This window comes from Stenotrophomonas sp. STEN023 (assembly GCF_056760135.1).
In genome coordinates this window covers 1-57,671 of the sequence record NZ_JBRREF010000004.1, presented here as the reverse complement: position 1 = coordinate 57,671, position 57,671 = coordinate 1, and the positions used below count along the sequence as shown (strand labels likewise).

General features: G+C 63.3%; 48 protein-coding genes (1 of these 48 running past the window's edge). 30 read left to right on the top strand and 18 right to left on the bottom strand.

Features of this window, described 5'->3' with window-relative positions:
- From ACVOLV_RS01670 to ACVOLV_RS01660, 3 genes are all read right to left on the bottom strand, one after another.
- A protein-coding gene (locus ACVOLV_RS01670) for a TonB-dependent receptor (RefSeq protein WP_481552834.1) crosses the window boundary here: on the bottom strand, positions 1-2,689 show its 5' portion. Its footprint begins 350 nt before the window's first position; 2,689 of the gene's 3,039 nt are visible here — the first part of the coding sequence; it begins with the start codon at positions 2,687-2,689; its stop codon lies beyond the left edge, outside the window.
- A 97-nt stretch (positions 2,690-2,786) separates the two neighbouring features.
- Positions 2,787-2,951, bottom strand: coding sequence for a hypothetical protein (locus tag ACVOLV_RS01665; RefSeq protein ID WP_481552833.1), 165 nt, complete (start codon positions 2,949-2,951; stop codon positions 2,787-2,789).
- A 93-nt stretch (positions 2,952-3,044) separates the two neighbouring features.
- Positions 3,045-6,077, bottom strand: a complete 3,033-nt coding sequence (locus ACVOLV_RS01660; protein ID WP_481552832.1) for a TonB-dependent receptor — start codon at positions 6,075-6,077, stop codon at positions 3,045-3,047.
- A 672-nt stretch (positions 6,078-6,749) separates the two neighbouring features.
- Between ACVOLV_RS01660 and ACVOLV_RS01655 the strand changes: the two genes are divergently transcribed.
- Positions 6,750-9,824, top strand: a complete 3,075-nt coding sequence (locus ACVOLV_RS01655) for a TonB-dependent receptor (protein ID WP_481552831.1) — start codon at positions 6,750-6,752, stop codon at positions 9,822-9,824.
- Between the two features lie 127 nt (positions 9,825-9,951).
- On the opposite strand, the gene ACVOLV_RS01650 is transcribed toward ACVOLV_RS01655, so the two are convergent.
- Positions 9,952-10,329, bottom strand: a complete 378-nt coding sequence (locus ACVOLV_RS01650) for a YciI family protein (protein ID WP_481552830.1) — start codon at positions 10,327-10,329, stop codon at positions 9,952-9,954.
- Between the two features lie 167 nt (positions 10,330-10,496).
- Between ACVOLV_RS01650 and ACVOLV_RS01645 the strand changes: the two genes are divergently transcribed.
- The 11 genes from ACVOLV_RS01645 (at position 10,497) to ACVOLV_RS01595 (ending at position 23,658) form a co-directional block, all read left to right on the top strand.
- On the top strand, positions 10,497-10,928 hold the full coding sequence (locus ACVOLV_RS01645; RefSeq protein WP_481552829.1) for a YciI family protein: 432 nt from the start codon (positions 10,497-10,499) through the stop codon (positions 10,926-10,928).
- Positions 10,929-10,957: 29 nt separating this feature from the next.
- Positions 10,958-11,395, top strand: a complete 438-nt coding sequence (locus ACVOLV_RS01640; RefSeq protein ID WP_303747698.1) for a VOC family protein — start codon at positions 10,958-10,960, stop codon at positions 11,393-11,395.
- Complete coding sequence (locus tag ACVOLV_RS01635; protein ID WP_481552871.1) at positions 11,392-11,805, top strand: VOC family protein; 414 nt, start codon at positions 11,392-11,394, stop codon at positions 11,803-11,805. Before ACVOLV_RS01640 ends, ACVOLV_RS01635 begins: the two co-directional genes overlap by 4 nt.
- Before the next feature lie 13 nt (positions 11,806-11,818).
- The gene (locus tag ACVOLV_RS01630) at positions 11,819-12,175 is read left to right on the top strand and encodes a DUF1428 domain-containing protein (RefSeq protein ID WP_481552828.1); all 357 of its coding nucleotides are present in this window, start codon (positions 11,819-11,821) and stop codon (positions 12,173-12,175) included.
- Positions 12,176-12,368: 193 nt separating this feature from the next.
- Positions 12,369-13,622 carry an RNA polymerase sigma factor gene (locus tag ACVOLV_RS01625; protein WP_481552827.1) on the top strand — a complete coding sequence of 418 codons (1,254 nt, stop codon included), beginning with the start codon at positions 12,369-12,371 and terminating at the stop codon, positions 13,620-13,622.
- Between the two features lie 284 nt (positions 13,623-13,906).
- Positions 13,907-16,939, top strand: coding sequence for a TonB-dependent receptor (locus ACVOLV_RS01620; RefSeq protein ID WP_481552826.1), 3,033 nt, complete (start codon positions 13,907-13,909; stop codon positions 16,937-16,939).
- A gap of 142 nt (positions 16,940-17,081) precedes the next feature.
- A complete protein-coding gene (locus ACVOLV_RS01615) occupies positions 17,082-18,731 on the top strand; it encodes a M28 family metallopeptidase (protein ID WP_481552825.1) in 1,650 nt (549 codons plus the stop codon).
- A 255-nt stretch (positions 18,732-18,986) separates the two neighbouring features.
- On the top strand, positions 18,987-20,960 hold the full coding sequence (locus ACVOLV_RS01610) for a hypothetical protein (protein ID WP_481552824.1): 1,974 nt from the start codon (positions 18,987-18,989) through the stop codon (positions 20,958-20,960).
- A gap of 237 nt (positions 20,961-21,197) precedes the next feature.
- Positions 21,198-22,538 (top strand): histidine kinase, encoded by a 1,341-nt coding sequence (locus ACVOLV_RS01605; protein ID WP_481552823.1) that lies wholly within the window; start codon positions 21,198-21,200, stop codon positions 22,536-22,538.
- Positions 22,528-23,301, top strand: coding sequence for a LytR/AlgR family response regulator transcription factor (locus tag ACVOLV_RS01600; protein ID WP_481552822.1), 774 nt, complete (start codon positions 22,528-22,530; stop codon positions 23,299-23,301). The genes ACVOLV_RS01605 and ACVOLV_RS01600 overlap by 11 nt, the downstream gene beginning before the upstream one ends.
- Before the next feature lie 27 nt (positions 23,302-23,328).
- The gene (locus ACVOLV_RS01595; RefSeq protein ID WP_481552821.1) at positions 23,329-23,658 is read left to right on the top strand and encodes a hypothetical protein; all 330 of its coding nucleotides are present in this window, start codon (positions 23,329-23,331) and stop codon (positions 23,656-23,658) included.
- Positions 23,659-23,765: 107 nt separating this feature from the next.
- Here ACVOLV_RS01595 and ACVOLV_RS01590 read toward each other — a convergent pair whose 3' ends face one another.
- Positions 23,766-24,368: a hypothetical protein gene (locus tag ACVOLV_RS01590; protein ID WP_481552820.1), complete on the bottom strand. Its 603-nt coding sequence runs from the start codon at positions 24,366-24,368 to the stop codon at positions 23,766-23,768.
- Between the two features lie 331 nt (positions 24,369-24,699).
- On the opposite strand from ACVOLV_RS01590, the gene ACVOLV_RS01585 reads away from it, so the two are divergent.
- Positions 24,700-25,626 (top strand): oxygenase MpaB family protein, encoded by a 927-nt coding sequence (locus ACVOLV_RS01585; RefSeq protein ID WP_481552819.1) that lies wholly within the window; start codon positions 24,700-24,702, stop codon positions 25,624-25,626.
- 334 nt (positions 25,627-25,960) lie between these two features.
- On the opposite strand, the gene ACVOLV_RS01580 is transcribed toward ACVOLV_RS01585, so the two are convergent.
- Complete coding sequence (locus ACVOLV_RS01580) at positions 25,961-28,066, bottom strand: M13 family metallopeptidase (RefSeq protein WP_481552818.1); 2,106 nt, start codon at positions 28,064-28,066, stop codon at positions 25,961-25,963.
- Between the two features lie 321 nt (positions 28,067-28,387).
- Here ACVOLV_RS01580 and ACVOLV_RS01575 point away from each other — a divergent pair, with 321 nt between their 5' ends.
- Positions 28,388-31,333 (top strand): bifunctional diguanylate cyclase/phosphodiesterase, encoded by a 2,946-nt coding sequence (locus tag ACVOLV_RS01575; protein WP_481552817.1) that lies wholly within the window; start codon positions 28,388-28,390, stop codon positions 31,331-31,333.
- Here ACVOLV_RS01575 and ACVOLV_RS01570 read toward each other — a convergent pair.
- A complete protein-coding gene (locus ACVOLV_RS01570) occupies positions 31,325-32,227 on the bottom strand; it encodes a LysR family transcriptional regulator (RefSeq protein WP_481552816.1) in 903 nt (300 codons plus the stop codon). The genes ACVOLV_RS01575 and ACVOLV_RS01570 overlap by 9 nt on opposite strands.
- A 101-nt stretch (positions 32,228-32,328) precedes the next feature.
- On the opposite strand from ACVOLV_RS01570, the gene ACVOLV_RS01565 reads away from it, so the two are divergent.
- Positions 32,329-33,123, top strand: a complete 795-nt coding sequence (locus ACVOLV_RS01565) for a DODA-type extradiol aromatic ring-opening family dioxygenase (RefSeq protein WP_481552815.1) — start codon at positions 32,329-32,331, stop codon at positions 33,121-33,123.
- A gap of 339 nt (positions 33,124-33,462) precedes the next feature.
- Complete coding sequence (locus ACVOLV_RS01560; RefSeq protein WP_481552814.1) at positions 33,463-35,109, top strand: Na+/H+ antiporter; 1,647 nt, start codon at positions 33,463-33,465, stop codon at positions 35,107-35,109.
- Positions 35,110-35,262: 153 nt separating this feature from the next.
- Here ACVOLV_RS01560 and ACVOLV_RS01555 read toward each other — a convergent pair whose 3' ends face one another.
- Positions 35,263-35,511, bottom strand: coding sequence for a DUF3297 family protein (locus ACVOLV_RS01555; protein ID WP_481552813.1), 249 nt, complete (start codon positions 35,509-35,511; stop codon positions 35,263-35,265).
- 141 nt (positions 35,512-35,652) lie between these two features.
- Here ACVOLV_RS01555 and ACVOLV_RS01550 point away from each other — a divergent pair, with 141 nt between their 5' ends.
- Positions 35,653-36,195, top strand: a complete 543-nt coding sequence (locus tag ACVOLV_RS01550) for a DUF6630 family protein (protein ID WP_481552812.1) — start codon at positions 35,653-35,655, stop codon at positions 36,193-36,195.
- A 117-nt stretch (positions 36,196-36,312) separates the two neighbouring features.
- Here ACVOLV_RS01550 and ACVOLV_RS01545 read toward each other — a convergent pair whose 3' ends face one another.
- The 5 genes from ACVOLV_RS01545 to msrB form a co-directional block, all read right to left on the bottom strand.
- Positions 36,313-36,588, bottom strand: a complete 276-nt coding sequence (locus ACVOLV_RS01545) for a DUF4031 domain-containing protein (protein WP_481552811.1) — start codon at positions 36,586-36,588, stop codon at positions 36,313-36,315.
- A 13-nt stretch (positions 36,589-36,601) separates the two neighbouring features.
- Positions 36,602-37,084 carry a hypothetical protein gene (locus ACVOLV_RS01540; protein ID WP_481552810.1) on the bottom strand — a complete coding sequence of 161 codons (483 nt, stop codon included), beginning with the start codon at positions 37,082-37,084 and terminating at the stop codon, positions 36,602-36,604.
- A gap of 233 nt (positions 37,085-37,317) precedes the next feature.
- A complete protein-coding gene (gene motB, locus ACVOLV_RS01535) occupies positions 37,318-38,253 on the bottom strand; it encodes a flagellar motor protein MotB (RefSeq protein WP_481552809.1) in 936 nt (311 codons plus the stop codon).
- Between the two features lie 10 nt (positions 38,254-38,263).
- The gene (gene motA, locus ACVOLV_RS01530) at positions 38,264-39,118 is read right to left on the bottom strand and encodes a flagellar motor stator protein MotA (protein WP_303747676.1); all 855 of its coding nucleotides are present in this window, start codon (positions 39,116-39,118) and stop codon (positions 38,264-38,266) included.
- Between the two features lie 172 nt (positions 39,119-39,290).
- Positions 39,291-39,758 (bottom strand): peptide-methionine (R)-S-oxide reductase MsrB, encoded by a 468-nt coding sequence (gene msrB / locus ACVOLV_RS01525; protein ID WP_481552808.1) that lies wholly within the window; start codon positions 39,756-39,758, stop codon positions 39,291-39,293.
- 117 nt (positions 39,759-39,875) lie between these two features.
- Here msrB and ACVOLV_RS01520 point away from each other — a divergent pair, with 117 nt between their 5' ends.
- Complete coding sequence (locus tag ACVOLV_RS01520) at positions 39,876-40,283, top strand: classical arabinogalactan protein 4 (protein ID WP_481552807.1); 408 nt, start codon at positions 39,876-39,878, stop codon at positions 40,281-40,283.
- Positions 40,284-40,700: 417 nt separating this feature from the next.
- On the opposite strand, the gene ACVOLV_RS01515 is transcribed toward ACVOLV_RS01520, so the two are convergent.
- Complete coding sequence (locus tag ACVOLV_RS01515) at positions 40,701-41,180, bottom strand: winged helix-turn-helix transcriptional regulator (protein WP_481509823.1); 480 nt, start codon at positions 41,178-41,180, stop codon at positions 40,701-40,703.
- Between the two features lie 150 nt (positions 41,181-41,330).
- On the opposite strand from ACVOLV_RS01515, the gene ACVOLV_RS01510 reads away from it, so the two are divergent.
- Both ACVOLV_RS01510 and alr read left to right on the top strand, forming a co-directional pair.
- Entirely contained in the window at positions 41,331-42,596 is a 1,266-nt protein-coding gene (locus tag ACVOLV_RS01510; RefSeq protein WP_282272146.1) for a D-amino acid dehydrogenase, read from the top strand.
- Positions 42,596-43,666 (top strand): alanine racemase, encoded by a 1,071-nt coding sequence (alr, locus tag ACVOLV_RS01505; RefSeq protein ID WP_481552806.1) that lies wholly within the window; start codon positions 42,596-42,598, stop codon positions 43,664-43,666. The genes ACVOLV_RS01510 and alr overlap by 1 nt, the downstream gene beginning before the upstream one ends.
- 213 nt (positions 43,667-43,879) lie before the next feature.
- Here alr and ACVOLV_RS01500 read toward each other — a convergent pair whose 3' ends face one another.
- On the bottom strand, positions 43,880-44,449 hold the full coding sequence (locus ACVOLV_RS01500; RefSeq protein ID WP_481552805.1) for a DUF3016 domain-containing protein: 570 nt from the start codon (positions 44,447-44,449) through the stop codon (positions 43,880-43,882).
- A 183-nt stretch (positions 44,450-44,632) separates the two neighbouring features.
- Here ACVOLV_RS01500 and ACVOLV_RS01495 point away from each other — a divergent pair, with 183 nt between their 5' ends.
- From ACVOLV_RS01495 to ACVOLV_RS01475, 5 genes are all read left to right on the top strand, one after another.
- Complete coding sequence (locus ACVOLV_RS01495; protein WP_481552804.1) at positions 44,633-46,651, top strand: ATP-binding response regulator; 2,019 nt, start codon at positions 44,633-44,635, stop codon at positions 46,649-46,651.
- A gap of 64 nt (positions 46,652-46,715) precedes the next feature.
- Positions 46,716-47,009: a DUF3247 family protein gene (locus tag ACVOLV_RS01490; RefSeq protein ID WP_303747669.1), complete on the top strand. Its 294-nt coding sequence runs from the start codon at positions 46,716-46,718 to the stop codon at positions 47,007-47,009.
- 94 nt (positions 47,010-47,103) lie between these two features.
- Entirely contained in the window at positions 47,104-48,162 is a 1,059-nt protein-coding gene (locus ACVOLV_RS01485; protein ID WP_481552803.1) for a class I SAM-dependent methyltransferase, read from the top strand.
- A complete protein-coding gene (locus tag ACVOLV_RS01480; RefSeq protein ID WP_481552802.1) occupies positions 48,159-48,866 on the top strand; it encodes a pseudouridine synthase in 708 nt (235 codons plus the stop codon). Before ACVOLV_RS01485 ends, ACVOLV_RS01480 begins: the two co-directional genes overlap by 4 nt.
- Positions 48,866-49,543: an HAD family hydrolase gene (locus ACVOLV_RS01475; RefSeq protein ID WP_481552801.1), complete on the top strand. Its 678-nt coding sequence runs from the start codon at positions 48,866-48,868 to the stop codon at positions 49,541-49,543. Before ACVOLV_RS01480 ends, ACVOLV_RS01475 begins: the two co-directional genes overlap by 1 nt.
- A 182-nt stretch (positions 49,544-49,725) precedes the next feature.
- Here ACVOLV_RS01475 and ACVOLV_RS01470 read toward each other — a convergent pair whose 3' ends face one another.
- Positions 49,726-50,289, bottom strand: a complete 564-nt coding sequence (locus ACVOLV_RS01470) for a DUF1415 domain-containing protein (RefSeq protein ID WP_303747665.1) — start codon at positions 50,287-50,289, stop codon at positions 49,726-49,728.
- 222 nt (positions 50,290-50,511) lie between these two features.
- Between ACVOLV_RS01470 and ACVOLV_RS01465 the strand changes: the two genes are divergently transcribed.
- The 3 genes from ACVOLV_RS01465 (at position 50,512) to ACVOLV_RS01455 (ending at position 54,303) form a co-directional block, all read left to right on the top strand.
- A complete protein-coding gene (locus tag ACVOLV_RS01465) occupies positions 50,512-51,975 on the top strand; it encodes a benzaldehyde dehydrogenase (protein WP_481552800.1) in 1,464 nt (487 codons plus the stop codon).
- Between the two features lie 13 nt (positions 51,976-51,988).
- A complete protein-coding gene (locus ACVOLV_RS01460; protein ID WP_481552799.1) occupies positions 51,989-53,113 on the top strand; it encodes an NAD(P)-dependent alcohol dehydrogenase in 1,125 nt (374 codons plus the stop codon).
- 92 nt (positions 53,114-53,205) lie between these two features.
- Positions 53,206-54,303: a helix-turn-helix domain-containing protein gene (locus ACVOLV_RS01455; RefSeq protein WP_481552798.1), complete on the top strand. Its 1,098-nt coding sequence runs from the start codon at positions 53,206-53,208 to the stop codon at positions 54,301-54,303.
- 21 nt (positions 54,304-54,324) lie between these two features.
- Here ACVOLV_RS01455 and ACVOLV_RS01450 read toward each other — a convergent pair whose 3' ends face one another.
- Together ACVOLV_RS01450 and ACVOLV_RS01445 are read right to left on the bottom strand one after the other, a co-directional pair.
- Entirely contained in the window at positions 54,325-54,810 is a 486-nt protein-coding gene (locus ACVOLV_RS01450) for a YajQ family cyclic di-GMP-binding protein (RefSeq protein WP_293705345.1), read from the bottom strand.
- A 173-nt stretch (positions 54,811-54,983) separates the two neighbouring features.
- Entirely contained in the window at positions 54,984-55,955 is a 972-nt protein-coding gene (locus ACVOLV_RS01445) for a mitochondrial fission ELM1 family protein (protein WP_481552797.1), read from the bottom strand.
- A 132-nt stretch (positions 55,956-56,087) separates the two neighbouring features.
- Between ACVOLV_RS01445 and ACVOLV_RS01440 the strand changes: the two genes are divergently transcribed.
- A complete protein-coding gene (locus ACVOLV_RS01440; protein WP_282272292.1) occupies positions 56,088-56,678 on the top strand; it encodes a malonic semialdehyde reductase in 591 nt (196 codons plus the stop codon).
- A 90-nt stretch (positions 56,679-56,768) separates the two neighbouring features.
- On the top strand, positions 56,769-57,500 hold the full coding sequence (locus ACVOLV_RS01435) for a YceI family protein (RefSeq protein WP_481552796.1): 732 nt from the start codon (positions 56,769-56,771) through the stop codon (positions 57,498-57,500).
- The last annotated feature ends 171 nt before the right edge of the window (positions 57,501-57,671 follow it).

The window sequence follows — 57,671 nt, the reverse complement described above, 5'->3', positions numbered from 1 at the left end:
TGATCGGTGCGCCTGACTGCACCTGGATGTTGGCGCCCACCTGCCACTCATCACTGAAGCTGTAGCCACCATAGAGCTTGAAGGTGTGGCGATGGTCATTGAACAGGTAGCCGTTGGCACCGTACATGATCTCGGCGAAGTCAAAGTCCGAGGTGGTACCGGTGTCGTCCTGGCCGTTGGTGCTCTTCACCAGGCCCTCGTAGTTGCCGGTGAGTTTGGCCCAGGTATAGTTGAAGCTCGCATACCATTTGTCGGTGTGCTTCTCCGCCGCCAACGACAGTGCCTTGTAGCCGCGCTTGGCCTTGGGGCCCAGCTTGTCGGCAGCGACGTTGAGGGTTTCGGTAGTGCCGTCGCCATCCACGTCGAGGGTCAAGGTCAGGTCGCTGCCCGGGTTGTACAGGTAGCAGCCCGGCAGGCCTTCACGCAGGCCCCACTCATCACCCCAGCTGGAAACGTCGTAGCCTGCGTCTTCCGCAGCGTGATACAGCTGGCGGGTATCGCAGGTGTCATCGATGACATTGTTGACCCGACGATAGGTGGCCTTGGCGCTCAGCGTCCAGGCATCGAGCCAGCTGTTGTCCGAACGCAGTTCGTACTGGTAGCCGAGGATGGCCTCGTCCTGCGTATACGGCTTCAGGCCCTTGGAAGCCACCGCTTTCGGATCCGGCGTGCTGCCATCTTCGCCATTGACGACGAAATCGTAGGCACCGTTGGCGTAGGAGCCGGTGACATTGGGAACGCCGCTGACAGGGTCAAAACCACTATAGGTGTAGTAGTTGTAGGTGTAGTAGGACGCCGATGCGGCACGCAGTGCAACGTTGGCGGCGATCGGCAGCGAGTAGCGGCCCAGCGACGCGTACAGCTTGCTGCTGCCATCACCGAACACATCCCACGAGAAGCCCAGGCGTGGCTGCCAGATGTTGTCCTGCTTGACGAAGGTGGCACCGGAGCCGTTCTTGTTCTCGAACGAATCGTTGCGGATACCTGCGTAGATCATGAAGTTGTCGGTGACCTGCCAGTGGTCATCCAGGTACCAGGATTTCTGATCGATGCCGATGCCGCCACCGGTGCGGTACTTGATCAGGTAGGCGTAGGAGGAGGTCAGGCGCCAGTACGCGCCGGCCGAATACGACGAGCCTGCAGTTGAATCCCAATTCTCGTCGCTGTAACCGCCACTGATCTTGTGCTTGCCCAGCTGCCATTCCAGGTCGAGCCGGGTGTTCTTGCGCTCGTTCTTGCCGCCCAGCATGTCCACGGAACTGGTCACCGCGCAGCCGATCTGTGCGCCGCTGGTGCCGATGACATAAGGGCAGGCACCGCCATCGCTCTCGATGTTGCCATCGTAGTAGCTCATGGTGCCGTCGGGACTGATGGTGAACTGCGAGCTGCGGTTGCGCATCTGGCCGTACTGCAGTGACGCAGTCAACGTATCGGTCAGGTAGCTGGTCCACTTGAACACATCGGTCTGGCCGCCGCTCTTGCCCACCAACTGACCCAGCGCGGTGGTCTTGGACGGCTCTCCGCCACTGCCGTCGCTGCTATAGGCAGCGTTGTAGTAGTCATAGGTGTAGCGGCGGCTGTTGTCAAAGCCGGTGTACTCGAGGTGGTTGCTGTCGTTCGGGTACCAGTCCAGCTTGACCAGCCAATACGGTGTCTTGGACTCGTAGTCGTAAGCAGTGGTGGCAAGCGACGTCGGGATTACCTGGGTGTCGGGGGCGCTGGTGCTGCGGATCTGGCTGCCGACACGTGACCCATAGGTGGTGTTCTTGGAATTGCCGAACTCAGCCAAGGCGAACACAAACAGCTTGTCCTCGATCAGTGGACCGCCAACCCAGGCGCTGTAAGTGTTGGAGCTGCTGCTGTTCTTGTCATACGAGCGCAACAGGCTGCCATCGGTACGGTAGGTGTCGGGCGCATTCTCACGCAGGCCTGCGGGCACACCGGCCCAGCTGAAACCGCCCTTCCACTCGTTGGTACCGCGCTTGACGTTGACCGAGGTGACGCCGCCAGTAGAGAAACCATAAGGTGCACCATAGCCGCCGGTCTGGATGTCGAGCTGGTCGATGGCCTGGAAAGGCACTTCGGAGAACGACAGGCTGTCGTACAGATTGGTGACGTTGAAGCCGTTGACGTAGTAGCTGTTCTCCGCTGCGGAGGCACCGCCGAACGAAGCCGGGCCGAAGTAGCCGGAGCTTGCCACCGTGCCGGGTGTCAGCAGCGAGATGCTGGTGATGTCGCGGCTGACCGGCAAGGTATTCAGTTGTTCGGCGGTGAACGTGGTGCGGGTTTCAACGCTGGTCAGGTCGATCTGGTTTGGACCTTGCCCAAGTACCGTGATGCGCTCCAGCGACGATGCGGCGTCGCCCTGGGCCGCGAAGCTGGCCGTGGTCGCCTGGCCGGCGATGACCCGGACCTTGGTCGAGTTCACCGTCGTACCGCCATCCAGCGTAGTCACTTCATACTCGCCGGTGGGCAGCGACGAGATGCGGAACCTGCCATCCGCGCCGACCTGTACTTCACGGGTGTTGCCGGTTGTCAGGTTCTTTACCTGTACCTTCTGCGACGCGGCACCGTTGCCGATGATGTCGCCGGAAGTGCTCTGTGCAAATGCCGATCCCAGGCATGTGCCAAGTACCAAAGCCAATGCGGTACGGCGGAGAACGCGTGTGTTGTGTGTGTGACTTCTCATCGAATCCCCTTGAAACGAAAAAGTTGGCGGGCAACTCCCAACCCCAACTCCCGAGCGCCCAGTGGCAGACACTCTCATGAAGATTTAGCGACGCATGTCATCGGCTGACAAATTCCTGCAATGAATCAAGAAAACTTGTTTCTTCATTATTGGAATTGCTTGTCTGTGCATGTGCTGCGCCACATTGTTTCTTTGCCTGATGCAGATTTTCCCAGGGACTTTCCGCGAAGTTGATCGGTGTTCTCCGTGCGATGGTGTGCATCAAGCTTTTTCCTGAAATAAAAGAGCCCCGGCACTGGGCCGGGGCTTCAAGTACATCCTCAATGAGAGATTGCTTTGCTACTACGCTTCCTTGTCAGAAGTCGTAGGACGCGGTCAGGCGGACCGAACGCGGTGCGGTGAAGTAGGTTCCCATCCCGTAGGTGTTCGATACGGTGTAGGGGATGTCATCTTCATACTGCGCTTCCGACTGGATCTGACGTACTTGGTTCAAGACGTTGAACATGTCCAGACCGAAGGCCAGCTTGTGCTCGGCAAATGCCGGGCGATACATCACGCCCAGGTCCAAGCGGGTGGTCCAGGGCTGGCGGCCAGCCTGGCCCGGTCGCGAAGGCGAGCCGTTGCAGTAGTGGTAGGAAGAGTAGTACCCGTTTGCCGGGTCACTGCCATCATTGCCGTAGTAACCGAGGCAGCTCTTGGGCATGCCGGAGGTGACGCGCAGGGTTGCCGATGCAGTCCACTCATCGTTGAACTGATAGGCTCCGTAGCCCTTCAACTGGTGGCGACGATCATTGGCGAGGTAGCCGCCTGCGTATTCCATCAGGTACGAGCTGTCCCAGTCCTGGGTCTTGGAGACGTCATCCTGGCCGATGTCCGACTTGACCTGACCTTCGGTGTTGCCGAAGTTGCGCGACCAGGTGTAGTCCAATCGACCGTACCACTTCTCGCTCATCGGGTGTTCGATGAACAGGTCGACGGCGATGTACTCGCGCTTTGCTTTCTGACCGTTGTAGCCCCAGTCACTGCCACTCATCTGGAAGGCGGTGTAACCCGAGCCATCCGTGTGCTTGGCCATGAAGGTGTTGGTCTTGCCGGGGTTGAAGATCACGCAACCTGGAACGTCCAGATTCGCGGTGTCCACGCCCATCGAATCGAGCTTGTCGATCATGCGATCGGAATCGCAGGTGTCATCGATCGCGGTCTGCAGGCGACGATAGGTAAATTTCGCACCCGTGTTCCAGGACTCACCGAGGGTCTTCTCGAAGCCCAGGATCAACTCATCCTGGTACTGCGACTTGAGGTCGGTGGGCGCGACTGACAGTGGATCCGGCGCCATGCCGTACTCGTTGTTGGTTGAGACCGGCCCCGGGCCCATTGCAGTCAGATCTGTCGGATTGCCGTTGGCATCAACACCGCCATACCTGAAGTATTCGCGCGTATAGGTTGAAGCCGATGCGCCGCGGATGGCAACGCTGTTCGGCAGCGCGAGGTAATAGCGGCCAAGGTTGGCGAAGACCTTCAGCGAGGAATCACCAAAAACGTCCCAGCTTGCGCCCAAGCGCGGTGCCCACTGGTTACCGCTTTCAACATATGCGACGGCATCGCTGTTGTAGTTGGTGAACTTGTCATTGCGGATACCCAGGGTCACCAACCAGTTCGGCGTGATCTGCCAGCGGTCTTCCAGGTAGTACGCCTTCTGGTCGACCGACATGCTGGTGGTGGTCGAGAGGATGTACTTCGCAACGTAGTAGCCCTCACCACCCGGGGCGGCAACGCCGGCACCAGCGTTCGGGGAAACAGCCGGATTGCTGGCCTTGCTGTAGAACCACGCATAGCCAGGACCAGTCATGGCCTGGCCTTCGTTGTGGCCGTCGTAATGCATGTTGTCGATACCGGCGGTCAGCTCATGGTCGCCGAGGCGGTATTGCAGGTCGACGCGCAAGCCACGGGTCTTGCTGCCGGCGTCGCCGGACTTGGTGTACAGGGCCGGCTGATCATTGCGGATCGGCGAGCCACCGGTATATGCCGGGTTCTGGTTGCCAACGCCATTGAGGTAGGGGTTGAGCGAGTCACCGGGGTTGCTCTCCTGGTTGCTCTGCTTGCTGCGGCCCCATACGGCGCTCAGGGTCAAGTCATCAGTCAGGTAGCTGGTGTACTTGAAGATGTCGTAGTCGTCTTTGATCTTGGTGGTGTTCGGATTGGTTCCGGTACGGCCACCTTCGGAGAGATCGCCGTAATCAAAGGCGGTGTAGTAGCCACCCTGACGGTCGGTGTTTTGTACGCGGGTGTATTCCAGCGTGTTGCTGTCGTTGATGTTCCAGTCGATCTTGCCGTAGAACTTCGGAGAGCTGTAGCTGTAGTTGTTGCGTACCTGCTGTGCGGCAGCGCTGTTGCCGGTGGATACACCGTCGGTCTTGTCCGACTCGGCAGCCAGGTGCACGAACAGGCGGTCTTCAATCAACGGGCCGCTGACATAACCACTGACGGTAGTACGGGTGGCGGTGTCGTTGTTGCGATAGCGGTACAACGTACCCGGCAGGCTGTCATCGGTGTAACCATAGCCATCGGGCAGCTGGCGGTTCGGGTAGAACACGTCACGCGGTGACGCCGCCATGGAGTCCGGAGCCCAAGTCGTCTGAACACCGAAGTGCCATTCATTGGTACCACGCTTGCCGAGCTGGTTGATCACACCGCCGGTGGACCGGCCATAACCCGCGCTGTAGCCGCCGGTGTAGGTTTCCTGCTGGTCGATCGAGCCATAGGGCAGGCTGACGCCGCCCAGATTGCTCAGTGGATTGGAAGCATTGAAACCGTTGAGGTAATACGCGTTCTCGGTGACGCTGGAGCCGCCAAAGGACAGCACGGAGCGCGAGCCGTTGGTGAAGGCGCTGCTACCTGCGACCACGCCGGGGGCGAGCAGGGCGATGGCTTCAGCGCTGCGGCCCAGCGGCAGCACGGACAGCTGCTCGGAGGTGATCACCGACTTGGACACCGTGTTGCTGACGTCGATCTTCGGGATGTTGGCAGCGGTGACGGTCACCGCATCCAGGGTGGTTGCCCCTTCGCCGCCGAAGGAGACTTCGGTACCGGCGCCGACGCGCAGCAGCACGTTTTCGCGCTTATCGAGGACCTGGCCATCACGCTCCAGGCTGATCGAGTATTTGCCCACCGGCAGCGAGCCGAGGTTGTAACGGCTATTGGCGTCGACCGGGACGCTGCGCTTGAGACCGGATTCGTTCTGGACGGTGATGGTGGCGCCGGCGGCAGAGGGGGCGTTGCCGAACAGAGAGCCGGTGGTGCTTTGGGCAGCGGCGGCGCCGATGACCGAGGTGAGGACGATGGCCAGCGCGGTGCGCTTGAGCCGGGTGACATTGGTACTGCGGGTCATCAAATTTCCTTGGTTCATTGATTTAGCAAACTGCTGTTGCAACCGCGCTGCACGGATGTGTACTCACCGTTACAGCTGAACGAAATATTAATTTCATTAATGCGTTATTTGCAATATCAATCGAAACTAAATTCAAGCAATTGAAATTAAAGGATAAAGTTAATTTCACGGCGCTCGCCTGCCTGTTCATATTTTGTTTATTTCACTCGCTCTCGCTAGAGGGCTGCGCCAGCACGCTGTGCCATGCGGCGGACTTTCCGTGGTTTGGTTGGCGAGCTGCAGCGGCAGGAAACGGCGCTTTTCAGTGCGAGCAAGGCGTCACGGGGAAGCTTGATTGGCCAATTTGGCCTTATTTCTCCGTGCTAGCGGCCGAATGAGGGCCTCCAGCCGTGTCCGGCCGGCGTCAGGACACCTTGAGCATCGCGGCGGCGCATGGGTTCGTTGTGCGCGTGCGCCAAAGTTGCGCAGTGGCTGTCAAGGGTCGTTGGTTATGTGCGTGCGGGCATTTGCTGCCAATTATCTGTAACTATCTGATTTCATTGATTTGCTAGCAGACTACCGAGTCTGTGTGTTTGCATAAATTGCTTTTTTGTCACGCGTTCGCTAAGAATTCGTTACCCAGCGATTTAGTTGGCGTTTACTTTTTAGGGGAAGTGGATGAAGAAGCAGCACATGAAACTGCGTCACGCGACGTTGAGCGTTGCCCTTGGCCTATGCATCGCCTCCAGCGCATATGCGCAGTCCAGCGTAACCGGCAGCATCTTTGGTGCCGGCGAAGCGGGCGGCACCGTTTCTGTCCAGAACATGGACACGGGTGTTTCGCGCACGATCGCGGTGGACAAGAACGGCCGCTACCGGGTCTCTGATCTGCCCAACGGTCGCTATCGTGTAACCCTGCAGAAGGGGGGGGAGACAGTCGCCACTCGGGAGGACGTGGCGGTCAATATTTCGAGCGGTACCGAGGTAAGCTTTGGTGGCGTGCAGGAACTCGACCGAGTCCAGGTGACCGCAAGCGCAGCGCCGAGCATCGACGTCTCGCAGGTTGATACCAAGACGGTGTTTACCGCAGAACAGTTGAACAAGATCGCCATTGGTCGCGATATCGCCAGCGTGGCATTGCTGGCTCCGAGTGTCGTCCGCAATGACAGCTACAGTGCCGGTGGCAACACCGTGCCGAGCTTCGGCGGTTCGGCTTCATCCGAGAATGCCTATTACATCAATGGCTTTGCTGTAACCAATCCGCTGAACAACATTGGTTTCAGCTCGTTGCCATTTGACGCCATTGCCCAGCAGCAGATCCTGACCGGTGGCTATGGTGCGGAATTCGGTCGCTCCACCGGTGGCGTGATCAACGTCGTCACCAAGCGTGGTACGAACGAATGGAAGGGTGGCATCTACACGATGTGGAGCCCGGAAGGCCTGCGTGCCAGTCCGCGCAACATGTACTACCCCGACACCGGTGCATACGGTGCAGACAATGCTGACCCGACCAAGCGCACTGACGGAACCCTCTATCAGTACCGTAATCGCAATCAGTACTGGACTGAGACCACAGGTGCCTATGTCAGTGGTCCGCTGATCAAGGACCGTCTGTTCATCTACGCGGATCTGGAAAAGACCAAGCGCGAGGGCGCTGGCGTTGCTTCCACACGCACCGCGGCAGCTGCCACGACCAATGCGTACCAGACGTATGCATATGATCAGCCGCGCTGGGCCGTGAAGATGGACTGGAACATCACTGACAATCATCTGCTCGAGTTCACCGGCATCTCTGACGTCGACGAGTACGAGAGTCAGGGTTACACCTATGACTACTCCAACTTCACCCATGGGACCACGCAGAATGCCGGTTCCCATACGAAGATGGATTCCAAGCTGTACATCGGTAAGTACACCGGCTACTTGACTGACAACCTGACGCTTTCGGCGTTGTACGGTCAGATGAAGATCAAGCATTCGGACGATCCGTGGGGCTATGATCCGAGCTGCCCGCGTACCTCTTCGAGCGCGACCAGCCGTGTCCCGGGTATTCCTTCGGCAAACTACGCCGGTTGCTGGACCGCAGCGACCGTCAGCCTGGAAGGATCGCAGGACAAGACCGACGGCTATCGCTTCGACCTCGGCTATACGCTTGGTAACCATGACATCCGCGCAGGTATCGATACCCAGGACGCGGAGTCCATCACCGGCAGCGAATACGGCGGTGGCTATGTCTGGGTGTATTCCCGCTCCAACAACCCCAATGCCGCGATCGACTCGTCGCACGGTGTAGTAGGTTCCCCGGCCCAAGCCGGTGGCTACGGCAGCAGCGGTTACTACGTGCGCCGGCAATACTACACTCAGGTGGCGAACGTAAAGACCGAGCAGGCAGCTCAGTTCATCGAGGACCGTTGGCAGGTCACGGACAAGTTCCTGCTGTCGTTGGGCCTGCGCAATGAGCAGTTCACCAACTACACCAGTGACGGTGAGAAGTACGTCAAGCAGGACAATCAGTGGGCCCCGCGCTTGGGCTTCTCCTGGGACGTGAACGGCGATTCCACCCTGAAGGTCTTTGGTAATGCTGGTCGCTATCACCTTGCTCTGCCGAACAACGTTGCGGTACGCGCAGCTTCAAGCTCGCTGTACACGATGGAGTACTTCACCTACACCGGCGTTGATGCGAAGGGCAATCCGACGGGTCTGAACAACATCACGGTGGTCCCGAATGGCTACAGCTGCCCGGGCCAGCCGAACGTCATCTCCAGCAACCTTGAGTGTGGTGGTTCTCCGGATCCGCGCACTGTCGCAGCGGTAAATTTGAAGGCTCACTACCAGGATGAGTTCATCGTCGGTATGGAGCAGGTGCTCAGCGATACATTGAGCTGGGGTGCCAAGCTGACCTATCGTGAGCTGAAGAGCGCAATCGACGACACCTGTACGCCTGCTTTGGGCGGCGGCTGCTTCATCTTCAATCCAGGTGTGGGCAATACATTCTGGGAAGAACAGGCTGATGGCAGCTTCGAAAAGGTGCATTACAGTGCAAAGGACCTCAATCTTCCGAAGCTGAAGCGCAACTACTATGCGTTGGATCTTTTCCTGGAACGCGCATACAGCAACGGCTTCTACGGCAAGGTCGAGTACACCTTCTCGCGGAACTACGGTAATACCGAAGGTCAGTTGGCATCCGATCTGGACACCGGCGCTGGTGGACAGACCGACGTTTCGGCGACCCAGGACTGGGATCTGCCGCAGCTGATGGACGGGGCCAATGGTCTGCTGCCGAACCACCGGGCGCACCAGATCAAGGCGTTTGGTTTCTACGAGTGGAACAAGGAATGGCGTACCGGTGCTTCGCTGATCATGGCTTCGGGTCGTCCGCGTAACTGCACCAGCTACTACCCGACTGCTGATGCTGGCTTGTACAACGGCTCGTATTACTACTACTGCGGCCTCGCTGGCAGTGGCACCGCGCCGGGCAGTACTGGCTACGTGCCGCCTTCTTCCGACTTCGCGTCCTCGCCGCGCGGTAGTAAGGGCACCACGCCGTGGACCTTCGTCCTGAACCTCAACGTCGCTTACACCCCGGCTTGGGCCGATGAGAAGCTGACGTTGCAGGCTGACGTTCTGAATGTCCTCAACCGTCAGGTTCCGGGCCAGTACTACTCCCGTTACTCGGCAGATCGTTACACCGTCGACCAGCGCTATGGTCAGGAGATGTCGTACTCGGCTCCTCGTCAGGTCCGCTTGACGGCACGTTACGACTTCTAAGAAACAAACTGTGGTTGTTTGACGGAAATGGCCTGGCATCTGCCAGGCCATTTTCTTTCCTGACATCTGCAAACACGGTTTGTCGGATAACTCGACGTCCTGACGATCCAGCTGACGCAATCGGACATTACGTCACGGCGAGACGAACCCGCTCCGCATCCAGATCATCCACCGCCCGCACCTCGATGCTGCCGTACGCGGCCCAGGGGAACTGCTGTGCTGTCCGCATCGCCTCATCGGCGTCAGCGGCTTCGATCAGGTTGAAGCCGGCCAGGAATTCGCGGGTCTCGGCGAACGGGCCATCTGTAATCCTTGACTGGCCCTGGCGGCTGCGCAGCGTCTGCGCGCTGGCAGGTGGCTGCAGGCGCTGCGACATCAGCAGCGTGCCCCTGGCCTGCAGTGCGTCCGCGTGCTGCAGGCAGCCACGCATCAGCGTGTCGTACTCGCTGACCGGCAAGGATTGCAGCAGTTGCGGGTCGATGTAGATCAGCAGCAGGAATTTCATGGCGGGCCGTTCTCGTGCGCGGTAAACCCAGATCATGTCGCATCCAACCTGCTGCAATGCCGCATTAATGCGTTCATAAAAAGCTGGCGTGCGCTTGTCGAGGTTGTCTGCCGTGCTTCGTCGTACCTGATGTGTAGCGGGCATGCCGCCTGCAACGGAGCACGGCGATGAAAGTGATGGTGCTGGTGAAAGCGACCCCCGAGACCGAGGCCGGGGTCATGCCCACGCAGGCGGAAATCGCGGCGATGGGTGCCTTCAATGAAGAACTGGTCAAAGCCGGAATCATGCTGGCCGGCGAGGGGTTGAAGCCCACGTCGCAGGCCGCGCGGGTGCGCTTTGCGGCGGAAGGACGCAGCGTCATCGATGGCCCATTCACCGAGACCCGCGAGCTGGTAGCCGGCTTCTGGCTGTGGCAGGTGCGCTCGCTGGACGAGGCGGTGGAGTGGCTCAAGCGTGCCCCGTTCACCCCGACCAACGGCAGTGCCGTGGACGTGGAGATTCGTCCGTTCTTCGAAGCTGAAGATTTCGGTGACGCCTTCACTCCGGAATTGCAGGCGCAGGAGCAGCGTTTACGCGAGCAGATCGAACGCAACAACTGAACCCAACCCCGAGCAGCAGGAGCAGGACAATGAAATTGATTCCGTTTTTGGGCTTCAACGGCCAGACCCACGAGGCGATGGCGTTCTACGCCAAGGCCTTGGGTGGCACGGTTGTGTCGGAAATGAAGTACAGCGACATGCCGCCCAGTCCGGACATGGATGCGGAGGGTTGCGGCGGCTTCATGCCGCAAGCGGATCAGGTCGCGCATTGCCAGGTGGAAGCCGGCGGCGCAACACTGATGGCCGCCGATGGCCCGCAAGCTGACGGCAGCTGTGCCACTACCATCAATGTAGACGTGGACAGCATCGAAGAAGCCGAACGCGTGTTCGCAGCCCTGGCCGAAGGCGGGCAGGTGCAGATGGCGCTGGCCGAGACCTTCTGGGCGCACCGCTGGGGCATGTTGCTGGATCGCTATGGCAAGCCATGGATGGTGAACTGCATGAAGCCGATGCCGGCGGAGGGCTGAGCATGGGTAATCCGCAGATGATCTTCGTCAATCTTGCCGTGCGTGACCTGCAGGCATCCAGAACGTTCTTTGCCGCGCTGGGTTACGGCTTCAATCCGCAGTTCAGCGATGACAACGCGGCCTGCATGGTCATCAGCGACAGCATCTTCGTGATGCTGCTGGTGGAGCCGTTCTTCCAGACCTTCACCACCAAGTCTTTGACCGATGCACGTACACAGACCGAGGTGATCACCTGTTTGTCGGCGGTGAGTCGGCAGGCGGTTGATCAGTTGGTGGACAAGGCCGTGGCTGCCGGCGGTAGTGAGCCGATGCCGGCGCGTGACTACGGTTTCATGTACCAGCGCGGCTTCCAGGACCTCGATGGCCACCTATGGGAAATCGCCCATATGGATGGCGAGCCAGGCCAATAACCAGGAGACGATCATGGCTTATGTGGACGGATATGTGTTGCCGGTACCCAGCGCCAAGCTCGATGACTACAAACGCATCGCACGCAAGGCCGGCAAGGTGTGGAAAGAACACGGTGCATTGGCGTATGTCGAAGCAGTGGCCGAGGACGTGAAACCTGGCAAACGCACCTCGTTTCCGCAGGCGGTGAAGCTGAAGGAGGATGAGGTGGTGGTGTTTGCTTACGTGCTGTTCCGCTCGCGCGCGCACCGTGACAAGGTCAATGCCAAGGCGATGGCCGATCCAAGGCTGGCTGGTATGGGGCCGCAGAACATGCCGTTCGATGGAAAGCGGATGTTCTGGGGCGGGTTCAAGCCGTTCGTGCAGTTGTGAGGCGGTGTCTTCCCCCATTCGGATGGCGAAGGGAGGCTTCCGCTCCCTCCCTTGCGCCGAAGGCGGAGGGGGAGGGCTGGGGGGGTAGCCGTTCGCCTCGCGGGTGCAGGCCCTTGCCGAGCATGGCTCGGCACTACCTCAAAGCGCATTGCTTGCTTGCAGCAGTCGCACCACGATGCTTTGATCGCGCCCTATGACCGATCCACACCTGCAACGCTTGCTTGACACGCTCTGGCGCATGGAATCGCCGCGCCTGGTCGCGCGTCTGGCGCGCATGCTGGGCGATCTCGACAGCGCAGAAGAGCTTGCCCAGGACGCATTGGTCGCCGCGCTGGAGCATTGGCCGAAACAAGGCATACCAGACAATCCCGCTGCCTGGCTGATGGCCACCGCACAGCGACGCGCCATCGACAGGCTGCGGCAACGGCGCCTGCATGCACAGCGGCAGGCGCAGGTCATTGACGAACTGCAGGACTACGCCATGGGCGCGGACCAGTCCGACCATCTGGATGACATCGGTGACGACCTGCTACGGCTGGTCTTCGTTGCCTGCCATCCGGAGCTCCCGGCCGATGCGCGGGTCGCACTGACCCTGCGTCTGCTGTGCGGCTTGAGCACCACCGAGATCGCACGTGCCTACCTGGTCCCGGAACCGACCATCGCCCAGCGCATCGTCCGCGCCAAGCGCCTACTGGCCGAGCGCAAGGTGCCGTTCGAGGTGCCGCGCCTGCAGGAGCTGGCTTCGCGTCTGCAATCGGTGCTGGATGTGGTCTACCTGGTGTTCAACGAAGGCTACATCGCCAGTGGCGGCGAGGACTGGATGCGTCCGGCCTTGTGCGAGGAAGCATTGCGGTTGTGCAGGGTGCTGGCCGGTCTGATGCCCAACACCGTTCCGGTGCTTGGCTTGCTGGCCTTGATGGAGCTGCAGGCCTCGCGGCTGCGTGCACGTACAGCGGCCGACGGTTCGGCGGTGCTGTTGCTTGACCAGGACCGCAGCCGCTGGGACTGGCTGCAGATCGCGCGCGGCCAAGCTGCGTTGGATCAGGCCATCAAATTGGGCGGCGCCGATGACGCGCACGTACTGCAGGCCAGCATCGCGGCCTGCCATGCACACGCCAGACAGGCCGAGAGCACTGACTGGCAGGCTATCGCCGCCTTGTACGCACGGTTGGTAGAAGTGATGCCGTCACCGGTGGTGGAGCTCAATCGCGTGGTTGCGGTGTCGCAGGCCCAAGGCGCGGCGGCTGCCTGGCCATTGTTGCAGCAACTTGTCAGCGATCCCCAGCTGCAAGGCTACGCGCCGCTGCAGGCAGTGCGTGCTGAGCTGCTTGCGCAGCGTGGGCAGCTGTCTGAAGCGCGGGACGCCTTCGAAATGGCGGCTGCGATGACTTCCAATCTGCGCGAACGCAACGCGTTGTTGAAACGTGCTGAGCTTCTTCAGCGCTGATCGTCGGCCTGATTCAGGCTGGGTGGATACGATCAGCCCATGAAGCATGCGCTGGTCTTCCCGAACCGACGTTCGGGATGGTTGCGATGCGTCACTTGAAAATATTTCTGGCCGTGTAGTCCTTTGTGAGCGGCGCGTGCTGCGCTGTACCTGCAGTAGTGGACCGCCACGTCACAACTAATGTTGATTGGCTGCGCCACCGTGCAACCTATATTCCCCTTGCTTCAGAGAATACTGGCCATCTATCGCGGCCGGGTTGATTCATTTCTTTCAAGGGGTGCAGGATGAAACGGGAGCAAGTCTGCAGGGGCTTCACCAGGCACGCGCTGGCGCTGGCTCTGGGGTTGTGCATCGCCGGTTCCGTGCAAGCACAAAGCACAACCGGCGCTATCTCTGGCTTGGCGCCGGCGGGAACGCGGGTCACCGTCACCAGCAACAGTGGTCTGAACCGCACAGTGGTTGCCGATGCGAAGGGGAGATACAGCCTCGGCAGTTTGCCAGTCGGCCCCTATACCGTGACGGTGGGCGAGGGGCGCCGTGACGTAGTGGTGACGGTTGGTGGCAACAGCAATGTCTCCTTTGCTGGCGACGCGGCGACTACCCTGGGGGCGGTCAATGTCTCGGCGATGGCCGCTGACAGCATCGATGTGCGTTCGGTGTCTTCCAGTACCGTGGTCACGGCGCAGGCAATTGCCTTGCTGGCGCCGGGTGCGGTTGCCGGCAACCCGGTCTTTTTCGGCAATTCGGTATCACTGGGTGGTGCCAGCGTTGCTGAGAACGCGTACTACATCAACGGCTTTTTTACCGGCAATCCGATGACAAACGTGGGCGGTTACACATTGCCGTACGGGTCGATCGAGCAGCAGGAGACCTATACCGGCGGTTACAGTGCCAAATATGGTCGGTCTGATGGCGGCGTGCTCAATCAGATTGGAAAGAGCGGAAACAACGAATTTCACTTTGGCGCGCAGGTGACCTGGACGCCCAAAGGTATGCGCGCCGGGACACCGGATCGGCATCTGCCAAACGAGTCGCTTCCTGAAGGGTACGCGTATCAGGATGAGACCCTTGTGGGGCGCTTGCTCAGTCGTGGTGACAGGAACGAAAGCTGGGGCGAAACCTATAGTGCCTACGTCAGCGGTCCATTGATCAGGGATCGCCTGTTTGGCTTTGTATCGCTTGAGCAGGAGCGGACCGAGACGACGGTATATCCCACCGTTCTGGATACTCCACAGAGCCTGCACGACACCACGAAGAATCCAAAGCTCTACGCGAAGTTGAATTGGAACATCAACGACAGCAACTTGCTTGAGCTGACCTATATGGCACAGCAGAAGCGCTACCAAGGGGACTACTACACCTATGATTTCGCCGAAGATGTGGAGAGCGAACGGAATGGGTCCCAGCCGAACGAGGTGAAGGAGAACAACGAGTTCTCCATCATCAAGTACACCGGCTATCTCACGGATAGCCTCACCCTCAACGCGATGTATGGTCATTCGCGGCTGCGTTACAGCAGCGTTCCAACGCTTACCGGCTTCGACCATATATCCAGCGCCAATCTGCAGAATCCCAACTTCTGGCCAGCTGGAACGCCGACAAGTGGTATCACCAATCCGCAGGCAGCCAGCAACGGCACGCCAGGCGCAGACGACTACGGTGATGGTCTGCGGCTGGAGCTGGAATGGGTGCTGGGCAGGCACACGTTGACCGGTGGCATCGACAACCAGAAGTTCGAGGCGAAGAACGAAGGTGTCGACATGTTGATCGATCGCTGGATCTACCACAGCACCAACGCGCCGGACAGGGCCATCAACGCCACGCTTGACGTCGGCGCACCGGGTTCCCGCTACTACGTCCGCGAGTACATCTATAGCAATTCAACCAGCATGTCGCTGGAGCAGAAGGGGTGGTATCTGGAAGACAAATGGCAGGTCACCGACAATCTGTTGCTATCGTTGGGTGTCCGCAATGACCAGTTCACCAACAAGAACAATACCGGTGCGGCATATGTTGATACCGGTAATCAGTGGGCACCGCGGCTGGGCTTCAGCTGGGACGTTTTCGGTGATGCTTCATTCAAGCTGTTTGGCAATGCAGGCCGTTACTATCTTGCTTTGCCACAGGCCGTTGCGGTACGTGGGGCATCCTCCTCCACGTTTACCAGTGAGTACTTCACCTATTCGGGCATTGATGAGAACGGTGTGCCGACGGGGCTGGTACCTGTTCTGGATCTGGCGGGGGCAGGGCCTGCGGGGGCCGTTTCCTCCAACCATGAAACCGGCCAGCCGAAGGATGCCGGAAGCTTTGCGCCCACGGATCTGAAGTCCTCATACCAGGACGAGTTCATTGTGGGTTTCCAGGCCCGCTTGAACGAAAGCTGGAGTTACGGCGCAAAAGCCACCTACCGTGACCTGAAGTCGGCCATGGACGACACCTGCGATTCGGCGGCGATGGCGGCCAAGCTCGAAACGATGGGAATCGATCCTTCGACGGTTGCCATCCCCGGCTCGGAAGGACTCGATGGCGGCTGCTTCATCGTCAATGTCGGGGATAGCAATACCTTCCGTTTCGCCAACAAGGACGGCGGCGGGTCCACCACGTTCCGGATGACCCCACAGGACTGGGGCTGGACGGTGCCGATGAAGCGCACCTACAAGGCGATCGACCTGTTCCTGGAACATCCGTTCAACGGAAAGTGGGAAGCGCGTATCGACTACACCCTGAGCAAGAGCGAGGGCAACATGGAAGGGCCGGCGAACTCGGATTCCGGCCAGGGCTCTGCTTCGCATGACAGCGGCGTATCGACCAGTGTGAACTGGGATGGTCCGGCTTTCATGTTCCACTCGATGGGCTACCTGCCCAATGATCGCCGCCACCAGATCAAGGCGCGCGGTAGTTATGCATTCACGCCTGAGTGGTTGCTCAGCGCGAACGTACGCATGCAGTCCGGCATGCCGATCACATGCTGGGGGTTCCTCAATGACCAGGGCGGGGACCCGGCGGTAAACGAGACTGATCCAGTGGGATACGGCGGCTCCTTCTACCATACCTGCTTCGGCAAGGCCTCGCCTCCGGGGCAGCGTTACACACCCTGGACTACCCGCCTGGACTTGGGGGTTCGCTACAAGCCAGCGTTTGCCGATGGCAAGCTGGCGGTGTCGCTGGATGTGTTCAACCTGTTCAATCAACGCAAACCCACTGCGATCGACGGTGTCAGTGAGGACGAAATTGCCACGGTCAGCAACACTTACAACATGCCTTTGCGATTCGCCACGCCCCGTTATGTGACGATGAGCCTGGCGTACGACTGGTAAGCAGTTCGGGAAGCGAAGGTCCCAGGCCCGGGCGCGAAAGCAGGCCCGGGCCTGGCTTGCTGTCAACCCTGCAGCAGGGCACTGCACATGGATGCCCACGGCTGGCTACACTCCGGGAGTTGCCTTACCACTGGAGTACAGCGTGAAACGAGTCGTAGTCAGCCTGTTGGCGATGTCGGTATCCACGGCCTTGATGGCCGCCCCGCCCAAGTTCGATGGCGCGCGCATTTCGGCCGACGTCCGCGAACTTGCCTCCGACGCCTATGAAGGCCGTTCCCCGGCCACCGCCGGCGAGGAAAAGACCATCGCCTTCCTGAGCAAGCAGTTCGCTGCTGCCGGCATGCAGCCGGGCGGCGACCTGCAGGACGGCAAGCGCCTGTGGACCCAGGCCGTGCCGCTGCTCAAGGGCGATATCGTCGGCAAACCGGTGCTGTCGCTGAGCAGCCAGGGCAAGCCGCAGACGCTGACCCAGGGCCAGGAAATCGCCGTGCGTGCAGCCATGAACGGCGCCAGCGCCGTGGATATCAGCAACGCGCCGCTGGTGTTCCTTGGCTACGGCGTCAAGGCGCCGGAGCGCAACTGGGACGACTTCAAGGGCGTGGACCTGAAGGGCAAGATCGCCGTGGTGCTGATCAACGACCCGGACTTCGAGACCGGTGCCGGTGATTTCGACGGCAAGGGCATGACCTACTACGGCCGCTGGACCTACAAGTACGAAGAAGGCGCGCGCCAGGGTGCAGCAGGCGTGCTCATCGTCCACGAAACCGCACCGGCGTCCTATGGCTGGGCGACGGTCGCAGGTTCCAATACCAACACCATGTTCGACGTGGTCCGGCAGAACCCGGCCGAGGCCCACCCGGCGCTGGAAGGCTGGATCCAGCGCGACCTGGCGGTGGAGCTGTTCAAGCGTGCCGGCCTGGATTTCGAAACGCTGAAGAAGCAGGCACAGTCGCGTGACTTCCAGCCGGTCGAGCTCAAGGGCGAAACCTTCTCGGCCAACTACCAGGTCAAGAACGAAGTCATCACCTCGCACAATGTGGTTGCGCGCCTGGAAGGCAGCACCTACCCGGACGAAACCGTCATCTACTCCGGGCACTGGGACCACATTGGTGTCGGCGAGCCGGACGCGCGTGGCGACCGCATTTTCAACGGCGCGATGGACAACGCCTCGGGTACCGCTGCGCTGATCGAGCTGGCGCGTGGTTTCGCCACCCAGCCGAAGCCGCAGCGCTCGGTGCTGTTCCTCGCCGTGACAGCGGAAGAAAAAGGCCTGCTGGGCTCGGAGTATTACGCCAGTAACCCGTTGTACCCGCTGGCCAAGACGGTGGCGGTGATCAACATGGACGGCATGTCGCCGTACAGCCCGTCGCGTGACTTCGGTATCTACGGCACCGCCAAGGTCGAGCTGCTGGACCAGCTCAAGGACGTCGCCAAGGACTGGGACATCCGCTACACCCCTGACACAAAGCCGGAAGCCGGCCTGTTCTTCCGCTCTGATCACTTCCCGTTCGCCAAGCGCGGCGTACCGGCCTTGTCCTATGGCGCGGGTCAGGACTGGATCGACGGTGGCGTCGCCGCTGGCAAGAAGGCCTCCGACGAATACACCGCCAAGCGCTACCACCAGCAGGGCGACGAATGGCAGGCGGACTGGACCTTCGCCGGTGCGGCTCGCGACCTGGAGGTGCTCTACACCTTGGGCGAGAAGCTGGCCAATTCGCGTGACTGGCCGAACTGGAGTCCGGAAGAAAGCTTCCGCGCGACGCGTGATGCGAGTGCGGCAGAGCGCAAATAAGGCTTGAAGGCTTTGAAGGCTTTGAAGGCTTTGAAGCCCCTCTCCCGCTTTCGGGAGAGGGGTTGGGGTGAGGGCAGCTTTTGCTGTGGAGCGCAGCTTGCTGCGCTTGAGGTTTGACCGGTAAGGCCCCTGCCGAGCATGGCTCGGCACTACATGCCGGTCTTCTTCCGGAAGAGGGGTTGGGGTGAGGGTCGGGGCTCCCCACATACACATGGTGCCTCCAGAATCCCGTCACAGCACCATCAAGGAAGACCCATGACAAACACCAGCGCCTGCCGCGCGATCCTGTGCCTGGCCGGCATCACCTCTTCGTTGTTGGCCTCCGCTGCGCCCTTGCCGGCAAACTGGCAGCTGCTGCCCACAGCCCAGCGGGAAGCAGAGAAAGGCCTGCCTTCGGCCCTGCAGGCGCCGCTGCTGGCAAAGAACCAGCGCCCGCTGCAGCAGGTCGAGTTGCTGGTGGCATTGCCGTTCGGTCAAGTGCTGCCGGTGGTACAAGCCAGCCTGGCGCCGCTGGGAAATTTCAATGCCGAGGTGCAGCGCACCCGCGTGGCCTATATGGATCGTGGCTGGGGTAATGTGCTGATCGCGCGCCGACCGGAACTGAAAGCCGAGTTCATCCGCCGCTACCGCATGCCTGCATTGCAGACGGCGGTGGAGCAGGGCGCTTTATTGGCCGAAGAGCTGCCGCTGCGTGAGCAGCGCCTGCAGCATGACCCCACGGTTGATGCGATGAGCGACAAGCTGGCCGAACTGCAGGGCAGCTTCGCCAGCTGGCAGGCCAGTGCCGAGCAGAAGCACGGTCTGCTTGGTCGCGCCAAAAGCACGATCGAAGTGCGGGTGATGCAGGTCGACGAAGCGTTGGGCAAACCGGCCACGGCAATCACCTTGAGCCGCACCGACGACTGGCCAAATCCGAACGGTGGCATTGTTGATCAACTGCGCGAGTTCAATGTGATGGGCGGTGGACCCTCGCCACGTCTGAGCCGCCGCCGCGTGCCGGAGGCGCTGTTCAACCCGGTTTACGATGCCGTGCGCACGCTTCCCGGCGCTGCATTGCAGATCGGTGTCAGCGCCGGTGATTGGCAGCCCCTGGCGCAGGTAGACAGGCGCATCGTCGAACCAAGCTTGACGGCGCCGGGCGGCAACAAGGACGTAACCGCAGCACAACGTCTGCTGCCCTTTGGCAGTGGTGACTACTACGACATGCGGCCGCTGGCCGATGGCAGTGTGCTCCTGCTCAGCAGTTACCCCGAGGCTTTGTGGCGCTGGGCGCCGGGGATGGGCGACAAGCCGCAGCGTCTGTGGCAGGCCAGCGCCGATGCTGGTCGCGCAGGCCTGAGCGTGGACCCGCAGGGTCGCACTGCCTGGCTGGCGGTACAGCAGCAGATCCTGGAGTACAGCCTGGACCAGCAACGTGCGCTGGCGCATCCGCTGCGCTGGGCAGCCGGTGTGCGTCAGCCGATCAGCGGCGGCTGGAAGTGGACGCATGACACGCAAGGCAGGCCGGTGCCGTACGACCATGCCCTGGACGGCGGTGGTGCGATCCGCGATGTGCTGCGCGTGCTTGAGGCGCAGGCGACGCCGGCGGCCCAAGGCGAGCCATGGGTCTATGCGCTGCGCTTCGACGCGACACGACAGGGCGTGGTTGGTGGCTATCCCGGCAACTCGCTGGTCAAGCCGGTACGCTGGGACGGGCCGGGGCAGGGCTTCTGGATCGAGGACCCGGCTGGCTTGACCGAACTCGATGACGCGACCGGGCGGGTCAGTCGTGTGCTGGCCGTGCCGCGTCGCTTTGGCAAGGTCGATGGCAATGACGACACCGGCATGGCGCAGTGGGTGCCAGCGCCGTTGGGCTCGGCCAAAGGCGGTTGGGTTGCGGTCGGCTTCGTGCTGATGGATGGCACGCGACGCGATCCGGGCATGCATGTGGTGGATGTGGCCAGCGGCAAGCTGCGCTATTCGTTGGCACTACCCGGGCTGAACTCGTTGAATGCGGCAACGGCCTCGGTCGACGGGCGTCTGCTGGCCTTGGCTGGCAACGATGGCGGCACCCCGGTGCTGGCGGTGTGGAATCTTGAGTCGGGGCAGTCGCTGTCGTTGAACCCCAGCCGCTCTGCCTGCTGGGACCTGCGCCAGTTGCACTGGGCACCGCAGGGCGACGCGCTGATCGGCCTGTGTGGCGATGGTGTGGCGCGCTGGGCGCTGCCCAGCGAATGGCGGTCCCGGTGATGCCGGTTGGATTTGTAGGAGCGGCGTAAGCCGCGAAACTCGTGGACCATCTGATTGCGGGCTTGCCTGGCCCGTCATTCCTGCCGGCTTCGCGGCTTACGCCGCTCCTACAACCGCGCGGCTTTTCCATCCCGCCCAATCCGGGTTTGATCGCCGCTTTCCCGGTTTCGTCGCAGGCCGCTTGCAGCTTGGCGGGCGGCGCCTATGCTCAGCCCCAATCCCTACGGTGACTGCCCCATGTTCGCCAGCCTCTTTCTCGGTTTCCGCATCCTCGCCGCCTGGGCGCTGACGATCCTCGTTGCCGCGTTCCTGTGGAGTGGCCTGTTCAGCGGCATGGACCAGTCGCCGGGCTGGATCTTTGGTCTCGCCGCAATGGCCTTGATGATATTCGCGCTGACCGCCGTGGTCGGTCACATCCGCCGCGTCACCCTGATCGCTGATCGCCTCGATTCGCAGAGTCTGGCCAATCGCCATCGCCGCCAGGTCGAGTTGCCGCTGGATGCATCCACCGCGTTCGCCCTGTTGGAGCAGGTGATCGGGCAGATGCCACGCATCGAGCAACTGGAACGCTCGGTCGGCACGCTGCAGCTGCGCGCCACCCAGCGCCGCGCTGATCCCTACGGTGAACGCCCGCCGTCACGCTGGAACCCGATGGCCCGGCTGGCGATCAAGCACAACCAGATCACCGCCCGCGTGATTCCCGGCGCCGACACCAGCAGTGTTACCTTGTTCTTCGAGCCGGACGCCGGTGCATGGGTTGACCTGCTGCTGCTCGACGAGGGCAGCAACTACGAGAACGCCGAGGCCGTCACCCATGCGCTCAGTGGCAAGGTCGCCCAGCAGCGCCGTGAAGAGCGTGAGCATGCCGCCCGCACCGAAGCCGAGAAGGAGCTCAGCGTCGCCCGCCTCAATCTGTTGCATGCACAGGTTGAGCCGCACTTCCTCTACAACACGCTGGCCAACGCCCAGGTATTGACCCGCAGTGACCCGGCCCGCGCCGAGCAGATGCTCGGCCACCTGATCCAATACCTGCGCAGCTCGCTGCCGGGCATCGATCAGTCGGTATCCACGCTTGGCCAGGAGCTTGAGCGCGTGCGGGCTTATCTGGAGATCCTGCAGATCCGCATGGGTTCGCGGCTCAGCTTGCAGATCGACGTGCCGGAGCATCTGCACGGCGTCTGCCTGCCGTCGATGTCGCTGCAGACCCTGGTTGAAAATGCGATCAAGCATGGCCTGGAGCCCAAGAGCGGCGGTGGCACGGTGTGGATACTGGCGCGCGAACTGGATGGCCAGCTCACCATCACCGTCGCCGACGACGGCCAGGGCATCAGTACCGACAACAGTGGCACCGGCATCGGCCTGAAGAACCTGCGCGAGCGCCTGCGCCTGAGCTGTGGCGAACAGGCCACGCTTGCACTGGTCTCCAACTTCCCCAGCGGCATGGCCGCCACCATCAGCCTGCCCAAGCGCATTGCATCACCGCCGCCGGTAGTCGCTGCTGTACCGACAGCCGCACCGGTGAACAATGCGCCGGCGCAGGCAACAGTGAACATCCCGGAGCTGCCCCGTGCATCTTGAAGCACTCATCGCCGAAGACGAACCGCTGCTGCGTCAGGCGCTGGTCGCCCAGCTGCAGCGCTTGTGGCCTGAGCTCGACATCGTCGCCGAATGCGAAGACGGTGCCGCCGCTCTGGAAGCACTGGAAACGCACAAGCCCGACCTTGCCTTCCTCGACATCCGCATGCCTGGTATCACCGGCCTGGACGTTGCCCGCGCGCTGCAGCAGCTGAGCCCGCTGACCGAAGTGGTATTCGTCACCGCCTACGACCAGTACGCGATCAGTGCGTTCGAACAGGGCGCGATGGACTACCTGCTCAAGCCGGTCAGCGATGAGCGCCTGTTGGCCACCCGTCAGCGCGTACTGGCCAGGCGCCAGAGCGGCAATGCCGATCCGGGTGTGCTGGAGCGCCTGCTACAGCAGCTTGCACGGCAGCCCGCCGCGCCATTGGCAGCACCACCGCTGGCCTGGATCACCGCCAGCAATGGCCGCGAAACCCGCTTGGTGATGTTGGACGAAGTGCTGTATTTCCGCGCCGACAGCAAATACACCGTGGTGGTCACTGCCGAGGAAGAACTGCTGCTGCGCAGCTCGCTGCGCGAACTGACCGCCGCCCTGGATGCCAACAGCTTCCGCCAGATCCACCGCGCCACCATCGTCAATATGAAAGCGGTAGCAGCGGTTAGCCGCGATGACAGCGGCCGCGGCGTACTGCGGCTGAAACAGCGCAGTGAAACGCTGGTGGTCAGCCAACCCTTCATGAGTCTGTTCCGCGGCATGTGATGCCGCCAAGCTTGCCGGAGTATTGCCATGCATTACCTGACAGTTCTGATCGGCAGCCTGCTGTCGATGCTGGGCATCCATGAGACACCGGGGCAGACCTCGGTGACCCGCATCAGTGGCGAGCAGAGCCTGCTCAGCCGCACCACCGTGGTCAACGGCGTCAGCCGCTTCCAGTGCCTGCAAAGTGATAGTGGGCGTTGCAATTACCAGCTGTACCGTGAGCACTGCAGTGGTGCCACCGATGCACAGCTTTGTCGCCGCGAGGCTCTGGGTGACTTTGTCGTTGTGGTTGGCTCCACCCGCCAGATGCACGGTCTGCCGGCGGGATATTCGCAGCAGGTGACTCTGCAGAAGTAGGCTAATGGCGGGATCGTGCGCGGAGCGGGGAAGAGCGATGCTTTGGCGCGTGCAAAAAAAATCGCCGCGACCAAGCGCGGCGATGTGCAGCGACAAAGCGGGTGGGCTCAGAATGCAGGCTGCAATCGCAGCCCATCATCGCCAATGTGGTTGAGCTTGCCGACCAGTTCCGAATGCTGCCGCATGCGCCCCAGCTCGCGCATGATGCGCACGTCTTCATGGCGCAGTTCGCGGGTGCTGGTGACGGCCTGCTTGTAATCCAGCACTTCCGGATAATGCTCGGCCATCTCCAGCGCTTCGGCCACTTCGTCCACGCTGTCGGCATCGGAGCTGATGCGGGCGCGGCTGTTGAAGGCCTTCATCCAGCGCTCGAAGCCGGCGGTGTGATCGAACATGTTGGCCATGAACCAGATCACGAACAGGATCGACACCCAGGAGCCGAGCACGATCACGATGCGGGTGAAGGTGATATGGAAGTCGTCGCGCCACAGATAATTGGTGATCAGCCCGAGGATCAGCAGTGACGATGCCTGCCACAGCACGATCGAGGCCATCAGCCACTGGCACTTGGCCTTGGCCAGCACCGACACTTCCTCGCGTATCTGCTGATCGCTCAGGTTTTTCCAATGATCGACCTGTTTCTCGAACGGGCTGTTGTACAGCTCGTTGTCTTGCAGCAGCAATCCCAAACCTTTGAACAGTGCGATCATGTTGAGCTCCTTGCAGATACTTGCTGGAACGAGCGACGGATGCAGGTTGGTGCGGTCAGGCAGGCTCAGTTCTAGCACTTTCGTCGGACTTGGCAATGGGGGCGGTGCGAAGAATCAAGCGGCACTGTCGGCCGCAGCAGCGTGACAGCATGGATTTTTTGCGCTGCGTCATCGTCCAAGCCGAAGGACGTTTCAGCTTTCGTGCAATTTCCTGCTGCATTTGCACATGGGATGGCCGCAGCCTCCCCTCGGCCTTGACGGTGGCTGTACGGCTGCCGGATCGACGCTTCCTGCAAGCCAGCTGCGCAGCTGGAACGGTACGATAGGCGCCATGTCATCCCTGTTCAGCCCTGTCTCCGCCGCCGCCACCGCCCACATCCGTCGCTGGGTGCTGGACGCCTTTCCACGTAACCAGAATGGCGTGGAGTACGACGCGCCGCTGGCTGACCCGGGCTGGTTCGGGCCGGGCAGCGTCACCTGGCGCATTCATTCCGAGTTTCCCGGCATGTTGGCCGGCGGGCTATGCGCGCTGATGCTGCAGTTGCTGCATCCACGCGCGCTGGCCGGCGTGTACGACCACTCCAACTTCCGTGAAGACCTGGTCGGGCGGCTGCGTCGCACCACCAGCTTTGTGGCCGGAACCAGCTATGCGCCAGCGGCCGAGGTCGAAAAGCTGATCGCCAAGGTGCGGCGTATTCATGCGCAGGTAGTGGGCACGCTGCCGGATGGTCGTGGCTATGCTGCCGATGATCCGCAGCTGCTGACCTGGGTGCATGTCACCGAGGCCTATGGCTTCCTCGAAGGCTGCCGACGTTATTGCCGGGAGGTGCCTGCTGCCATTGCTGACCGTTATTACGACGAGTACCGGCGCGTTGCCGAGGCCTTGGGCGCGCGTGATGTGCCAGCCAGCGAGGCGCAGGTGCGTGAGTACTTCCAGGCGCAGCAGTCGCAACTGAGCATGGATGAGCGCTCGCGCGAAGTGCTTGAGGTGCTGAGTGAAGTGCGCTTGCCGGTGCCGTTGCCGGGCGTGTCGCGCGATGTGTTTCTTGCTGCCGGTGCTGCCTTGTTGCCGGAATGGGCGGTGCAGTTGCTCGGCCGCAGTCGTGGCCAACAGCTGCAGTCGGTGGTTGCAGCGCGCGTACTGCGCAGCGTGGCGCCGTTGTTCCGGATTGCCTTGAACGATGGCATTTCGACCCGTGCCTGCAAGCGGGTAGGGCAGGAGCCTGCGCTGCTTCTGCGGTGGCCGGATCCGGCGTAATGCCGAACCACGCTCGGCAGGGGCTTTGGCAGCAAAACCCTACCCCTCCGCAACCCTCCCCTTCGCGAAAGGGAGGGGGCGTAGTGGGGGGGCCGGGGGGGGGCGGGGGGGGGGTGGGGCGCCGCCAGCGGAGGCGGGCGCGGCGCCGCCGACCCCCCCACCAGCCCCCCCCGTTCGCTTGGGGGGGGGGGGGTGGCCCCGCGGGGGGGGGGGGGGGGTGTATTGGGGCACCGCCTCTGCCGGCGCTGGGCGCGCCACTACCTCCAACCAAACAGCGCACCCCTCCCCAGCCCTCCCCTTGGCCTTCGGCCAAAGGGAGGGAGCGCAACGCCATTTACCAGACCTTGACCCGCTTCTCAGGTGCCAGATACAGCTTCTGGCCTTCCTTGACCTCGAACGCCGGGTACCACGCATCCACGTTGCGCACGGTCAACGCACGGAACTGGCCTGGTGCATGCACATTGGTCAGCAGTGAATTACGCAGCGCCTGCTCACGTGCCTTGCTGCGCCACGCCTGGGCAAAGCCAAGGAAGAAGCGCTGGTCCGGCGTGAAGCCTTCCAGCGTCTGCTCCTGCTTGCCCTGCAGTGACAACCGATACGCGTCATATGCAGTACCAAGACCGGCGACGTCGGCGATGTTCTCGCCCAGCGTCAGGCGGCCATTGACGTGCACGCCGGGGAACGGCTCGTAGCTGTCGAACTGCATCGCCAGCGCATCACCGGCAGCGTTGAACTTCTTCAGGTCGTCCGCCGTCCACCAGTTGTGCAGCTTGCCGGTTTCGTCGAACAGCGCGCCAGCATTGTCGAAACCATGGCTGATTTCGTGGCCGATCACCGCACCGATAGCGCCGTAGTTGATCGCATCATCAGCAGCACCGTCGAAGAACGGCGGCTGCAGAATCGCTGCCGGGAACACCAGGCGATTTTCCAGCGGTACGTTCATCGCGTTGATGGTCTGCGGCAGCATCGCCCATTCGCTGTGGTCGACCGGCTGGCCGAGCTTGGCGATGCTGCGTTGGTACTCGAACAACGAGGCGCGTTCGGCGTTGCCCAGCGCATCGTCACGCTTCACTTCCAACGCGCTGTAGTCACGCCACTTGCTCGGGTAGCCCATGTCCACCTTGAGCCCGGCAACCTTGGCCTTGGCGTGCGCCTTGGTTTCCGGTGACATCCACTCCAATGCGTCGATGCGCTTGGCGAAGGCGGCGATGATGTTCTTGGCCATCTCATCGGCACGCGCCTTGGTGTTGGCGTCGAAGTGGCGCTCGACGTAGATCTTGCCGACCGCCTCGCCGACGGCGCCATTGGTGTCGGCCACCGCACGCTTCCAGCGATCACTCTGCTGCGGGGTGCCGCTCATGGTGGTGCCGTGGAAGGCGAAGCTGGCGTCGGCAAAGGCCTTCGGCAGGTAGGCGGCGGCCTCGTCCAGCGCGTGGAAGGCCATGTAGTCCTTCCATACGTCCAGCGGTTCGCTGGCGACGAGTTTGGACAGGCCGGCCACTGCCTTGGGTTGCCATACGATGAAATCCTGCTGCGCGCCGAGCTTGGCACCTTCCAGGAAGGCATTCCAATCCATGCCCGGGGCCTTGCCGGCCAGATCGGCCTGCTTCCAGGCGTTGGCGCCCTTCTGCACGTCGTTGGTCTCTTCCTGGGTAGCGTGGGCGCGGGCGATCTTGGTTTCCAGCGCGACGATGCGCGCCGCCTTGGCAGCCGCGTCCTTGTCGCCGGACAGCTCAAGCAGTTTGGCAACATAGGCCTGGTAGGCGCCGCGCAGCTCGGCCATGCGGCCGTCCTGCAGGTAGAAGTCGCGGTCCGGCATGCCCAGGCCGCCCTGCACCAGGTAGGGCGCGTTGCGGTCCGGCTGCAGCAGATCCACCGAGACCCAGACGCCGAACAGGTGCGGGGTGTAGAAGTTGGTGGCGTTGAGCAGGTCCACGTCGGCGCGCATGCTGGCGCCCAGCGCCTTGGCCAATGCTGGCTTGTCGGCGATGCCGGCAATGGCCTGCAGGGCAGGCTGCACCGGCGCGATGCCGCGGGCTTCGATGCCTGCTTCGTCCATGAACGCGGCGTAATAGTCACCGATCTTGCGGACTTCACCAGCGTCGGCCTTGCCGGCTTCTTCCATGATCGCGCGGGTGTCGGCCAGCGTTTTCTCGGCGATCACATTGAAGCTGCCATAGTTTGAACGGTCAGCAGGGATCTCGGTGCGCTGCACCCACTGGCCATTGGCAAAGTCAAAGAAGTTGTCACCGGCGGCGATGCTGCGGTCCATGCCGTCGGCATCAAAGCCAAAGCTGCCCAGCTGCGGTTTGGCTGCAGTGGCGGCGGGTTTGGAAGTTGCGCTGGTATCAGCAGCAGGCGCGCCTGCATCTTTGGCGCAGCCGCTGAGCGCGAGCGCGGCGCCGATTGCCAGTACCAGGAGAGAACGTTGCAAAGCCATGACGGTATCCAGAGGATGGGTATGACAAGTCTAGACCTCCAACCGCGTTCACAAAGATATCGATTCTGGCACTTGACGGATGTGCACAAGTGCGGGGAATGCGAGAAAATTGGTCACGCACTCTTCACGCCGACGGTGGTTGTGCTGCATGCTTGAGCGAACGCGCTGCAGATGATGTCTGGGGAGACATCGGCAGCGTTGAGTATGTGGTGTTCGCATGCGGCCGCTGCAGGTCCCCACCTGCCGGCTCCTAGTTGTAGTGATGCCAGGACCAACATACGCAATGCCAGTTGACCATCTACCGATACGTTGGGCCCAGCGGTGACTCGGACACCTGCGCATCCATTGCGGGTCATGATCATTGCCGGCGTGGCGGTGGCGTTGCTGTTGGCGGGTGGCTTGATCAGCATGTTGTGGAACGACCGCAACAGCCGACTCGAGGCCGCGCAGCGGCAGTCGACGGCCTTGGCCAGTGGCAGCAACCGCCTGCTGCGCGCGCAGCTGGTGACCTGGGAACGCGCCTTGCGCGGCACTGCCAGCGACACCCGGGAGTTCTATCGACAGGTGCCTGATCAGGCACCTGCCTTGTTTGAGGCCAGCCTGCGCGGTGTGCTGGAGCGCAACCAGGACCTGGCGTCCATCACCCTGGTGGACGATCACGGTGCGCCGCTGTCGTCCGGCGAGGGTGATGCGACCTTGCAGAACTGGGTGCTTCCGGAAAACCGCCTGCTCAATGGTGGCCTCTATCTCGGTGCCCTGGAGCAGATGCCGGACAAGCATTGGGTGCTGCGCGCAGCTTTGCAGGTGCAACCGGGCCAATGGCTGCTGACGCGGGTACGGCTGGGCGCGTTCCAGGAAGTGGTCAGTGGCTTGGACCTTGGGCGCGATGGCACCGCCTCGATTGGCAACCGCTATGGCCAGCTGCTGGCCCACAGCCGCGACCCTGGCCGCTTGGTTGGCAACACCTTGCCGCGTCCGATGCGGGTACTGCCGCCATCGCCAACGGTGCTGGAGCAGGGGGTGGTAACCAGTCCATACGATGGTGAGCGTCGCATCGCAGCAGTCAGCGTACCGATGGATTTCCCGCTGAGCCTGTACGCGGCGCTGTCCTACCGCGAGGTGATGGCCGGCTGGTACTTGCTGCTATATGCGTCGATCGGTATCTATCTGCTGTATCTGCTTGGCTTCGGCTACCTGCTGTACCGGGTTGACCGCAGCACCCGGCACCAGCAGCAGCTCAGCGATGAGCTGCAGGCTGGCAATGCCGAGCTGGCGCTCGCGCATGAAGTCGGCAAGGTCGGCACCTGGTCCATCCACGGCGAAAGGCCGATTGTGTACTGGTCGGCGCTGACCCAGCAGATGTTGAGCCTGTCCGGGCGCAGCACCTCGCTGGATGGCTTCCTGGAGCGGGTACACGAGGAAGACCGCGACTGGCTGCGGGACATGTTGATGCGGGCGCTGGCGGGCAAGGGCGCCTTGAACGCGATGTTCCGTCTGCGCGGCGGCGACGGCTCGCTGCGCTGGCTGTCCGCACGCGGTGAGCTTGTCGACGATGTCGGTGACCGCAAGCGCCTGGCCGGCGCGGTGGTGGATATCAGCGAGCGGGTCAACACCGAGGCGCGCGCGCAGGAGGCGCAGCGCCAGTTCCGGCTGGTGTTCGACCGTAATCCGGCACCGTTCTGGATCTTCGATCTGGTCACCCTGCGCTTCCTGGAAGTGAACCAGGCGGCGATCGACCAGTACGGCTACAGCCGCGAGGAATTCCTGGCGATGTCGATCCTGGATATCCGTCCGGCGGCGGAATGGGATGAGATCCGCCAGAGCGCCGGGCGCGCCTTGAGCGGCGAACTGCTGGGCCTGCAGGTCAGCACCCACCTGCGCAAGGATGGCAGTGCCTTCCATGTGCAGGGGCACTTCGCCAAGCTGGAATTTGCCAGCCGCAATGCCTGCCTGGTGCTGGCCGAGGATGTAAGCCAGCGCCTGCGCTACGAGAACGAACTGGCCTACCGCGCCAGCCACCATGCCGGTACCGGCCTGCTCACGGTGCGGGCCTTGTCCGAGCGGCTCGATGCCGGCAGCCGCGGCTACACCATCGCCCACGTGCAGTTGCGTGGCCTGCAGATGATCACCGATACCCTCGGCCGTGATGCTGGTGAGGAAGCGCTGCGCGCGGTGTCGGTGCGGCTGGGCGGGCTCGCCGCGCGCTACGGCCTGTTGGCGCACCAGCCGGCCGAGGACTTCGTGCTGGCCATTGAGGGCGAGCGTGATCCGCAGCTGGCGCTGGATGCGCTGATGGCCGCGGTGGCCGAGCCGATCCGCGGTCGCGACACCTACCACCAGCTGGAAGCGCGCGTCGGCGTGGCCAGCTGTCCGCTGGATGGCGAACTGGCCGAACAGGTACTCGGCCGTGCCGCACAGGCGGCGCATGCCGCGCGCGAGACCGGCACTGCCTTGCAGCACTTCAATACCGGCATGGCGGCGCATTACACCGAGCGCCTGCAGTTGGCCGGGCGCATCCATATCGCCATCGATCGTGGCGAGTTCCTGCTGCACTTCCAGCCCATCCTGGATGCCTCCGAGGGCAGTCCGGTGGCGTTGGAGGCCTTGCTGCGCTGGCCGCAGGCCGATGGCAGCTTCATCCCACCGGCCGACTTCATCCAGTTGTGTGAAGACACCGGCTTGATCATCGCGCTCGGCCGCTGGGTCATACACGCCGCCGCACGCGCGCAGCAGCAGTTGTCCGCAGCGGGCTGGCAGCACCTGCCAATCGCGGTGAACGTGTCGGCGGTGCAGTTGTTCAACAGCGATCTGGTCGGCGAGTTCAGTCGTGCCATGCAGGACCACGGCCTGGCCCGTGGCGCATTGCAGATGGAACTCACCGAGAGCGTGCTGATGCGCAATCCAACCCAGGCACTGCAGACCCTTGGCCACCTGCATGCCAATGGCGTGGGCGTGGCACTGGATGATTTCGGCACCGGCTTCTCCAGCATGTCCTACCTGCAGCATCTGCCGCTGGATTCGCTGAAGATCGACCGTGGCTTTGTCAGCGACGTTGAAAGCAATCCGCGCAACGCCGCCATCTGCCGCGCGCTGCTGTCGCTCGGCCACAGCATGGGCCTGTCGGTGATTGCCGAGGGCGTGGAGACCGAAGGGCAGCGACGCTGGCTGGCCGCGCATGGTTGCGACCAGGTACAGGGCTTCCTGCTTGGCCGGCCAATGCCGCTGGAACAGGTGCTGACGATGCTTGAAGACAGCCGTTCACGCTGAACGGGCGGCGTCTTCGTCCAGGCATTCGACCAGATAGTCGATGAAGCTGCGCACCTTGGGTGCCAGATGGCTGCGGCTGGTATAGACCGCATAGATACCGATCGATGGCACTTCCCACTGCGGCAGCACCGGCACCAGGCGGCCGTCGGCCAATGCCTGGTCGATGATGAAATCGGGCTGGGCAATAATGCCCATGCCGGCAATGGCAGCCTCGCGCAGTACCTCGCCGTTGTTGGCGCGCAGGTGGGGTTGCACGGGAATGCTGACCTCACCCTCGGGCCCAAGCAGTTGCAGTGCCTCGCCAGCGGCCGAGTAGGTGTAGGTCAGGCATTCGTGGCTGGCCAGATCCTGCGGGGTGGCTGGTGTGCCACGTCGGGCCAGGTAGGAGGGCGCCGCGCACAGGCGGATGCGGACCTGGCCCAGGTGCCGGGCAATCAGGTTGGGCGCTGGCTGGCGGATGATGCGGATGGCCAGGTCGTAGCCTTCCTCGACCATGTCGACCAGGCGATCCGACAGCTGCAGATCCAGTTCCACCTGCGGGTAGCGCGCGCTGTAAGCCGGTAGCAGCGCACCCAGCCGGGCAATGCCGTAACTGACCGGCGCGTTGATCCGCAGCCGCCCGGACGGCTGCAGCGCCTGCGCGCCGACCGAGGCTTCCAGTTCATCGAATTCGGCCAGCAGCTGGGTGCAACGCTGGTAATAGGCGGCGCCGGTGCTGGTTGGGCTGACCCGGCGGGTAGTGCGGTTGAGCAGGCGGGTGGACAGGCGCTTCTCCAGCGCGGCGACCTGGCGGGTAACGGCGGCGGTGGAGATGTCCAGGGCGTCGGCGGCGGCACTGAAGCCATTGCGCTCGACCACCGTGACAAACACCCGCATGGCATCGATGGTGTCCATTGTTTCCGTTTCCGCAATAAAACGTTGTCGTCGAGATTATTTGTTGCCGGCGCTCCCGGCAATAACCTGTGCACTCTCCAAACCCCGTCAGGGAGTTCACGATGAGCAGCACGCTGCCTTCCCTCTACATCTCGCATGGTTCACCGATGACCGCCCTGCAGCCGGGGCTGGTTGGCCCGCGCCTGGCCGAACTGGCTGCCGGGATGCAGCGGCCGCGGGCCATCGTCATGGCCTCGGCGCACTGGCTGGGGCGTACGCCACGGGTGTCGGTGGCAGCACAGCCGGAAACCATCCATGATTTTGGTGGCTTCCCGGACGAGTTGTATCAGTTGCAATACCCGGCGCCGGGCGCACCGGCATTGGCCCAGGACGTGGCCCAGCGGCTGGCCGAAGCCGGCCTGCAGCCTGGCATCGACCCGCAGCGCGGGCTCGATCATGGTGCCTGGGTGCCGCTGCGCTATCTCTATCCGGAGGCCGATATCCCGGTGTTGCAGGTGTCGATCCAGCCGTCGCTTGGGCCAGCGCATCAATTCGCGATGGGCCGCGCCTTGGCGCCGTTGCGCGAGCAGGGCGTGCTGCTGATCGGTTCGGGCAGCATCACCCACAACCTGCACGAATGGCGCAATTACCAGGACGGCAAGGAGGCGCCCTATGTGCGTCCCTTCATCCAGTGGGTGGAACAGAAGCTGGAGGCCAACGACGTGCCGGCCATGCTGGATTACCGCCGGCAGGCACCATTCGCAGCGCAGGCACACCCCACCGACGAGCACCTGCTGCCGTTGTATTTCGCGATGGGCGCGGCTGGCAGCGAGCAGCTCGGCGCACAGCGGATTGATGCCGGTATCGACATGGGCTTCCTGGCCATGGACATCTACCGCTTTGATGGCGGGACGTGATGGCGGTTGCCGGTGACAGTGCCGCAGCCCGGGTAAGCGCAGCGCACCCGGGAACTATGCGCGCGGGAGCAGGGATCTACCGCTCTTTCAGACCGTGACCCAACTATCCCGGGGGCGCTGCGCTTACCCGGGTTACGCTGGGTCACTTCGTTCCAAATACATCGGTGTATGCGGACTGTCGATCCGGCAGTTGCGGTTTGCGCGGGTGATGCAACTGCAATCAATGAACATGGACATCGGTATCAGCATCGTGTGATTGCTGTGGTAATTTCCCTGTATTCATCCGCCACTGCCAGTGTCGGCAGCCTGCTGTCGTGGTAGTGAATCCGTGGAACGGGCATGCACACGATTGAAGTAGTTCTGGCGATGCTGGTGGCGGTTGTCGCCAGTGGCTATCTGGTAAGAATCCTCCCCTTCTCATTGCCGTTGCCGCTGGTGCAGATCGGCTTGGGCGCGCTGATTGCGGGCGTGTTCAATCGCGGTCACGCACTTGAGCCGGACATGTTCTTCCTGTTGTTCCTGCCGCCGCTGCTGTTCCTGGACGGCTGGCGCATCCCCAAGCAGGGCCTGTTCCGCGACAAGGGCGCGATCCTGGAGCTGGCGTTCGGGCTGGTGGTGTTCACCGTGCTCGGTGCCGGCCTGCTGATCCACTGGATGATTCCGTCGATGCCGCTGGCGGTGGCGTTCGCACTGGCGGCGATCATCTCGCCGACCGATCCGGTGGCGGTCAGCGCGATTGCCTCACGCGTGCCGATTCCCAAGCGGCTGATGCACATCCTGGAAGGCGAGTCGCTGTTGAACGACGCCTCCGGCCTGGTCTGCTTCCGCTTCGCGGTGGCGGCGGTGATGACCGGTTCGTTCTCGCTGGCCGAGGCATCGCTGACCTTCCTGTGGGTCGCCTTCGCCGGCCTGGCAATTGGCGTGGCGGTGACCTGGAGCGTGTCCACCTTCCAGCGCTGGTTGTGGCGCAGCTTCGGTGAGGAGCCTGGCGCCGCGTTGCTGGTCAACCTGCTGATTCCGTTTGCTGCCTACCTGTTGGCGGAAGAACTGCACGCATCGGGCATCCTCGCCGCGGTGGCCGCCGGCGTGACCATGAGTTACGTGGAGCTGACCGGCCGTATCAGCGGCAGCATGCGCGTGCAGCGCAACGCGGTGTGGAACATGGTGCAGTTCAGCTTCAACGGCATCATCTTCGTGCTGCTGGGCGAGCAGCTGCCGGGGATTGTCGAGCGCGCGATCGAGACGATGTCGGAGACCGGCCATCACAGCGCGTGGTGGCTGTTGGTTTACGTGTTGGCGATCAATGCCGTGCTGGTGGTGCTGCGTCTGATATGGGTATGGCTGTCGCTGCGCTGGAACCTGCTGCGGGCGCGGATGCGTGGCGAAAAAGAAACCACCAGTACCTCATGGCGGGTGGTGCTGGCGATGTCGGTGGCTGGCGTGCGCGGTGCGATTACCCTGGCCGGTGTGTTGACGCTGCCCTTGATGGTGCCCGGCGGTGAGCCGTTCCCGGCGCGCGATCTGGTGATCTTCCTGGCCGCAGCAGTGATCCTGGTATCGCTGGTCGGTGCCAGCCTGATGTTGCCGCGTCTGCTGAAGGGCCTGGAGCTGCCCAAGGACGACGACAGCCGGCGCGAGGAAGACCTTGCCCGCAGGGCCTCCTCCAAGGCGGCCTTGGCGGCGGTTGAGAAAGCCCGGCAGGGCTTGGTCGAGGGCCAATCGACCGGCGCCGTGCAACTGCTCAACGATGCCGCGGCACGGGTGAGCCTGCTGTACCAGCGCAATCTGGAGAAAGGGCAGGGGCCGGATGAAGACCCGGAGAAGGTGCGGCGCATGGAGCAGGCCTATCGCAGCCTGCGCACGGCCGGCTTGAATGCTGAGCGCGAGGAGCTGTTCCGGCTGACCCGGCGCGGGCAGGTATCGGATGAGATCGCGCGCAAGATGATCCGTAATCTGGATCTGCTGGAGACACGGCAGCGGGATTGAGGGTGGTTTGGAGGTTCTTTAGCTAGGAGCTTCCCCTCACCCCAACCCCTCTCCCGTAAACGGGAGAGGGGCTTTCAGAGCGCAAGCAATCCCGCTTTAGCCCCTCTCCCGCTCGCGGGAGAGGGGTTGGGGTGAGGGCAGGCTCTTAAGCTCTCAAACGTTCTTCAACTCAAGAAAATACGGCTCAACCGAACCCTTGATCTTCAAGGTCATCGGGTTGCCGCGGCGGTCGCGGGCCTTGCCGGCCTGCACGCGGATCCAGCCTTCCTGCACGGAATACTCTTCCACGTCATCGCGCTCGATGCCGTTGAAACGGACGCCAACGCCACGCTGCAGGGCTTCAGCATTGTGGAATGGACTCTGCGGGTTGATCGCCAAATGATCGGGAGGGGTATCGCTCATCGTGATTCTTGGGTGCAGGCCACCGTGGCCGACTTCTGCCGCACAGGATAACCGCTGCGGCCCCCGCTTCGGTTTCTGATGGCTTCCGTTGACGGCCCGGGAGCGGCAAAATGCGCGCCATTACGTAGTGGAAACCGCCCCATGCCAGACAACAGCGCCGATTACGAAGACTCTGACGAACTGCAACCGGACTTCGACGAAGACGACCATCCGGCGCGGGTCTGGAACCTGCTGTGGCTGATCAACCCCGGTGACGAGGACGCAGCGCTGCAGCAGTTCGATGCCTGGCGCGAGGCGCGCGCGGGTAACGAGGAAGACGCCACCGACGAGCAATGGCTGTGGGACCTGAAGGACGCCATCGACTGGCGTTCAGGTTTCTACGTGGACTGGAAGGACACCGATTCCTTCGTCGCCGCGCTGAACGAGATGGCCGTGCGCTGGAACCTGGACATCGCCTGGGGCGGCGATTTCGACGACGAGGACTTCACCGACGACCTCGACGTGCCAACGCTGATGACCACCGCCCATGACCGCCTGCGCGAGCACGGCTACACGGTCTGGAACTGGAATACCGGTGGCGATGCCTATGCCGGCTGGGTGGCGCTGAGCCGCGACGACGAAGCGATGCTGGCGCTGTGCTCGTTGCTGGGTGTGGAAGTGCGCCCGGGCAGCGACCCGTTCTGAGCAAGCTTTTGTAGGAGCGGCGTAAGCCGCGAAGCTGACATCAAGGAAGTAATCTGCGCGCCGATGACCTGACGGAACCGGTGCTTCGCGGTTTACGGCGCTCCTACAAACCGCTGGTCAGGGCTGGTACAACGCCCGCGCATTGGCAATCACCCGGCGCATCTGCGCGCGATCGGTATGCCGCGATATTGCGTGCGCGCCCAGCATGATTGCCTGCTCACGCAATGGTGCAGGCACGTCGTAGTGCACGCCGCTGGGGCGGTTCTGGAAGGCCCTGCGTGGAATCCCGAGCTGCTGCGCCAGCGCATGCAGCTCGGGCAAGGTGTCGGCCATCAGATGCGCCCAACGCTCGCCGCGCCAGGGATGGACCGCATCGTCGATATAGACCGTCACGTCCAGCCTGGACTCAGGCCTTGGACTTGTCGTCGTCGGCCGGCACTTCTTCGGCAATGGCGACGGCGTCGTCTGCGACGCCATCAGCAGCTGCTTCCGCAGCTTCTTCGCCTTCGATGCCTTCAAACTCGGAAACCAGGCCGGCCAGGTAATCGTCGGCGGTCTTGCCTTCGTCGGCGGCCAGGTCGTCGATCATCTGCTGCAGCGCTGCGGAGTATTCCAGGGTGACCTTGCGGCCTTCCTTTTCCTGCACATTGGCCAGGTGCTTGAGCATGGCCAGCATCGGCACGGGATTGTCGGCATTGCCCATGGTCTGGCCACCGATGGCCAGCAGCCATTCGTTGCCCTGCAGGCCGATGGCGGCCACGACCTGGCCTTCTTCGTTTACCAGCACGGCGTGGTTCTGCACCTGCTGCTGGGCGTTCAGGCGGGCGAACGGGCGGCGCGGGGCCTGCTTCTTGCGCTTGTCGCGCTTGGCTTTGGAGAGCTTGGACATGAGGTTCGGCTTAGTGAAAACGACGCCTATTGTAGGCGCCAAGCCGGTTTGGCGTTTGATTGGGCAAAGCTTACCCCTCCCCAACCCTCCCCATCGCTGCGCGAAAGGGAGGGCAGAAGCTTGGCGACGGCGGGATTTCGGCAGATTGCAGGAACAGCCCCCTCCCTTTGCCGCACGCAAGGGGAGGGTTGGGGAGGGGTAAGGCCGTCAGCTCGCAGCCAAGATCACAGCCCTCAATCCGCCACCGTCGGCACCACATCTATCGCCGCGGCAGCGCTCGGCGGCGGCAGAGCCAGCGTCGCGGTCTCGTTGAGCGCGGCCGCTTCGGCTTCCTTGGTCATCACCACGATGCTGATGCGGCGGTTGATCGGGTTCTGCGGGTTGGCCTTGTCGAACAGCACCGACGATGCCAGGCCGACCACGCGTGCCACCTTCACTTCCTCCATGCCGCCCTCCAGCAAGGTGCGCCGCGCCGCGTTGGCGCGGTCCGCACTCAGCTCCCAGTTGCCGTAGCCCAGTTGGGTGGAATAGGCGGTGGTATCGGTGTGGCCGGTAAGGCTGATGTGGTTGGGCACCTGGTTGATGAAGTGCGACAGCTCCAGCAGGATCGTCTTGGTGTACGGCATCAGGCGCGCACTGCCGAGGTCGAACATCGGCCGGTTCTGCTTGTCCACGATCTGGATGCGCAGGCCTTCCGGGGTGATGTCCAGCAGCAGCTGGTCCTTGAACGGCTCCAGCGCCTGGCTTTTGCTGATCGCTTCCTGCAGCTCCTGCTTCAGCGCTTCCAGGCGCTGCTTGTCGCGCTCACGTTCCTGCACTGGCGTCGGCACCGCTTCCTGTTGGTTCTGGAAGGGATCGTTGCTGTTGCCGCGCGATACATCGGTGGCACCGCCCAGTTTGATCATCGAGGTGCTGGCGCCGCCAGGCCCGGCCATGCCCGGTGCAGGCGTACTGCTGCTGCCGGCCAGCGGGCTGGGGTTGCGGAAGTATTCGGAGATCGCCGCGCGCTCGGGCTTGGTGGTGGCGGCCATCAGCCACAGCACCAGGAAGAACGCCATCATCGCAGTGACGAAGTCGGCGTAGGCCACCTTCCACGAACCGCCATGGTGGCCGCCGCCCTGGACTTTCTTCACCCGGCGTACGATCACCGTTGGCTTGGTCTCGGTCATGGCGCGCGCCTTACTTGACTGACTTCAGGTGCTGCTCGAACTCGCTGAAGCCCGGACGCAGCGCCGACGGCACCGTCTTGCGGGCGAACTCCAGCGCGATCTTCGGGTTGTAGCCACGCAGGCAGGCCAGCAGCGCGGTCTTCACCGATTCGTAGATGCGTGCGTCCTGCTCGGCGCGGGCTTCCACCGCCGCCGCCAGCGGGCCGATGAAGCCATAGCCGAGCAGAATGCCAAGGAAGGTGCCGACCAGCGCGCCGGCCACGTGGGCGCCGACTTCCTTGATGTCGCCGCCGATCGCGCCCATGGTGATGACGATGCCCAGCACCGCGGCGACGATGCCGAAGCCGGGCAGGCCGTCGGCGACCTTGTTGAGCACGTGCGCAGGTTCCAGTGCCTCGTGGTGGTGCTTTTCCAGCTCCAGTTCGAGCAGCGGTTCCAGCTCATGCGGCTCGATGTTGGAGCCGATCATCAGCCGCAGGCAGTCGGTGATGAAATCCAGCAGGTGGTGGTCGGACTGCACTTTCGGGTAGTTGGCGAATACTGCGCTTTCCTGCGGATTCTCGACGTGTTCTTCCAACGCCATGAAGCCTTCGCGGCGCGCCTTGTTGAGCAGTTCATAGAGCAGGCTGAGCACGTCCAGGTAGTCCTGGCGCTTGTACTGCGGGCCTTTGAACACGCTGACGGTCGCGCGCAGGGTCTGCTTGACGGTCTTGAGTGGCGTGGCGATCAGGAACGCGCCCAGCGCAGCGCCGCCGATGATGACCAGTTCGTAGGGTTGCCAGAGCGCGGCCAGACGGCCATGCGCACCGACGTAGCCGCCCAGGACAGCGAAGATGACAACGAGCAGGCCAACGATGATGAGCATGGGAGCAGACAACGGATGGGGATATCCCGTTGTCGGCCGTCAGCGGAAAATCTGTAGAGCCGAGCCATGCTCGGCTGAGGCTCTACTGGTGATGCTTCTGCCGAGCATGGCTCGGCACTACACGGTAAAGCCTCAGCCGAGCATGGCTCGGCTCTACAGGTGGTGCGCTTGTCTACGCTGCCGGCTGGGCCTCGGCACCACCACGCTGCAGCGGGTCCGGGTAGGGCTGGCCATTCTCGACAAAGCCCAGCGATACCGAGTTCAAGCAATGCCGTTCAAAGGTCGGCGGCGGGCCATCCGGGAATACATGGCCGAGATGACTGCCGCAACGCGCGCAGACGATCTCGGTGCGGATCATGCCGTGGCTGATGTCGCGGATCTCGCGCACATGCGCCGGATCGAACGGGGCGAAGAAGCTCGGCCAGCCGGTGCCCGAGTCGAACTTGGTACTGGAGCGGAACAGCGGCAAGGCGCACAGCCGGCAGCAGTACACGCCGTCGCGCTTGTTATCCAGGAACACGCCACAGAACGGCGCCTCGGTGCCGTGCTGCAGCAGCACACGCTGTTCTTCGCTGCTGAGTCCTGCAATCAGGGCGTCGCGTTGGGCAGTGCTGGGAGGGGAAAGGTCGAAGGCAGTCATGGCGTCGCATCCGTGGGGCAGGTATCAATGGTAGGGGCGGGCAGGGGCCAGTCCAAGGGCGCATTCATGGCGGCGCAAGCTTGGCCCGCGCATGCTCAGCACATGCAGGAACGGGAGATGCAGATGGGACCGAAGGCGTATCTGGTGCTGGCAGTGCTGGCGTTTGTGCCGTTGTTCGCTCACGCACAGCTGCAGCAGCCACCGTCACCGACTGCAACGCGTCCGGTCACGCTGCCGCCGCCGTCGCGGCAGCCGGCAACGGTGCCAACCGATCCACGGCAGGAGGATGTGCGGCCGCTGCCGCCACGACCGGTCACCAAGCCCAAGCCGGTTCCGAAGGCGAAGCCGATCACCCAGCCGCCGCAGCCCGTGCGCCCGATCTACGACAGCAAGGGCCAGCCGGCGCCGCAGATGCGTCAGACCAGCCCGGGCCGGGTGCTGGATACGCGCACCAATCGCTATTACGACACCGTGCCCAGTGGAGTGGGGCAGCAGGTGGTGCCGCCGCCAGCAGGCACGCGCTAGCACACCTGTAGTGCCGAGCCATGCTCGGCAGGGGCATTCCAAGCCAAGGCCAAAAGCGCCCCCTCCCCAGCCCTCCCCTTGGCCTGCGGCCAAAGGGAGGGGCGTAGTGCCGAGCCATGCTCGGCAGGGGCATTCCAAGCCAAGGCCAAAAGCCACCCCTCCCCAGCCCTCCCCTTGGCCTGCGGCCAAAGGGAGGGGGCGTAGTGCCGAGCCATGCTCGGCAGGGGCATTCCAAGCCAAGGCCAAAAGCCACCCCTCCCCAGCCCTCCCCTTGGCCTGCGGCCAAAGGGAGGGGGCGTAGTGCCGAGCCATGCTCGGCAGGAGCATTCCAAGCCAAGGCCAAAAGCGACCCCTCCCCAACCCTCCCCTTGGCCTGCGACCAAAAGGAGGGGGCGCAATGCCGAGCATGGCTCGGCATTACTCGGCGATAGGCAGGCACAGGGTTTCTTTTACTTCTTCCATCACGATGTAGCTCTTGGATTCGCGCACGTGCGGCAAGGTCAACAGGGTGCTGCCCAGCAGCTTGCGGTAGGAGGCCATTTCGTTGATGCGTGCCTTGAGCAGATAATCGAAATCACCGGACATCAAATGGCACTCCAACACGTTGGGCAGCTTCAACGCCGCGCGCCGGAATTCCTCGAAGATGTCGCCGGATTTGTAGGCCAGGCTGATCTCCACGAACACCAGCAGACTGGCTTTGACCGAGGCGGGGTCCAGCCGCGCGTAGTAGCCGGTGATCACGCCTTCACGTTCCAGCCGGCGCACGCGCTCGGTGCAGGGCGTGGTCGACAGGCCGACGCGTTCGCCCAGCTCGGTGAAGGAGATGCGGCCCTCCTGCTGCAGGATGCGCAGGATCTTGCGGTCGATCTTGTCCAGTTCGCGGCTGCGGGTGGCCATGGTGGCTCTGCTTTTGATGAACGAAACGGGAAATTAACCTGATTCGGCAAGCTAATACAGGGGAAACAACTGCTTGGCCGTGAATATACTGCGCGGTTCCTAGCCCCTGCTGCCCCGCACGCAGGGAATGATGTGGTCCGGAGAATGAAAATGCGCGTTCTGGTGCTTGGCAGCGGTGTGATCGGCACGACCAGTGCCTGGTATCTACGGCAGGCCGGCTTTGAGGTCACCGTAGTGGATCGGCAGCCGGCGCCGGCGCTGGAAACCAGCTTCGCCAACGCTGGCCAGCTGTCGTTCGGCTATACCTCGCCGTGGGCCGCCCCGGGCGTGCCGTTCAAGGCAATCAAGTGGCTGTTCGAAGAACACGCGCCGCTGGCGATCCGTCCGACCGCCGACATCGCCCAGTACCGCTGGCTGTGGCAGATGCTGCGCAACTGCACCTCCGCCCGCTATGCGGTCAACAAGGCGCGCATGGTGCGGGTGTCCGACTACAGCCGCGATTGCATCAACGAGCTGCGCGCCGCCACCGGTATCGATTACGAAGGCCGCCAGCTCGGCACCACCCAATTGTTCCGCACCCAGCAGCAGCTCGATGCCGCCGCGCAGGACATCGAGGTGCTGCGCGAGTACGGCGTGCCCTACGAAGTGTTGGATCGCCAGGGCATCGCCCGGGTTGAGCCGGCGCTGGCCGGCAAGACCGAAATGCTGGTCGGCGCGTTGCGCCTGCCCGAGGACCAGACCGGCGACTGCCAGCTGTTCACCACCAAACTGGCGGCATTGGCTGAAGCGGCCGGCGTCGAGTTCCGCTTCGACCAGGACATCGCCTCGATCCAGACCGATGGTGACCGCATCACCGGCGTGCGCATCAACGGCAAGCTGGAAACCGCCGATCATTACGTGCTCGCGCTGGGCAGCTACTCGCCGCAGTTGCTGGCACCGCTGGGCATGCAGTTGCCGGTGTATCCGCTGAAGGGTTACTCGCTGACCCTGCCGATCACCAATGCGGCGATGGCGCCGAATTCGACCATCCTCGACGAGAGCTACAAGATCGCCATCACCCGCTTCGAGGACCGTATCCGCGTTGGCGGCATGGCCGAAGTGGCCGGCTTCGATCTGTCGCTGGAACCGCGTCGTCGCGCCACGCTGGAGAAGGTGGTCAAGGACCTGTACCCGGACGGTGGCGATCTGTCGCAGGCCAGCTTCTGGACCGGCCTGCGCCCGGCCACCCCGGACGGCACGCCGGTGATCGGCGCAACGCCTTACCGCAACCTGTTCCTCAATACCGGCCACGGCACCCTCGGCTGGACCATGGCGGCCGGCTCTGGCCGTTACCTGGCCGATCTGATGAGCGGCAAGCAGCCGCAGATCAGCACCGAAGGCCTGGATATCTTCCGCTACGGCAAGGGCCAGCACTGATGCGCCCGGCACAGGCACTGATCGACCTGGACGCACTGCGCCACAACTACCGGCTGGCCCGCCAGCTCGGCGGTGGCAAGGCGCTGGCGATCATCAAGGCAGATGCCTACGGCCACGGTGCGGTGAACTGCGCCCGCGCGCTGCAGGACGAGGCTGATGGTTTTGGCGTGGCCTGCATCGAAGAGGCGCTGGAGCTGCGTCAGGCGGGTATCCGCGGCCCGATCCTGCTGATGGAAGGCTTCTTTGATGCGGCCGAACTGCCGCTGATCGTCGAGCACGATTTCTGGGTGGTGGTGGCCACGTCGTGGCAGCTGGAAGCGGTTGAGGCGTTCAAGACCGATGCCATGCTGCGCATCTGGTTGAAGCTGGACAGTGGCATGCATCGGCTGGGTTTGTCGCCGGAGGAGTTCCGCGACGCGCACGCGCGCCTGACCGCACTGCCGCAGGTCGGCCCGCTGGTGTTGATGACCCACCTGGCGCGCGCCGATGAGCTGGACAGCAACCGTACCCGCGAACAGCTCGATGTTTTCGTCCGTGCAACCGAAGGCTTGGCAGGTGAAACCAGTTTGTGCAATTCGCCGGCGCTGTTGGGCTGGCCGGATGTGCGCAGTGACTGGGTACGCCCCGGGCTGATGCTGTACGGTGCCGATCCGTTGTATCCGCAGCCCAGCCCGCATGCCGCGCAGCTGCGCCCGGTGATGACATTGCAATCGCGGGTGATCGCGGTGCGCAAACTCGCCGTCGGCGAACCGCTGGGTTACGGCGCGCGTTTTGTTGCTGAAAAGCCAACGCGTGTAGGCGTGGTTGCGATGGGCTACGCCGATGGCTATCCGCAGTTCGCACCCAATGGCACACCGGTGTTGATCGATGGCGTACCGGGGCGACTGATTGGTCGTGTATCGATGGACATGCTGACCGTGGACCTGACCGATCACCCGCAGGCGGCACGCGGCAGCATCGTGCAGTTGTGGGGAAATGCACCCACCATCTCGGAGTTGGCACCGCGCTGCAATACCAGCGCCTATCGCTTGCCGTGCAGCCTAAAGCGCACGCCGCGGGTGTATCTGTAGGAACAAGGCCTTTGCCCCCTCCCTTGCGCCGTAGGCGGAGGGGAGGGTTGGGGAGGGGTTGGCTCTTTGCTGATGCAGTGTTGGTAACGCTTTTGCCGAGCATGGCTCGGTACTGCGGGTGGGGTCTATCGGGCAAGCCTCTGCCGAGCATGGCTCGGCACTACAGGGGAAAAGGGCCGCGATGCGGCCCTTTTCGTTTCAATCAATTACGCTTTACACGCCAGCCGTAGTTCGATCGCTCTGCAGCTCACGCCGCACCCAGTCATTGAGCAGGCGCTTCTCATAACGCAGCGGGTCGGTGTTGCTGGGCAAGCTGCTGTTGAGCAGGTAGCCGGTATCGGACAGCTTGCGCTCGCCCTGGTCGATGACCTGGCCATTGGCGTCTGTCAGGGTGAACTGCAGGGTGATGCGCGGCGGGTAGATGTCGCGCATCACGCGTACGTCATCCAGGCGCGGGCCGTGCCACGGCTCGTAATCGCCAGCACGTTTGATGTCGGTGATGGTCACATCCAGTTTCTGTCCCGGCGGCAATTGCTTGCTGGCCTGCGCGCGCAGGTAGTCGGCCAAGGTCTCCACCCAGTTGCCGCGCTCGGCTTCCCAACGGTTGCGGCTGTAGCGCAGTTCGGTGAATTGGCTTGGATCGGTCCATTGCACCTGTACCGGGCCTTCGACACTCAGGGCACGCGGTGCCTCGGGGTCGGTAACAGTACGCGGCTTGGCGTCGACGCCGCCGACAGCCAGCAGGCAGGCCAGGGCAAGTCCGGTAATGGTCAGGGTTTTCATTACGTACTCCTGGGGACTTCGATGAGCGAAGTGTGAAGCCGATACGCATACCCTGCAATGAATGGCTCCAGGCGCGCAGCGGCGGATTGCGCGATGGTTCATCATCACGGGGTGTGGATCGGTCATCGCCCAGACTCCCCGGCATCCACCTCCTTCTTTGCTGCCACCTGCTCCTTCCCGACAATGCCTGCTCCCAACCCGGACTCACACCTTTCGTTGCTGTCTCTGGACGAAGAGGATCTGGATAGCTCCAGCCTCTATCGGGAGGTATTCAACGCGGTGGCCAGTGGCTTCTGCGTGATCGAGCTGGTGTTTGACGGCGGTGTCGCGGTCGATTTCATCTACCGCAAGGTCAACGCCGGTTTCCAGAAGGTCACCGGGCTGAGCAATGTCACCGGTCATCGCGCCAGCGAGGTGGTGCCGGCAATGGATGCGGAGTGGTTCCAGGCCTTTGCCAAGGTGCTGAGCGATGGTGGCATCAGCCAGTTCGAGCGTGAGGTGTCGGCACCGGCACGCTGGTACTCGGTGGAAGCGGTACGTATCGGCAGGCCGGACAAACACCAGGTGGCGGTGTTCCTGTTCGATATCTCCGCCCGCAAGCGCATTGAAACCGAGCTGGCCGAAAGCGAGGCGCGCTTCAGCGCCCTGGCCGATGGCTTGCCGATGCCGGTATGGGTGCTGGATGAGCAGGGCCAGCTGCGTTTCGTCAACACCGCGTTCTTCACTTTCTTCGGGCTGCATCCCGATCAGGATCTGGGCACCGATCCCTGGCAGCGGCTATTGCACCCCGATGAACTCGCCTCGTTCCAATTCCAGCTGCGCGCCGCGCTGGGCGATCGCACCGAGTTACACACCAATACCCGTGTGCGCAGGCATGACGGGCAATGGCGCTGGTTGGAAATGAACGCGGTTCCGCGCTTCTCCGCGGATGGGCGCTTCATCGGCCTGGCCGGCAACAGCCCGGACATCACCGAGCGCCGCGAGGTCGAAATGGCCCGCGAAGACCTGCTTACCGCCGAGCGCGTGGCGCGCAACGCGGCCGAAGGCATGGCGCGGATGAAGGACGAGTTCCTTGCAACGCTTTCGCACGAACTGCGCACGCCGCTGACCACGGTGCTGGGCTGGAGTGAGCTGCTACTGCAGCGGATGGAACCTGATCACCCGATGCGGCGTGGCATGGAAGTGATCGCCAGCAGCGCGATGACGCAGAAGCACCTGATGTCGGACATGCTCGACCTGAGCAGCATGTTGCTGGGCAAGGTGCAGTTGGAAGTGGAAGTGCTGGACCTGGCCGAGCAGGTACGTGAAGCCGTGCGCGCGCAGGAACTGGTGGTCGAGGGCAAGGCGCAGACGCTGCTGGTGGAGCTGCCCGAGCTGCCGCAACCGGTACTCGGCGATGCCACCCGCCTGCAGCAGATTCTTGGCAACCTGCTGTCCAATGCGATCAAGTTCACCCCGGTGGAAGGGCGGATCGAGGTCAGCCTGCTGCACGAGGCCGGGCATCTGGTGGTGCAGATCAAGGACGACGGCGACGGCATCGCGCCAGAGTTTCTTGAGCATCTGTTCAGTCGCTTCAGCCAGGCCGACAGCACCACCACCCGCCGCCACGGCGGGCTGGGTTTGGGCCTGGCCATCGTCCAGCAGTTGACCGAGCTGCATGGCGGCACCGTGTCGGCCGCCAGTGCCGGTGCCGGGCGCGGTTCCACCTTCCGCGTGCGCCTGCCGGAGTTCCAGGCACAGAAGGCGGTCAGCCACCCGCGTCGACGGGTACAGCGTGGGCGCATCGGCGAGCAGGTGCTGGTGCCCAATGCCTTGCAGGGGCTGCGCGTGCTGGCAGTGGAAGACCAGGTCGACATGCTGGGCTACATCCGTCGCCTGCTGGAAGAGCAGGGCGCGTCCGTGGTTACCGCCAATACCGCTACCGAAGCGCTGGAGCTGCTCGACCTGCGCGGGCATACCGCCTTCGATGTATTGATCAGTGATATCGGCATGCCGGGCATGGACGGCTACGGCCTTATCCACACCTTGCGGCAGACCTTGGGCGTGGGTGCTGACGAGCTGCCGGCAGTGGCAGTGACCGCGCTGGCCCGCGCCGATGATCGGCGTCGTGCGTTCTCCTCGGGGTTCCAGGGGCATGTGGCCAAGCCGTACAGCGTGACCCAGCTGATTTCAGCGATCCGCGACGCGCGCTTGCCGCGCTGATTTCTTTGCACGGGTTTCACGCGAAAAAGCGCTAATGTGACGGCGTTCACCTGCGGACGCTGCCATGCCCCTGTACGCGCCCCATGTTTATTCCGACCCGATGTTCATCGCATCGCTCGAGGCGCTGCTCGGCCAATTGCCTGAGCAGGCGCGGGTAATGCTGGTGCTCAAGGACGGCAGTCGGGTCGCCGGCACCGTCACCGCACAGCCTGCGCTGCAGCACTTTGCCGACCATAACGAGCAGCCCGGGGTGAACGCCACGGTGCGCCTGGAAGACCTGTTGCGGGCCTGCCAGGAGCATGTGATCTGGCTGGACAGCGTGTTGCAGGTGCTGCACCTGCCGGCCGCCGAACCCTGATCCATCGCGGTTGCGAGCCCTCATTCAGCTGGCTGCGGCCGGTGACACGGGCTGGCCCGGTAGAATGGCCGGCCCTGCTAGACGAATTACCGGCATGCCCGCTCCGCACGACGCTCCGTTGGAAACCCTGTTTCTCCCGTTCTCCAAGGCTGGTCTGCGCTGGCCGCAGGGGCCGGTACTGTTCCTGCGCGCGCAGGACGGTTGGTCGCTGCGCGAACACGCCGACGCCTCGCAGCTGGTCTGTTCGCAGAGCTTCCGCCCGTTTGCCGACGCCCTGCAGCGCAGCGGCTGGGAAGTGCGCGATGAGCAGGCGTTGGAGCAATCCGACGAACGCTACGCGCTGGTGCTGGTACTGCCGCCGCGGCAGCGTGACGAAGCCCGCGCGCTGTTTGCGCAGGCACTGAGCAAGCTGGCCCCGGGCGGCATCATCCTCGCCTGCCAGTCCAACAACGAAGGCGCCCGCTCCGGCGAAAGCGACCTGCAGCAGCTGGCCGGTCTGGGCGGCACCCTGACCAAGAACCACTGCCGCGCGTACTGGTCGGTGCCGGCCGAAGGCAAGCACGATCAGGCCTTGCACAAGCGCTGGGCCGCGCTGGATGCGCCGCGCAAGATCGTTGATGGCCGCTTCCTGAGTCGCCCCGGTGTGTTCGCCTGGGACCGCATTGATCCGGCCTCGGCCTTGCTGGTGGAACAGCTGCCGGCGGATCTGGCCGGGCGCGGTGCCGATCTGGGCGCTGGCTGGGGCTATCTGGCGACCGAAGTACTGGCGCGCTGCCCCAAGGTCACCGCGCTGGACCTGTACGAAGCCGAGGCGCGCGCGCTGGCCCTGGCCCGCCACAACCTGGCCGACGTGGGCGAGCGGGTGAAGCTGGATTTCCGCTGGCAGGACGTCACCGCCGGCATTGATGGCCGTTACGACTTCATTGTTTCCAACCCGCCGTTCCACACCCCGGCGCGCGAAGACCGGCCCGACATCGGCCGCCGCTTCATCGCCGTCGCCGCGCAGTCGCTGCGTCCGGGCGGGCAGTTGTTCATGGTGGCGAACCGCCATCTGCCCTACGAGCAGATCCTCACCGAGAGCTTCGGTGAAGTGCGGGTTGCAGCCGAACGCGATGGCTTCAAGGTCATCGTCGGCACGCGGGGCCGCGCATGAAGCTGGTCAAGCACATCGCCAACCTCGGTTACGGTAGTCGCAAGCAGGTGCAGCAGATGTTCCGCGAAGGCCGCATCACCGATGCGCAGGGCGATGTGCTGTATGCCGACGACAAGGTCGAGCACGACAACATCCGCATCGATGACGAAGTGCTGGACCCGCCGCCGGGGTTGATCCTGATGCTGCACAAGCCGGCCGGCTACACCTGTTCGACCAAGGACCACGGTCGCCTGATCTACGAGCTGCTGCCTGAGCGCTTCCGCGACCGTGATCCGGTGCTGTCCAGCGTCGGCCGTCTCGATCGCGATACCTCGGGCATGTTGCTGATGACCGATGACGGTCAGCTGCTGCACCGCATCGTGTCGCCGAAGTCGAAGCTGGACAAGGTTTACGAAGCGCAGCTGGCGGAAGATTTGAGCGGCAACGAGACCGCGCAGTTCGCCAGCGGCGCGCTGTTGCTGGAATCGGACGACAAGCCCTTGTTGCCGGCCGAGCTGGAAGTGCTGGGCCCGCGCGCTGCACGTCTGACCCTGCACGAAGGCCGCTACCACCAGGTACGGCGCATGTTCGCGGCGGTTGGCAACCACGTGCAGGCGCTGCACCGTTCGCGCATTGGTGGGCTGGGTCTGGGTGATCTGCCTGAAGGCCAATGGCGTCAGCTCGATGCCGCCGATCTGGCCGTGCTGTTCGGAGAGCAGGCCTGATGGAATTGCTGGCCCGCCCGCAGGCGCTGGTGTTCGACATGGACGGGCTGATGCTGGACAGCGAACGTGCGCTGATGGGTTGCCTGGAACAGACCGCACAGGAGCATGGTTATGCCTTGCCGCGCCCGCTGCTGCTGTCCTTGATTGGCTCCTCCGATGCGACCACCCGGCAGAAGCTGGCCGACGTGCTGGGCATGCAACGGACCGACGCGCTGCTGGCCGATTCCTATGCGCGCTATGCCGACATCGTCGATGCTGGCGTGCCGCTGCGCCCGGGCATCATCGAGTTGCTGGAGTTGTTGCGCGAGCACGACATCCCGCGCGCGGTGGCCACCGCCACCCGTTCACCGCTGGCCCAGCGCAAGCTGGAGGCGGCGGGTTTGCTGCAGTATTTCCAGTTCGTTGCCACCAGCAGCGATGTCGCCCATTCCAAGCCGGCGCCGGATATCTATCTGCACGCCGCACATGGACTGGGCATTGCTCCGGCACATTGCCTGGCATTGGAAGATTCACCCACCGGCGTACGCGCCGCATTGGCAGCCGGCATGACCACGATCCAGATTCCGGACCTGCTGGAACCGGACGAGGAAGTGCGTGGCTACGGCCACCACATCACCGCCTCGCTGCACGACGTACGCGAACTGCTGCAGCAATGGCTGCCGGTAAGCGCGGCCTAGGTCTCACTGTAGTGCCGAGCCATGCTCGGCAAGGGGCCTTACCAGCAATACCCAATGTAGTGCCGAGCCATGCTCGGCAGGGGCGTTACCGGTAACGCCCCTGCCGAGCATGGCTCGGCACTACATTGGGTATTGCTGGTAAGGCCCCTTGCCGAGCATGGCTCGGCACTACAGGTCATCTCTCAGGCGTTGCCTTCACCACCGGCCAAGACACGGTGCCAGCCTTCCACGCCCAGCTTGTCCAGCGTGGCGATGTTGCGCTCGACGATGACGTCCGGGTCCGGGAACGCGGCCACCGCACGCTCAACGCTGTCTTCGCGCAGCAGGTGCAGGGTGGGGTAGGGCGAACGGTTGGTGTAGTTGCTGACGTCATCGGCCGCGGCACCGGCGAACTGATATTGCGGGTGGAAACTGGCCACCTGCAGGATGCCTTGCAGATCCAAGGCTTCCACCGCCGCATCGGCGTTTTCGAGGAAATCGTTGTAGTCCAGGAAATCTTCCAGCACGTCCGGGTGGATGATCAGCGTGGTGTCGATCTGCTCGGCCGGGGTGTCGCGCAACAACACCAGCTCCTCGGCCAGCTGTTCCAGCAGCGCCTCGGGCGTGCTGGCATCGCTGAGCACGAAGCGTACCTGCTGCTTGACGTAGACCGCCTTGGCGAACGGGCACAGGTTCAATCCGATCACGGCCTTCTCCACCCAGTTGCGGGTGACGGCGATGGGATCGATGGCGGCTTCTTCGTTCATGGCTGGCGCTCAGGCTGGCAGGGCAGGCGATTGTAGTGGTCCTCGGCGTGGGTTGCCGTCGTGCTGTCATCGCGATGGCGTTCACTGTCCACAAACTGGACAGCGTGCATTGTTGAAATTCCCATGCTTTCAGCGGCTTGCAAGGATCTTGCCGAAGGCTAATAGGCAGTGGCCGGGCGCAGGTATTCAATGTCGGCACAGACCACGCTAGGAGTACAGGCAATGGCAGAACAGGTATTTCTTCCCCCCGCGCTATGGGCGGGCAAGCAGTTTGATGGTCAATGGCAGGCCGGCAGCAGCCAGCAGGACGTGATCGAGCCAGCCACCGGCAAGGTGCTGGGCAGCATTGCGATGGCCGACCCGGCGCAGGTTGCGCGCTCTGCCGCCGCCGCCGCCAAGGCACAGCGCGACTGGGCCAATGCGCCCTATGAAGCCCGCGCGCAGGTGCTGCGCCGCGCCGCACAGCTGGCCGATGAACATGCGGCTGAGATCATCGACTGGCTGGTGCGTGAGTCCGGTTCGACCAAGCTCAAGGCCGGCTTCGAGAACAAGGTGAGCACCAAGGCCCTGCACGAGGCCGCCGCGCTGCCTTCGCGCAGCGTTGGTGAGATCCTGCCCTCGGCGTCGGGCCGGTTGAATCTGGCGCGACGTCGGCCGCTGGGTGTGGTCGGGGTGATCTCCCCGTTCAACTTCCCCCTGTACCTGGCGATGCGCGCGGTGGCACCGGCGCTGGCGCTGGGCAATGCGGTGGTACTCAAGCCCGACCCGCGCACGGCGGTGTGCGGTGGTTTCGTGATCGCCCGCCTGTTTGAACTGGCCGGGCTGCCGGCCGGCGTATTGCATGTATTGCCGGGCGACGGCGCAGCGGGTGCGGCGCTGACCAGCGATCCCAATATCGCCATGATCCAGTTCACCGGTTCCACCGCTGCTGGCCGCAAGGTTGGTGAAGCAGCCGGCCGGCATCTGAAGAAAGTGTCGCTGGAACTCGGCGGCAAGAACGCGCTGATCGTGCTGGACGACGCGGACATCGATCTGGCCATCGCCAACACGGCCTGGGGCGTTTACCTGCATCAGGGCCAGATCTGCATGGCCACCGGCCGCGTGCTGGTCCAGCGTGGCATCTATGCGCAGTTCCTGGAAAAGCTCATCGCCAAAGCGCAATCACTCACTGTCGGTGATCCGGCGCTTGCCGATGTCGCACTCGGCCCCTTGATCAACGCGCAGCAGCGCGACCACGCCGCACGCGTGGTGGCCGAGGCCGCAGCGGCCGGCGCGACGCTGGAAACCGGCGGCACCTATCAGGATCTGTTCTTCGAGCCGACCGTGCTCAGTGGTGTGGACAAGACCAATCCCGCCTTCCGTGCGGAGATCTTCGCACCGGTGGCGGTGGTGGTGCCGTTCGATACCGATGAGGAAGCCGCAGCGCTGGCCAACGACACCGAGTACGGCCTGTCGATGGCGATCGTCTCCAGCAATGTCGGCCGTGCCTTGAAGCTGGGCGAACAGCTGCATACCGGCATCCTGCATATCAACGACCAGACCGTGAATGACGAAGTCATCAACCCGTTTGGTGGCGTCGGTGCCTCGGGCAATGGCAGCAGCATCGGTGGCCCGGCCAACATCGAGGAATTCACCCAATGGCAATGGCTGACCATCAAGGGCGAAGCCCCGGCCTATCCGCTCTGAACAGGAGAAACCCATGAGTGCATCTGCAGAACTGCGTGACATCACCGTGGCGGTGGTGCGCGAGAAGGAAAAGCCGTTCACCATCGAAAAAGCCCGCATCCGTGGGCCCAAGGATGACGAGGTACTGGTGCGGGTGATTGCCACCGGCCTGTGCCATACCGACCTGATCGTGCGCGACCAGTACTACCCGGTGCCGTTGCCGGCGGTGCTCGGCCACGAAGGTGCGGGCGTGATCGAAGCACTGGGTCCGGGCGTCAAGGATCTGAAGGTAGGCGACCACGTGGTGCTTACCTACGGTGCCTGTGGCCACTGCAATCCCTGCAGCGGTGGCCATGGTGCCTACTGCAAGGACTTTTTCGGCCTGAATTTCGGCGGTGGTGAACTGGACGGCAGCACCGCCATCCAGGACCCGCACGGTCAGCCGCTGCACGATCACTTCTTTGCCCAGTCCTCGTTTGCGACCTATGCACTGAGCCGCGAGAACAACGCGATCAAGGTGCCCGTCGATGCGCCCTTGGAGCTGCTCGGTCCGTTGGGCTGTGGCATCCAGACCGGTGCCGGTGCGGTGATCAACTCGCTCAAGGTTGGCGCAGGCAGCAGCTTTGCGTCCTATGGCGCAGGTGCGGTTGGCCTGAGCGCGGTGATGGCTGCGCGTGTGGCCGGTGCCACCACCATCATTGCCATCGACGTGGTGCCGTCGCGGCTGGAACTGGCCAAGGAACTGGGCGCTACCCACACGATCAACAGCCGCGAGGTGGATGTGATCGAGGCGGTGCGAGCCATCACCGACGGCGGCGCTGACTTCGCGCTGGAATCGACCGGTCGCCCTGAGGTATTGGAGCAGGGCATCGAAGCATTGGCCGGTCTTGGCGTGATCGGTGTGGTGGGTGCGCCCAAGCTGGGCACCAAGGCCGCGTTCGACATCAACAACCTGCTGCTGGGCGGCCGCAGCATTCGTGGCATCGTTGAAGGCGACAGCGTGCCCAAGGTATTCATTCCGCAGCTGGTACAGCTGTACCAGCAGGGCCGCTTCCCGTTCGACAAACTGGTCAAGTTCTATCCGCTGGAGCAGATCAACCAGGCGGCCGAGGACAGCACCAAGGGCATCACCTTGAAACCGATCCTCAAGATCGGCTGATGGAACAAGCCATCGCGGGCCGTGCTGGCCCGCGATGGCGATTCAGTCAGCGAGCGGGGTGTAGGCTGGGCGCAGTTGTCTGGAGGACGCCCATGGCCACCACGCTCGTGCAACAGCAGCAACGCCTGGCAGCAGCGCGACAGCGCTTTGCGGAAGGCGGCAGCCTGCCTGCGCAACTACTGGCACCGGCCGTGCTGCGTTCCTGGGAGCGCTCGCGGCAAGCGGGCGTGCGTCCGCAACAGGCGCCACAGTATTCATCGTTGGCGCAGCGCAAGCTGCGTCTGGATGATCCAGCGGACCGCCTGCTTGCGCGCTGTGTGCGCCAGGACATGGACGACTTATGGGCAGCCTTTGGCGGTCGCCGTTGGACCCTGTTCTGCGTCAATCGCGACGGCCTGATCATCGCCCAGCGCGAACACGGTCTGGGCGATGAGGCGATACTGCGGCCTATCCAGGTCGGGCGCCGCGTGCGCGAGATCGAGATCGGCACCACCGCGCCGTCCTGTGCGCTGGCCGAGGATGCACCTGCGCTGGTGCGCGGCAACGAGCACTACCTCGATGAATTCTCCAAAGTCTATTGCCTGAGCGTGCCGCTGCACGGCGCCGATGGCGAGGTGCTGGGCGCGTTGGATATCACCGGCATCGGTGAGCGCGACAGTGAACTGCTGCGTGGTTATTTTCGCCAGGCCGCATTGTCGATCGAGAACCAGCTGATCCAGCAGCAGCGCGATTGCCATCTATTGGCCGTGCAGCACGACACGCGCTGGTTGGGCACGCCGCTACAGGGCGTGCTGGCGGTGGACGAGGACGGCCAGCTGCGTGCCGCCAACAGCGTGGCGCGGCGCCTTCTTGGCCTGCCGCGCAGCGGCGCATTGCCGTTGATGCGCCTGGACGGGGTGTTTGCCGAAGCCAGCGTGCACCAGCGTCGCCGCCTGTTGCAGGCAGGGCCGGTACATCGGGTGCCGCTGCGTGCGGACAGTGCCTTGCAGGTGCAGTACCTGCGCGGGCCGGTACGCGCGCGTGCCAGTACGCAGACGGTGGCGATGGCAGCGGCGAGTTCGTTGCGTGTGCAGGGGGTACAGGCGGTACGTGAAGCGGTGGCTGCGCATGCTGGCAATCTCAGCGCCGCGGCACGTCAGCTGGGTATTTCGCGCACCACCCTGTACCGCAAGCTGCAGCAGGCCGGTTGAGCCTGCTGCAAGGGGTTTACATCAGTCGCGGAAGTTGTCGAACTGCAGCGGCTGTTCGAAGTCGCCCTTCTTCAGCAGCGCCATCACTTCCTGCAGGTCATCGCGCTTCTTGCCGTTGACGCGCAGCTTGTCGCCATTGATCTGGGTGTCGACCTTGATCTTGGATTCCTTGATCTTGGCGGCGATCTGCTTGGCCAGCTTCTGCTCGATACCCTGCTTGACCGTCACCTGCTGGCGCGCGCCACCCAGGTTGGTCTCGATGTCGCCGAATTCCATGCAGCGGAAGTCGATGTTACGCGCGGCCAGGCGCTGCTTGAGGATGTCCGACATCTGCTTGAGCTGGAAATCGGTAGGCGCGGTGAGCTTGATCAGCTTCTCGCCATCCTGCTCGAAGCTTGCGGCCACGCCCTTGAAATCGAAGCGGGTGGACAGCTCGCGGTTGGCCTGGTCGATGGCGTTGGTCAGCTCGTGCTTGTCAACTTCGGATACGACGTCAAAAGAAGGCATGGGGCCTGCTCCAATCAGAAAACAGCGGTCATTCTAGGCGATTGGCGGGCGGGGAATGGTGGAGGCGCTGCCCATGGTTGTTGGCGTTGCTGCTGCGGTTGCTGTTGTCGTTGCCTTGGCAGGACCGGGGTCGAGGGCCGCAGTTGGAAGCAGCGCAGCAACAGCAACCACGCTCACAACCCCAAGCGCAGCTTCACCTCAGCCGCAATCCGGGTGGTCTCGCGCAATGGCTCAACCGCGAGATTCAAGTCAGCATCAAACGCCGCCAGCCCATCCAGCAACCGCCCTCGCTCCCGCAAGGCCTGCTGGAAGCGCGCCATCCGTTCCTGCGAGCGCTGGCCCAGCAGCACGCCGACCGGCACACGGGTGGCGCAGGCTTCCGACAGCAGGTTGACCGAGTCTGGCGTGCAGACAATGCGGTCGGCCCAGCCCAGCAGGCCGGCATAGGGATTTGAGCCGTCGCCGCCATCTGCCCAGATCACCCCGGGCACGTCGTCGAAGGCCCGCAGCAGGGCAGCGGTCACCGGTTTGGGGGTGCGCCGCGAGGTGGTGGCCAGCACGCTGCCGCCTTCGGCGCGGATGCGTGCCGCCAGTTGCTGGAACAGCGGTTGGATGTCGCTGTCCTGCCACGGCGCGTGATCGGTGGGGCCGCCAACCAGCAAGGCGGTGCGCGGGCCTGGCAGTTGCTCGAAGCTGGAGAACGCGGCCCGGCCCCAGGCCAGCCAGTCATCGCTGACCGGGTTGAGGCTGCCCAACAGGGTCAGCACGTTGTCCGCGCGCAGGCGGTCGTGATCGGGCACCACCAGCAGGTCCCAGTGGCGCGGGGGAATACGAGGGTCGAGGATCTGTACGGTGCGGCTGCCGCGTTGGCCCAGTACCCGCAATGCGCCCGCCGCCTGCCGGCCGCAACCAATCGCCAGCGCCGGTGGGTTGCCGGCCAGCTGCGCGAACTGCGGCCCAAAGCCCCGCGCAGCGCCCGGCAGCAGGCGCGGCGACAGCCAGCGCCACGGCGCCCGTGGCAGCAGTTGCAGGCGCTGCTGGCCGCCCAGCGCCAGCGCGGACGCCAACGCCACCGCCTGGCGCACGTTGCCGGCGCGGCCGTCGGTGATCGTCCATGGGAGCGTCGATCGTTTCGCGTATGGCATTAATTCGTTTCAATAAGGCTGGGTGTTGCAACAGCCAGAGGGCTCTACACTGAGGCCTCTGATCGGCGTGATCATTGTCCGGGGCCGACCCGTGCAATGTCACGACCGTAGCCAATTCACCACGGAGTTTCCATGTCCGACATCTTCAACGATGCCGCGCTTGACCAGCTGTTCCGCACCGCCCGCACCCAGAACACGTTCCAGGACCGTCCGGTCGAGGACAGCCAGCTGCGCGCCCTGTATGACCTGCTGAAGTGGGCACCCACCTCCGCCAATGCCAGCCCGGCGCGCTTCGTGTTCGTCAAATCGGCCGAAGCCAAGCAGAAGCTGGCGCCCGCCCTGTCCGAGGGCAATCTGGCCAAGACCCTGGCTGCCCCGGTCACGGCGATCATTGGTTTTGACCTGGATTTCCACGAGAAGCTGCCTTACCTGTTCCCCCACACCGACGCCAAGGCCTGGTTTGACGGCCCGCGCGAAGGCCGCCACGAGGCTGCGTTCCGCAACGGCAGCCTGCAGGGTGCCTATCTGATCCTCGCCGCGCGCGCGCTGGGATTGGATGCAGGCCCGATGTCGGGCTTCGACCCGGCCAAGGTGGATGAAGCGTTTTTTGCCGGCACCGCCATCAAGTCCAATTTCCTCGTCAATCTGGGCTATGGCGACCCGTCCGGCATCTTCCCGCGCCTGCCGCGGCTTTCGTTCGACGAAGCCGCGCGTATTGCCTGATTGTTGAAGTGTTCCACGCGGCGTCCGTCACCTTGGCTGACGCCTTGCTTGTCCAGAATGATCCCGTCTATCACCTCCAAGGAGAGATCCATGTCCGCTATGACCAAGTTGCTGCTCCCGCTGGCCCTGGCCGCCGCCATCACCGCCTGCTCCAAGCCGGCTGACACCGCTGCCCCGGCTGCCGCCCCGGCCGACACCGCCGCTGCGCCGGCCGATGCCGCCGCTACGCCGGCCGATGCCGCTGCTGCTGCCCCGGCTGCCCCGGAAGCTGCTGCGATCCAGATCGCCGCCGGCACCTACAAGCTCGACCCGAGCCACACCGACGTGCTGGTGCAGTGGAGCCACATGGGCTTCTCCAACCCGAGCGCGCACTTCGGCAACGCTGACGGCACCCTGGTGTACGACGCCGCTGACGTGGGCAAGTCCAGCGTGGAAGTGACCCTGCCGCTGTCCGGCTTGAACACCTTCACCGCCAAGTTCGACGAGCACATTCGCAGCGCCGATTTCTTCGACGCCGCCAAGTTCCCGACCGCCACCTTCAAGAGCACCAAGGTTGAAGCCGCTGGTACCAACAAGCTGACCGTGACCGGTGACCTGACCGTCAAGGGCATCACCAAGCCGGTGGTGTTGGACGTGACCGTCAACGGTGCCGGCGAGCACCCGATGGCCAAGGTGCCGTCGGTCGGCTTCGATGCCACCACCACCATCAAGCGCAGCGATTTCGGCGTGGGCGCCTATGCCCCGGCCGTCAGCGATGACGTCAAGGTCCGCATCACCACCGAAGCCTCGATCCCGAAGGCCGAGGAAGCTGCAGCCAAGTAATCGCGTCAGCGGTTTCTTCGTAGCACGCAGTAAACGCAAAGGCCCGCCATCGGCGGGCCTTTGTCGTTCTGGCCTTCCCGCTTTCCCGCTTTGTTTGTGGGAGCGGCGTCAGCCGCGAAGCTGAGGTTGCTGAAGGTGTTCGCATTTTGTGCGAGCTGATGGTGTGTCTGC

Excerpts from the sequence above, each read along its gene's own strand:
- ACVOLV_RS01665 (WP_481552833.1), bottom strand. The coding sequence starts at position 2,951 with ATGCACACCATCGCACGGAGAACACCGATCAACTTCGCGGAAAGTCCC.
- ACVOLV_RS01660 (WP_481552832.1), bottom strand. The coding sequence starts at position 6,077 with ATGACCCGCAGTACCAATGTCACCCGGCTCAAGCGCACCGCGCTGGCC.
- ACVOLV_RS01655 (WP_481552831.1), top strand. The coding sequence starts at position 6,750 with ATGAAACTGCGTCACGCGACGTTGAGCGTTGCCCTTGGCCTATGCATC.
- ACVOLV_RS01650 (WP_481552830.1), bottom strand. The coding sequence starts at position 10,329 with ATGAAATTCCTGCTGCTGATCTACATCGACCCGCAACTGCTGCAATCC.
- ACVOLV_RS01645 (WP_481552829.1), top strand. The coding sequence starts at position 10,497 with ATGAAAGTGATGGTGCTGGTGAAAGCGACCCCCGAGACCGAGGCCGGG.
- ACVOLV_RS01640 (WP_303747698.1), top strand. The coding sequence starts at position 10,958 with ATGAAATTGATTCCGTTTTTGGGCTTCAACGGCCAGACCCACGAGGCG.
- ACVOLV_RS01630 (WP_481552828.1), top strand. The coding sequence starts at position 11,819 with ATGGCTTATGTGGACGGATATGTGTTGCCGGTACCCAGCGCCAAGCTC.
- ACVOLV_RS01625 (WP_481552827.1), top strand. The coding sequence starts at position 12,369 with ATGACCGATCCACACCTGCAACGCTTGCTTGACACGCTCTGGCGCATG.
- ACVOLV_RS01620 (WP_481552826.1), top strand. The coding sequence starts at position 13,907 with ATGAAACGGGAGCAAGTCTGCAGGGGCTTCACCAGGCACGCGCTGGCG.
- ACVOLV_RS01610 (WP_481552824.1), top strand. The coding sequence starts at position 18,987 with ATGACAAACACCAGCGCCTGCCGCGCGATCCTGTGCCTGGCCGGCATC.
- ACVOLV_RS01605 (WP_481552823.1), top strand. The coding sequence starts at position 21,198 with ATGTTCGCCAGCCTCTTTCTCGGTTTCCGCATCCTCGCCGCCTGGGCG.
- ACVOLV_RS01595 (WP_481552821.1), top strand. The coding sequence starts at position 23,329 with ATGCATTACCTGACAGTTCTGATCGGCAGCCTGCTGTCGATGCTGGGC.
- ACVOLV_RS01590 (WP_481552820.1), bottom strand. The coding sequence starts at position 24,368 with ATGATCGCACTGTTCAAAGGTTTGGGATTGCTGCTGCAAGACAACGAG.
- ACVOLV_RS01585 (WP_481552819.1), top strand. The coding sequence starts at position 24,700 with ATGTCATCCCTGTTCAGCCCTGTCTCCGCCGCCGCCACCGCCCACATC.
- ACVOLV_RS01580 (WP_481552818.1), bottom strand. The coding sequence starts at position 28,066 with ATGGCTTTGCAACGTTCTCTCCTGGTACTGGCAATCGGCGCCGCGCTC.
- ACVOLV_RS01570 (WP_481552816.1), bottom strand. The coding sequence starts at position 32,227 with ATGGACACCATCGATGCCATGCGGGTGTTTGTCACGGTGGTCGAGCGC.
- ACVOLV_RS01565 (WP_481552815.1), top strand. The coding sequence starts at position 32,329 with ATGAGCAGCACGCTGCCTTCCCTCTACATCTCGCATGGTTCACCGATG.
- ACVOLV_RS01560 (WP_481552814.1), top strand. The coding sequence starts at position 33,463 with ATGCACACGATTGAAGTAGTTCTGGCGATGCTGGTGGCGGTTGTCGCC.
- ACVOLV_RS01555 (WP_481552813.1), bottom strand. The coding sequence starts at position 35,511 with ATGAGCGATACCCCTCCCGATCATTTGGCGATCAACCCGCAGAGTCCA.
- ACVOLV_RS01550 (WP_481552812.1), top strand. The coding sequence starts at position 35,653 with ATGCCAGACAACAGCGCCGATTACGAAGACTCTGACGAACTGCAACCG.
- ACVOLV_RS01540 (WP_481552810.1), bottom strand. The coding sequence starts at position 37,084 with ATGTCCAAGCTCTCCAAAGCCAAGCGCGACAAGCGCAAGAAGCAGGCC.
- motB (WP_481552809.1), bottom strand. The coding sequence starts at position 38,253 with ATGACCGAGACCAAGCCAACGGTGATCGTACGCCGGGTGAAGAAAGTC.
- motA (WP_303747676.1), bottom strand. The coding sequence starts at position 39,118 with ATGCTCATCATCGTTGGCCTGCTCGTTGTCATCTTCGCTGTCCTGGGC.
- msrB (WP_481552808.1), bottom strand. The coding sequence starts at position 39,758 with ATGACTGCCTTCGACCTTTCCCCTCCCAGCACTGCCCAACGCGACGCC.
- ACVOLV_RS01520 (WP_481552807.1), top strand. The coding sequence starts at position 39,876 with ATGCAGATGGGACCGAAGGCGTATCTGGTGCTGGCAGTGCTGGCGTTT.
- ACVOLV_RS01515 (WP_481509823.1), bottom strand. The coding sequence starts at position 41,180 with ATGGCCACCCGCAGCCGCGAACTGGACAAGATCGACCGCAAGATCCTG.
- ACVOLV_RS01510 (WP_282272146.1), top strand. The coding sequence starts at position 41,331 with ATGCGCGTTCTGGTGCTTGGCAGCGGTGTGATCGGCACGACCAGTGCC.
- alr (WP_481552806.1), top strand. The coding sequence starts at position 42,596 with ATGCGCCCGGCACAGGCACTGATCGACCTGGACGCACTGCGCCACAAC.
- ACVOLV_RS01500 (WP_481552805.1), bottom strand. The coding sequence starts at position 44,449 with ATGAAAACCCTGACCATTACCGGACTTGCCCTGGCCTGCCTGCTGGCT.
- ACVOLV_RS01495 (WP_481552804.1), top strand. The coding sequence starts at position 44,633 with ATGCCTGCTCCCAACCCGGACTCACACCTTTCGTTGCTGTCTCTGGAC.
- ACVOLV_RS01490 (WP_303747669.1), top strand. The coding sequence starts at position 46,716 with ATGCCCCTGTACGCGCCCCATGTTTATTCCGACCCGATGTTCATCGCA.
- ACVOLV_RS01485 (WP_481552803.1), top strand. The coding sequence starts at position 47,104 with ATGCCCGCTCCGCACGACGCTCCGTTGGAAACCCTGTTTCTCCCGTTC.
- ACVOLV_RS01480 (WP_481552802.1), top strand. The coding sequence starts at position 48,159 with ATGAAGCTGGTCAAGCACATCGCCAACCTCGGTTACGGTAGTCGCAAG.
- ACVOLV_RS01475 (WP_481552801.1), top strand. The coding sequence starts at position 48,866 with ATGGAATTGCTGGCCCGCCCGCAGGCGCTGGTGTTCGACATGGACGGG.
- ACVOLV_RS01470 (WP_303747665.1), bottom strand. The coding sequence starts at position 50,289 with ATGAACGAAGAAGCCGCCATCGATCCCATCGCCGTCACCCGCAACTGG.
- ACVOLV_RS01465 (WP_481552800.1), top strand. The coding sequence starts at position 50,512 with ATGGCAGAACAGGTATTTCTTCCCCCCGCGCTATGGGCGGGCAAGCAG.
- ACVOLV_RS01460 (WP_481552799.1), top strand. The coding sequence starts at position 51,989 with ATGAGTGCATCTGCAGAACTGCGTGACATCACCGTGGCGGTGGTGCGC.
- ACVOLV_RS01455 (WP_481552798.1), top strand. The coding sequence starts at position 53,206 with ATGGCCACCACGCTCGTGCAACAGCAGCAACGCCTGGCAGCAGCGCGA.
- ACVOLV_RS01450 (WP_293705345.1), bottom strand. The coding sequence starts at position 54,810 with ATGCCTTCTTTTGACGTCGTATCCGAAGTTGACAAGCACGAGCTGACC.
- ACVOLV_RS01445 (WP_481552797.1), bottom strand. The coding sequence starts at position 55,955 with ATGCCATACGCGAAACGATCGACGCTCCCATGGACGATCACCGACGGC.
- ACVOLV_RS01440 (WP_282272292.1), top strand. The coding sequence starts at position 56,088 with ATGTCCGACATCTTCAACGATGCCGCGCTTGACCAGCTGTTCCGCACC.
- ACVOLV_RS01435 (WP_481552796.1), top strand. The coding sequence starts at position 56,769 with ATGTCCGCTATGACCAAGTTGCTGCTCCCGCTGGCCCTGGCCGCCGCC.